This window comes from Aeromonas sp. PS2Canimalfood6, assembly GCF_048276795.1.
GTDB classification, from domain to species: Bacteria; Pseudomonadota; Gammaproteobacteria; order Enterobacterales; family Aeromonadaceae; genus Aeromonas; species Aeromonas caviae.
In genome coordinates this window covers 1-44044 of sequence record NZ_JBLUXC010000037.1, presented here as the reverse complement: position 1 = coordinate 44044, position 44044 = coordinate 1, and the positions used below count along the sequence as shown (strand labels likewise).

Annotated in this window: 32 protein-coding genes, 14 tRNA genes, 2 pseudogenes and 1 riboswitch; of the genes and pseudogenes, 29 read left to right on the top strand and 19 right to left on the bottom strand. The window is 63.1% G+C overall.

Annotated elements, in window-relative coordinates:
* Positions 1–216 precede the first annotated feature (216 nt).
* The gene (locus tag ACNPAA_RS14720; RefSeq protein WP_039040188.1) at positions 217–1317 is read left to right on the top strand and encodes a porin; all 1101 of its coding nucleotides are present in this window, start codon (positions 217–219) and stop codon (positions 1315–1317) included.
* A gap of 335 nt (positions 1318–1652) precedes the next feature.
* A complete protein-coding gene (locus tag ACNPAA_RS14715) occupies positions 1653–2597 on the top strand; it encodes a chemotaxis protein CheV (RefSeq protein WP_041212426.1) in 945 nt (314 codons plus the stop codon).
* Positions 2598–2684: 87 nt separating this feature from the next.
* Here the strand turns inward: ACNPAA_RS14715 and ACNPAA_RS14710 are convergent, their stop codons facing one another.
* Positions 2685–3293, bottom strand: coding sequence for an arylesterase (locus tag ACNPAA_RS14710; protein WP_039040186.1), 609 nt, complete (start codon positions 3291–3293; stop codon positions 2685–2687).
* Positions 3294–3350: 57 nt separating this feature from the next.
* Between ACNPAA_RS14710 and ACNPAA_RS14705 the strand changes: the two genes are divergently transcribed.
* Together ACNPAA_RS14705 and ACNPAA_RS14700 are read left to right on the top strand one after the other, a co-directional pair.
* On the top strand, positions 3351–4061 hold the full coding sequence (locus ACNPAA_RS14705; RefSeq protein WP_042016058.1) for an ABC transporter ATP-binding protein: 711 nt from the start codon (positions 3351–3353) through the stop codon (positions 4059–4061).
* A gap of 64 nt (positions 4062–4125) precedes the next feature.
* Positions 4126–6567 (top strand): ABC transporter permease, encoded by a 2442-nt coding sequence (locus ACNPAA_RS14700; protein ID WP_417891842.1) that lies wholly within the window; start codon positions 4126–4128, stop codon positions 6565–6567.
* Between the two features lie 42 nt (positions 6568–6609).
* On the opposite strand, the gene ACNPAA_RS14695 is transcribed toward ACNPAA_RS14700, so the two are convergent.
* Positions 6610–7515 (bottom strand): TIGR01777 family oxidoreductase, encoded by a 906-nt coding sequence (locus ACNPAA_RS14695; RefSeq protein ID WP_417891841.1) that lies wholly within the window; start codon positions 7513–7515, stop codon positions 6610–6612.
* A gap of 245 nt (positions 7516–7760) precedes the next feature.
* Between ACNPAA_RS14695 and ACNPAA_RS14690 the strand changes: the two genes are divergently transcribed.
* Entirely contained in the window at positions 7761–9302 is a 1542-nt protein-coding gene (locus ACNPAA_RS14690) for a cyclic diguanylate phosphodiesterase (RefSeq protein WP_039040184.1), read from the top strand.
* A 64-nt stretch (positions 9303–9366) separates the two neighbouring features.
* On the opposite strand, the gene ACNPAA_RS14685 is transcribed toward ACNPAA_RS14690, so the two are convergent.
* Both ACNPAA_RS14685 and ACNPAA_RS14680 read right to left on the bottom strand, forming a co-directional pair.
* The gene (locus ACNPAA_RS14685) at positions 9367–10548 is read right to left on the bottom strand and encodes a PLP-dependent aminotransferase family protein (protein ID WP_103243655.1); all 1182 of its coding nucleotides are present in this window, start codon (positions 10546–10548) and stop codon (positions 9367–9369) included.
* A gap of 199 nt (positions 10549–10747) precedes the next feature.
* Positions 10748–11815 carry a M28 family metallopeptidase gene (locus ACNPAA_RS14680; protein ID WP_408809214.1) on the bottom strand — a complete coding sequence of 356 codons (1068 nt, stop codon included), beginning with the start codon at positions 11813–11815 and terminating at the stop codon, positions 10748–10750.
* A gap of 260 nt (positions 11816–12075) precedes the next feature.
* Between ACNPAA_RS14680 and trmB the strand changes: the two genes are divergently transcribed.
* From trmB to ACNPAA_RS14655, 5 genes are all read left to right on the top strand, one after another.
* Positions 12076–12789 carry a tRNA (guanosine(46)-N7)-methyltransferase TrmB gene (gene trmB, locus ACNPAA_RS14675; RefSeq protein WP_010675501.1) on the top strand — a complete coding sequence of 238 codons (714 nt, stop codon included), beginning with the start codon at positions 12076–12078 and terminating at the stop codon, positions 12787–12789.
* A gap of 26 nt (positions 12790–12815) precedes the next feature.
* The gene (locus ACNPAA_RS14670) at positions 12816–13148 is read left to right on the top strand and encodes a YggL family protein (protein WP_039040181.1); all 333 of its coding nucleotides are present in this window, start codon (positions 12816–12818) and stop codon (positions 13146–13148) included.
* Positions 13149–13244: 96 nt separating this feature from the next.
* Positions 13245–14165, top strand: a complete 921-nt coding sequence (gene glsB, locus ACNPAA_RS14665; RefSeq protein WP_010675499.1) for a glutaminase B — start codon at positions 13245–13247, stop codon at positions 14163–14165.
* A gap of 38 nt (positions 14166–14203) precedes the next feature.
* Positions 14204–15487 carry a rhodanese-like domain-containing protein gene (locus tag ACNPAA_RS14660; RefSeq protein WP_408795032.1) on the top strand — a complete coding sequence of 428 codons (1284 nt, stop codon included), beginning with the start codon at positions 14204–14206 and terminating at the stop codon, positions 15485–15487.
* A 183-nt stretch (positions 15488–15670) separates the two neighbouring features.
* Positions 15671–15877: a YgdI/YgdR family lipoprotein gene (locus tag ACNPAA_RS14655; RefSeq protein ID WP_041215736.1), complete on the top strand. Its 207-nt coding sequence runs from the start codon at positions 15671–15673 to the stop codon at positions 15875–15877.
* A 55-nt stretch (positions 15878–15932) separates the two neighbouring features.
* Here ACNPAA_RS14655 and ACNPAA_RS14650 read toward each other — a convergent pair whose 3' ends face one another.
* Together ACNPAA_RS14650 and ACNPAA_RS14645 are read right to left on the bottom strand one after the other, a co-directional pair.
* Positions 15933–19493 carry an ATP-binding cassette domain-containing protein gene (locus ACNPAA_RS14650; RefSeq protein ID WP_323938469.1) on the bottom strand — a complete coding sequence of 1187 codons (3561 nt, stop codon included), beginning with the start codon at positions 19491–19493 and terminating at the stop codon, positions 15933–15935.
* A gap of 97 nt (positions 19494–19590) precedes the next feature.
* Positions 19591–20868, bottom strand: a complete 1278-nt coding sequence (locus tag ACNPAA_RS14645; RefSeq protein WP_417891840.1) for an alpha/beta hydrolase — start codon at positions 20866–20868, stop codon at positions 19591–19593.
* A 225-nt stretch (positions 20869–21093) separates the two neighbouring features.
* Between ACNPAA_RS14645 and ACNPAA_RS14640 the strand changes: the two genes are divergently transcribed.
* Entirely contained in the window at positions 21094–21228 is a 135-nt protein-coding gene (locus ACNPAA_RS14640) for a hypothetical protein (RefSeq protein ID WP_417891839.1), read from the top strand.
* A 43-nt stretch (positions 21229–21271) separates the two neighbouring features.
* On the opposite strand, the gene ACNPAA_RS14635 is transcribed toward ACNPAA_RS14640, so the two are convergent.
* The 3 genes from ACNPAA_RS14635 to ACNPAA_RS14625 form a co-directional block, all read right to left on the bottom strand.
* Positions 21272–21347, bottom strand: a tRNA-Asn gene (locus ACNPAA_RS14635).
* Positions 21348–21351: 4 nt separating this feature from the next.
* Positions 21352–21427 (bottom strand) — tRNA-Phe (locus ACNPAA_RS14630).
* Between the two features lie 183 nt (positions 21428–21610).
* Entirely contained in the window at positions 21611–23824 is a 2214-nt protein-coding gene (locus tag ACNPAA_RS14625) for an immune inhibitor A domain-containing protein (protein WP_270835675.1), read from the bottom strand.
* A 482-nt stretch (positions 23825–24306) separates the two neighbouring features.
* Between ACNPAA_RS14625 and rraB the strand changes: the two genes are divergently transcribed.
* Positions 24307–24654: a ribonuclease E inhibitor RraB gene (rraB, locus tag ACNPAA_RS14620; RefSeq protein ID WP_080628938.1), complete on the top strand. Its 348-nt coding sequence runs from the start codon at positions 24307–24309 to the stop codon at positions 24652–24654.
* A gap of 78 nt (positions 24655–24732) precedes the next feature.
* Here rraB and ACNPAA_RS14615 read toward each other — a convergent pair whose 3' ends face one another.
* Positions 24733–26706: a putative bifunctional diguanylate cyclase/phosphodiesterase gene (locus ACNPAA_RS14615; RefSeq protein ID WP_417891838.1), complete on the bottom strand. Its 1974-nt coding sequence runs from the start codon at positions 26704–26706 to the stop codon at positions 24733–24735.
* A gap of 171 nt (positions 26707–26877) precedes the next feature.
* Here ACNPAA_RS14615 and ACNPAA_RS14610 point away from each other — a divergent pair, with 171 nt between their 5' ends.
* Positions 26878–27372, top strand: coding sequence for a hypothetical protein (locus ACNPAA_RS14610; RefSeq protein ID WP_171865612.1), 495 nt, complete (start codon positions 26878–26880; stop codon positions 27370–27372).
* Positions 27373–27471: 99 nt separating this feature from the next.
* On the opposite strand, the gene ACNPAA_RS14605 is transcribed toward ACNPAA_RS14610, so the two are convergent.
* From ACNPAA_RS14605 to rsgA, 5 genes are read right to left on the bottom strand one after another with little or no spacing between them, the layout of a single operon-like run.
* Positions 27472–27873, bottom strand: a complete 402-nt coding sequence (locus ACNPAA_RS14605; RefSeq protein ID WP_045525703.1) for a hypothetical protein — start codon at positions 27871–27873, stop codon at positions 27472–27474.
* 2 nt (positions 27874–27875) lie between these two features.
* Complete coding sequence (locus tag ACNPAA_RS14600) at positions 27876–28127, bottom strand: DUF2960 domain-containing protein (RefSeq protein ID WP_010675489.1); 252 nt, start codon at positions 28125–28127, stop codon at positions 27876–27878.
* A 4-nt stretch (positions 28128–28131) separates the two neighbouring features.
* Positions 28132–28380: a VF530 family DNA-binding protein gene (locus ACNPAA_RS14595; protein ID WP_041212447.1), complete on the bottom strand. Its 249-nt coding sequence runs from the start codon at positions 28378–28380 to the stop codon at positions 28132–28134.
* A complete protein-coding gene (asd, locus tag ACNPAA_RS14590; RefSeq protein WP_042014303.1) occupies positions 28377–29249 on the bottom strand; it encodes an archaetidylserine decarboxylase in 873 nt (290 codons plus the stop codon). The genes ACNPAA_RS14595 and asd overlap by 4 nt, the downstream gene beginning before the upstream one ends.
* A 29-nt stretch (positions 29250–29278) precedes the next feature.
* Entirely contained in the window at positions 29279–30313 is a 1035-nt protein-coding gene (gene rsgA, locus ACNPAA_RS14585; protein WP_039040203.1) for a small ribosomal subunit biogenesis GTPase RsgA, read from the bottom strand.
* A 91-nt stretch (positions 30314–30404) separates the two neighbouring features.
* Between rsgA and orn the strand changes: the two genes are divergently transcribed.
* The 8 genes from orn (at position 30405) to ACNPAA_RS14545 (ending at position 31916) form a co-directional block, all read left to right on the top strand.
* The gene (orn, locus tag ACNPAA_RS14580; RefSeq protein ID WP_042014296.1) at positions 30405–30950 is read left to right on the top strand and encodes an oligoribonuclease; all 546 of its coding nucleotides are present in this window, start codon (positions 30405–30407) and stop codon (positions 30948–30950) included.
* A gap of 177 nt (positions 30951–31127) precedes the next feature.
* Positions 31128–31203, top strand: a tRNA-Gly gene (locus tag ACNPAA_RS14575).
* 25 nt (positions 31204–31228) lie between these two features.
* A tRNA-Gly gene (locus ACNPAA_RS14570) sits at positions 31229–31304 on the top strand.
* Between the two features lie 32 nt (positions 31305–31336).
* Positions 31337–31412 (top strand) — tRNA-Gly (locus ACNPAA_RS14565).
* Positions 31413–31526: 114 nt separating this feature from the next.
* Positions 31527–31602 (top strand) — tRNA-Gly (locus ACNPAA_RS14560).
* 24 nt (positions 31603–31626) lie between these two features.
* Positions 31627–31702, top strand: a tRNA-Gly gene (locus ACNPAA_RS14555).
* Between the two features lie 38 nt (positions 31703–31740).
* Positions 31741–31816, top strand: a tRNA-Gly gene (locus tag ACNPAA_RS14550).
* Positions 31817–31840: 24 nt separating this feature from the next.
* Positions 31841–31916 (top strand) — tRNA-Gly (locus ACNPAA_RS14545).
* Between the two features lie 568 nt (positions 31917–32484).
* Here the strand turns inward: ACNPAA_RS14545 and ACNPAA_RS14540 are convergent.
* From ACNPAA_RS14540 to ACNPAA_RS14530, 3 genes are all read right to left on the bottom strand, one after another.
* Positions 32485–32694 (bottom strand): cold-shock protein, encoded by a 210-nt coding sequence (locus tag ACNPAA_RS14540; RefSeq protein ID WP_005297820.1) that lies wholly within the window; start codon positions 32692–32694, stop codon positions 32485–32487.
* Between the two features lie 294 nt (positions 32695–32988).
* Positions 32989–33648, bottom strand: coding sequence for a LysM-like peptidoglycan-binding domain-containing protein (locus ACNPAA_RS14535; RefSeq protein ID WP_010675484.1), 660 nt, complete (start codon positions 33646–33648; stop codon positions 32989–32991).
* Positions 33649–33747: 99 nt separating this feature from the next.
* Positions 33748–35850, bottom strand: coding sequence for a methyl-accepting chemotaxis protein (locus tag ACNPAA_RS14530; protein WP_346198950.1), 2103 nt, complete (start codon positions 35848–35850; stop codon positions 33748–33750).
* Positions 35851–36113: 263 nt separating this feature from the next.
* Here ACNPAA_RS14530 and gltX point away from each other — a divergent pair, with 263 nt between their 5' ends.
* From gltX to ACNPAA_RS14495, 7 genes and pseudogenes are all read left to right on the top strand, one after another.
* The gene (gene gltX / locus ACNPAA_RS14525) at positions 36114–37529 is read left to right on the top strand and encodes a glutamate--tRNA ligase (protein WP_043154316.1); all 1416 of its coding nucleotides are present in this window, start codon (positions 36114–36116) and stop codon (positions 37527–37529) included.
* A gap of 42 nt (positions 37530–37571) precedes the next feature.
* A pseudogene (locus ACNPAA_RS14520) lies at positions 37572–37676 on the top strand (glutamyl-tRNA synthetase); the annotation flags it as partial.
* A 366-nt stretch (positions 37677–38042) separates the two neighbouring features.
* Positions 38043–38118 (top strand) — tRNA-Ala (locus ACNPAA_RS14515).
* A 28-nt stretch (positions 38119–38146) separates the two neighbouring features.
* A tRNA-Ala gene (locus ACNPAA_RS14510) sits at positions 38147–38222 on the top strand.
* A gap of 63 nt (positions 38223–38285) precedes the next feature.
* Positions 38286–38361, top strand: a tRNA-Ala gene (locus tag ACNPAA_RS14505).
* 48 nt (positions 38362–38409) lie between these two features.
* Positions 38410–38485 (top strand) — tRNA-Ala (locus ACNPAA_RS14500).
* Positions 38486–38519: 34 nt separating this feature from the next.
* Positions 38520–38595 (top strand) — tRNA-Ala (locus ACNPAA_RS14495).
* A 448-nt stretch (positions 38596–39043) separates the two neighbouring features.
* On the opposite strand, the gene ACNPAA_RS14490 is transcribed toward ACNPAA_RS14495, so the two are convergent.
* On the bottom strand, positions 39044–41185 hold the full coding sequence (locus tag ACNPAA_RS14490; RefSeq protein WP_161470355.1) for an ExeM/NucH family extracellular endonuclease: 2142 nt from the start codon (positions 41183–41185) through the stop codon (positions 39044–39046).
* 293 nt (positions 41186–41478) lie between these two features.
* A riboswitch (cyclic di-GMP riboswitch) is annotated at positions 41479–41562 on the top strand.
* Between the two features lie 145 nt (positions 41563–41707).
* Between ACNPAA_RS14490 and ACNPAA_RS14485 the strand changes: the two are divergent.
* Positions 41708–43879: pseudogene (locus ACNPAA_RS14485) on the top strand (glycosyl hydrolase family 18 protein); the annotation flags it as partial.
* Positions 43880–44044: the final 165 nt, after the last annotated feature.

Genomic DNA, 44044 nt, shown 5'->3' with positions numbered 1-44044 from the left:
CGTGGTGCAATCAGGCCGCCCGATGAAGCAGGAACCCGGTACTGCGCGAGCAGCTATCACCCAGTAATGGGAATCCCCCTCCTGTGACGCGAAGCGCTAAGGTGGGGGAGGATGTCAACAAGGTTTCCGGATCTACCTTAGGCCATCGGCACATCAACCGATCATCACGACCGAACTCTGGTCTGACAGAGAGTGCTTACACCTGAGGAAAGAACAATGAAAAAGACAGCATTGACGATGGCCATCTCCAGCCTGCTGCTGGCCGGTGGTGCACAGGCCGCCAACGTTTACGATCAGAATGGTACCAAACTGGACATCGGCGGCCGCGTCAACGGCATGTACTACGGCACCGATGACAATGCCACCGAAGGCGATGCCAGCTACCTGCGTCTGCACATCGCAGGTGAAACCAAGGTTGACGAGGATCTGACCGCGTTCGGCTTCGCCGAGTACAACCTGCCGGTCTCCGGTTCTGACAACGACGAGCTGCGTTACGCCTATGCGGGCATCAAGCACGATCGCTTCGGTGCCTTCAGTTACGGTCGCCAGGACGGTCTGTTCACCAAGGCGGTGAACAACTACACCGACGTGCTGCCGGAGTGGGGTGGTGATGGTCTGGGCAAGGACACCGAGGTGTTCGGCACCGGCCGTACCAACGGCCTGGCACAGTACATGTACAACTGGCAGGGGCTGACCCTGGGTGCCCAGTTCACCGGCAACAACGACCCGCAGAACGCGAGCCGCAGCGAGCGCGTCGGTCCGAACAGCACCTGGAGCCCGAAAGGTTCTTCCGAGGGGTATGCCCTCTCTGCCAACTATGACTTCAACATGGGCCTGAGCCTGGGTGCCGCCTACAACCAGGCTGGCAAGACCGACGAGCAGGCCGAGAACGTGAGCTTCGGCGGCGACAACGACGCCAAGCTGTTCGGGGTGGGCGCCAAGTATGCCGTCGGCAACCTCTACATGGCCGCCACCTACTCCCACGGTGAAGATCACCTCTTCGTGGACACCGGCTCCATGCGCGGTTACGCCGAGAAGATGGATGGCTACGAAGCGGTCGTGCAGTACAACATCACGCCGAAGTTCAAGCCCTCTCTGGCCTACCTGCGTACCGACGTGAAGGACAGCGCTCACGGCATCGATGACACCGCGACCGAATACGTCTCCGTGGGTGCCTGGTACAACTTCACCGACAACTTCAATGCCTACGTGGACTACAAGATCAACCTGCTGGACGAAGTGGGTTCCACCGGCAAGAACAGCCTGAACAAGTCCACCGACGACATCGTCGCCGTGGCCCTGCAGTACAACTTCTAAGTCGTCCCGGACGCACTGCACATCCCAGGACCGGCCCATGTGGCCGGTCTTTTTGTTGCTGGCGGACCGCGCTGGATGACAAGAGCGGCACGCCGGGGTTCAGCAATGCCCCTGTGTGGTCGATACCCTTGTTGTCGGGGCCGGTGCGTGGCTGTGCTTGCCATGAGGCAGTGATGGGGCGATGATCACGCCCCGTGGTCAAGATCCTATCTTTCCTCGACGCTTTTCATTATTTCTATATAGGCTTGCGTTGTCCCGACAGGGAAAGCGGGGCTGGTTGGCATGTCGCAGCTCCGGTGCGGGGCAATTTCGGGAAATGGACGTAAGGGCGTTATATGGCGAGCATATTGGATTCAGTGGATCAACGTACCCAGCTTGTAGGGGAGAATCGCCTGGAACTGCTGATGTTCCGTTTGGGTGCCCAGCAACTGTTTGCGATCAACGTCTTCAAGGTGCGGGAAGTGGTCAAGCTGCCCCATCTGAACAAGATGCCGGGGTCCCACCACAACATCAGCGGTGTCGCCAACATTCGCGGCGTCTCCATCCCCGTCATCAACCTGCGCGGTGCCATCGGGATGCGTCCCATGGCCATCGATCAGGAGTCCAACCTCATCATCACCGAGTACAACCGCACCATTCAGGGGTTCCTGGTGGGGCAGGTGGCCCACATCGTCAACATGACCTGGAAGGACATACTGCCGCCGCCCCGTTCGGCGGGTCGTGCCAACTACCTCACCGCCATCACCCGCATCCCGGAAGGGGGTGTCGACCAGATCGTCGAGATCATCGACGTGGAGAAGGTGCTGGCGGAGATCATCACCTATGACGTGCGCATCTCGTCCGAGGTGCTGGACGAGGAGATCCTGCCCCAGATGCAGGGACGCCGGGTGCTCATCGTCGATGACTCCAGCACGGCCCGCAACCAGGTGCGCGAGACCCTCGCCCAGCTCGGGCTCGAGGTCATCGAGTGCCAGGACGGCTTGCAGGCCCTCAAGTTGCTCAAGGGGTGGTGCGATGCGGGCAAGAAGGTGACCGACGAGATCATGCTGATGATCACGGACGCCGAGATGCCGGAGATGGATGGTTATCGCCTGACTCACGAGGTGCGCAGCGATCCGCGCATGTCCGATCTCTTCATCACCCTTAATACCTCCCTGAGCGGCAACTTCAACGAGGCCATGGTCAAGAAGGTGGGGTGTGATCGCTTCATCTCCAAATTCCAGCCCGACTTGCTGGTGGACGTGGCCCAGCAGCGGATGCGGCAGATCCTGGGCCGTTGAACCCGGCACGCCGAACCATGAAAAAGCCCCCGCCATGCGGGGGCTTTTTGCTGGGCAAGGGGAAGGGCCAGGGGCCCGGCCACCGGGCTATTGTGTCAGCAGAGGCTCGACAAAGCGGGCGACCTTGTCGCGGATCCGGGGCTGGGCGGCGGCCGTCGGGTGCAGTCCATCGTTCATCATGAGTTCAGGGCGCAGCACAATATCATCCAGAAAGAAGGGCATCAGCGGCAGGTCGTTGGCCTTCGCAAGATCCGGGAAGATCTGCTCGAACTGTTGCAGATAGCGCGCCCCATAGTTGCGGGGCAGCAGGATCTGGGTCAGCACCGTCTTCGCCTGGTGCGCCCGGGTGAGCTCGATCATCTTGGTCAGGTTGGCCCGGGTGATGGCGGGAGCAAAGCCCCGCAGCCCGTCGTTGGCGCCGAGTTCGATCAACACCCAGTCCGGTTTGTGGGTTTCGAGCAGGGCGGGCAGGCGGGCCAGGCCGCCCTGGGTCGTTTCACCGCTGATGCTGGCATTGATGAGGGTGTGTTCTCCCCCCTGCTGTTGCCACTTTTCATTGAGCAGGGCAGGCCAGCTCTGTTCGGCCTGCATCTGGTAGCCGGCGCTCAGGCTGTCGCCCAGTACCAGCAGGGTCTGGGCCTGGACGGACGCTGCCCAGCAGCACAGGCAACTCACGGCAAACAAGAGACGCATCATGCAGTCAACTCCCACGTTCTATTGTCATTACAGGTTCAGGCAAACAGGATACCCAAGATGAGTTCAACGCCCATTATCGCCGTCAGGGGGCTCGGTAAAACCGTTCGCCTCGGTCAGGAAAGCCTCACCATCCTTGAAGGGATCGATCTGCAAGTCAATACCGGCGAGACGCTGGCGCTGGTCGGTGCGTCCGGTTCCGGCAAGTCCACTCTGCTCGGTTTGCTGGCCGGTCTCGATCTGCCGAGCAGCGGCGAGATAGAGATCCTCGGCCACTCCCTCACCCGGCTGGACGAGGAGGGACGCGCCAGGCTGCGGGCCGAGCAGGTGGGGTTCGTGTTCCAGTCGTTCCTGCTGCTGCCCACCCTGAGCGCCCTGGAGAACGTCATGTTGCCGGCCGAGCTGCGGGGGGAGACCGACAGCGAGCCCCGTGCCCGGGAGCTGCTGGCCCAGGTCGGTCTGGGAGAGCGGTTGCACCACCTGCCGCCGCGCCTCTCCGGCGGCGAGCAGCAGCGGGTCGCCATTGCCCGTGCCTTCATGACCCGCCCCAGCCTGCTGCTGGCGGACGAGCCCACCGGCAACCTCGACAGCAAGACCGGGGAGACGGTGATCGAACTGCTGTTTCGTCTCAACCGCGAGCACAACACCACCCTGGTGGTGGTGACCCATGACCATGAGCTGGCCCAGCGCTGCCAGCGGCAGCTGGTGATGTCAGCCGGGCGGCTGGAGGCACAGGCTGTCATGGCGGCCAGGGTGGGAGAGCTGTCATGAGTCAGTGGAGACAGAGCTGCACCAGGGGATCGCTGGCAGCAGCATGGACGGTGAGGGAGGCGTCATGAGTCAGTGGCGACTGGGATTGAAGCTGCTGCGCCGGGAAGGGTTCAGTGGCGAGCTGCGCTGGTTTGTGCTGGCGCTGGCGCTGAGCGTCGCCTGCGTGCTCAGCGTGGCTCTGGTGGCGGATCGGCTGGATGCGGGGCTCAAGGCCTCCGGGCGGGATTTCATCGGAGGGGACAGGGTGCTGCGCTCCGCGACGCCGGCACCGGCAGAGTGGCTGGCGCAGGCGCATCAGGAGGGGCTTGCCGTGCAGACCACGGTCAGCTTCAACAGCATGCTGTTTCACGGCGATACCCTGCAACTGGCCTCCATCCGCGCCGTGCCCGGGGATTTTCCCTTCTACGGCAAGCTGGAGCTCACTCCCCAGCGCGCCCCGGCGCCCGGCGAGATCTGGCTCTCCGCCAGGGTGATGCAGCTGCTCGGCGCCAAGGTGGGGGAGGTACTCGAGGTCGGCAACACTCGGCTGACGGTGGCTGGGGAGTTGGGCCAGGAGCCGGATCAGGGGTTCAGTCCCTTCCAGATGGCGCCAAGGGCCTTGATCCACAGCGCCGATATCGAGGCGACCGGGGCCCTGCTGCCGGGCAGTCGCCAGCAGTGGCGCTATCTCGTCAAGGGGCCCCGCGACGCCATCGCCCGCTATGAGGCCTGGCTCAACCCCAGGCTGAGCGCCGGGCAGAAGCTCGTCAAACCCGACGATCAGGGTACCCAGGTGGGGAAATCCCTGGGCAATGCCGAGCGCTTCTTCCGTCTGGCATCCCTTGCCGGCGTGCTGCTCGGCGCCCTGGCCATGGGGATAGCGGTGCGCCATTTCGCCGAGCGCCAGACCAACATGGTGGCCCTGCTCAAGACCCTGGGGGCCTCACGGCGCACCCTGTGGCAACTGATGGGCACCCTGCTGTTCTCCCTGACCCTGGTGGGGGCCCTGATGGGGCTGGTGGCGGGCAGCGCCATGCAGTGGCTGACCCTGAACCTGCTGGGGGAGCTGCTGCCTGCGGATCTGCCGCCCCCCTCCTGGCGACCCTTCGCCCTGGGCCTCGCGGTCGCCTTCTTCATCACCCTGATGCTGGCGTTCGTTCCCTTCCTGAGGCTGCTCAAGGTACCGCCGCTGCGGGTGCTGCGCCGGGAACTGGAGGCGGGGATCCCCCCCTGGCTGACGGTGCCCGTGGGGCTCATCGGGCTGTTTGCCCTGGTGTGGGGCTTTACCGCCGACATCAGGCTGGCCTGCGGGCTCATCGGTGGCATGGGGGTGTTGATGGCGCTGCTGGCCCTGCTCGCCTCCGTGCTGCTGCGTCTTGGCAGTCGGCTCAAGGGGCCCCATGCCCTGCGCCTGGCCATCAATCACCTCTCCCGTGAGCGGGGCAGTGGTCTGTTCCAGCTGGCGGGTTTCGCCCTGGCCCTGATGCTGTTCGGGCTGCTGTGGGCAGCGCGGGTCGATCTGCTGGAGGATTTTTCCACCCGGTTGCCTGCCGATGCCCCGAACCGCTTCCTGGTCAATGTGGCGGACAGCGAGCGGGAAGGGATCCTGGCCGATCTGCACCAGGCCGGGGCCATGACCTCGGACTTCTACCCCATGGTGCGCGGGCGCCTGACCCGTATCGCCGGTGAGGCGGTGGGGGAGGATGCGGCGCGGGAGGGGGTGGACAGAGAGCTCAACTTCACCACCACATCGGCCCTGCCCGCCGACAACAAGGTCACTGCCGGTCAATGGCTGGCCGGCAAGGGGGAGGTCTCCGTCGACGAGGCGCTGGCGGGACGGCTCGGCATCGCGCTCGGAGACGTGCTCGGCTTCACCATAGAGGGGCGGGCGTTCGAGGCCAGGGTGACCAGCCTGAGGTCCATCAAGTGGGACAACATGAGGCCGAACTTCTACATGATCTTCTCGCCGGACGTGTTGGCCCCCTTCTCCCAGACCTGGCTCGGCAGCTATCGTCTGCCGCCTGAGGGGCGAGGGGCAGAGGTGGAACTCATCCGCCGCCACCCCACGGTGAGCCTCATCGATGTGGAGGATCTGATAGGCCGCCTCACCCTGGTCTCCGATCAGGTGAGCCGCGCCCTGGGGTTGATGCTCGGGCTGGTGACGGTGGCCGCCCTGCTGGTGCTGCTGACCCAGACCCAGGCCGGCATGGCCCATCGGCGCCGGGAGCTGCTGCTGATGCGCACCTTGGGGGCGGGCAGCGCCCTGCTCGAGAAGATGCTGCGCTGGGAGCTGGTGGCGAGCGGTGCCCTGGCAGGGCTCTGCGCCGCCATGGTGGTGGAGCTCTGCTCCTTCGGTCTGCAGTGGTGGTGGGAGGGGGCGCAGTGGCAGTTCCACTGGGCCATCTGGGTTGCACTCCCCCTGCTTGGGGCCGTGCTGGTGACCCTGGCCGGACAGGGCATGCGCCGCCAACTGCTGGCGGGTACCCTGAGCGACCGGCTCAGGGGGTTGGGGCAGGGGCTGCTCTGATGGCTCGACACATCCCGACCTAGGTCGGGATGCGTCACTGGGTCAACGGGGTGAGTGCAGCAGATTGTCCAGAGCGCCGGGCAGGGCCGGGAAGCTGAAGTGAAAACCGGCCTGCTGCAAGCGGGCGGGCAGCGCGTGCTGTCCGGTGAGCAGCAGATCCGCCGCCTCTCCCATCAGGAGTCGCAGGAGGGGGGCCGGTACGAAGAAGAGGTGCGGGCGATGGAGCGTGGCGGCCAGGGTCTCGCTGAATCGGCGATTGCTGACCGGTTGCGGGGCCGTGCCGTTGAAGATGCCGTCACACTCGCCGTGCTCGATGAGAAACAGCATGGCCCGCACCAGATCCTGCACGTGGATCCAGCTCATCATCTGGGTGCCGCTGCCCATGGGGCCGCCGAGGCCGAGGCGGTAAGGGGGCAGCATCCTGGGCAAGGCGCCCCCCTCCATGCCGAGTACCAGGCCGATGCGCAGGATGCAGACCCGGGTCCGGGGCCCGCGGGCCTGCAGGGCCAGTTGCTCCCAGCGCTGGCAGAGCCGGTGGGTGAACTCGTCGTGGGGCTGGTCGAACCCTTCATCCAGCGGCTCGTCCCCCTGACGGCCATACCAGCCGATGGCGGAGGCGTTGAGCAGCAGCCTGGGGGGGCGGTTGGAGAGCTTGACGAGATCCACCAGCTGTTCGGTCAGCAGCCAGCGGCTGTTGCAGAGCAACTGCTTGCGGGACTCGCTCCAGCGTCCGGCGGCGATGGGTTCGCCGGCCAGGTTGATGACGATGTCCACGTCATTGAGGTGATCCAGCCTGTCCAGACTGTCCAGCAGGGTGACATCGTGGCCGAGCAGCTCGTAGGCCCGGCTGCCCTGGCGGGTCAGCACGACGACTTCGTGCGCCACCTTGAGGTGTGCCACCAGACGGCGGCCGATAAACCCCGTGCCCCCCGTGATCAGTATCTTCATGTCCTGCCTCCCTGACGCTCTAGGGTCTACTCTAGAGCCTGGGTGCCCGATGGACAAGCTCCTGTTTTTATGAGCATTATGATTTTTGTCTCCCAAGACGCCGCCCCCTTTGTCCACGGGGTTGCCGGGCTTTGCGACCACGGGGGGCGCCGTGGCGCGGCGGTATCAGGGGCTCATTCCGGCTTGCCAAACGGGCGCCAGCGGGTAAACTCGAGCGCTTTTTCGCCATGTTCATGAGGGCCGTTATGCCATTTCGACGTTTGAAGGTGCGTCAATTCTATGTCCGGCTGCTCTGTGCCTTGCTGGCCGGTCTGTTGCCCATGCTCCTTGGGCTCGTCATCGTCATCTGGCAGACCGCCACCGGCGTGAAACAGGATGCGGTGGCGCGCCTGGAACATGCCAGGGTCATGTTCGACCGCACTCTGGACAATGCCCAGTTGGCGGCGTCGGCCCTCACCGGCAGCCTGGGCAGGCCCTGTCTCGAGGTGGTGCAGGGGCTCAGGGATCAGGTGGCCACGGTGCCGGATGTGCGCAGCGTCAACCTGGCCAGGGGGGATCGGATCTACTGCTCTTCTCTCTATGGCCCGGTCGATGGCGGCATCAAACTGGATGACTATGTCGGGGGCAGGCTCGACCTGATGAAGGGCAACCCGGTCACCCCGAATCGCCCCCTCATCGCCTACCGGGAAGAGGTGGGCGAGTTCAGCGTGCTGGTGGGGGTCGACGGCTACTACCTGCTCAACATCCTGGACATGCTGAGCCGCAACTCCCCACTGGGGCTGGTGGTCGGCAACGAGATGCTGCTGCGAAACAGCGAACTCACCGACAAGCTGATCCCCAAGGATCGCAATGGCTATCTCGAACAGGTCTCGACCAGGTACCCGTTCAAGGTAGTGACCACGGTGTCGGTGGATGAGTACCGTGCCCACATCTGGGACTACTCCAAGGTGGGCGTCATTATTTATCCTTTGCTGAGCCTGCTGCTCGGGGTGGCGGTCTTCTGGCTGATGGGCCGTTCGACGTCGCCGGCCCAGGAGCTGAAACGGGCACTCTCCCAGCAGGAGTTCATCCCCTATCTGCAACCCGTGGTGAACGGGGAGGACGGCCAATGGAGCGGTTGTGAGGTGCTGATGCGCTGGCAACACCCCCGTCAGGGGATGATCTCGCCGGATCGCTTCATTCCCCTGGCAGAGGACAGTGGTCTCATCGTGCCCATGACCCGGCTGCTGATGGCGCAGGTGCGCGAACAGTTTGCGGGCAAGGCGCACCATCTGCCGCGAGGGTTCCACTTCGGCTTCAACATCAGCGCCAGCCACTGCAAGGATCTGAGCCTGGTGGAAGATTGCCGGGATTTCATCAACGCCTTCAAGGGAAATCCCATCAAGCTGGTGCTGGAGCTGACCGAGCGCGAGCTCATCGTGGCGGACGAGACGACGGACCGGCTCTTTGCCGAGCTCCATGCCCTCGGGGTCTTCATCGCCATCGACGATTTCGGCACCGGCCACTCCAGCCTGACCTACCTGCAGACCTTCCAGGTCGACTTCCTCAAGATCGATCAGAGCTTCGTCGGCATGATTGGGTCGGACGCGCTCTCCAGCCACATCGTGGAGAACGTCATCGATCTGGCGACCCGGCTCGGTCTGCAACTGGTGGCGGAAGGGGTGGAGAATCAGGTGCAGGCCGACTATCTGAAGGCCCGCGAGGTGACCTTCCTGCAAGGCTATCTGTTTGGCAGGCCCATGCCCATGAAGGAGTTTGTCAGCCAGCTGGCCGGGCAGGGGCGCTGAGAGGAAAGCGCGAGGCAAAAAAAAACCAGCGACCGGGTCGCTGGTTTTTTTATGGCCGGATGGCTCAGAGCATGCGGGCCAGGGCGCGGCACAGACGCTGAACACCCTCTTCCGTGGTCGCCTCATCCACACAGGAGAAGCTCAGGCGCAGGGTGTTCTGGATCTCGGGGCGCACATAGAAGGGGGCGCCGGGCACGAAGGCAACCTTCTCCTTGATGGCCTCGTCGAACAGGGCCATGGCACTGACGCTGGGCGGCAGGGTCAGCCAGAGGAACATGCCCCCCTCGGGCCGGGTGTAGCTGACGCCGGGCGGGCAGTGGCGCGTCAGGGCGGCTTCCATGGCGGCACGCTGGCGACCATAGACCTCCTTGATCTTCTCCAGGTGAGCGTCGAGGGAGTTGTCGGTCAGGAAGCGGTGCAGCACCTGCTGGCTGAAGGCGTTGCTGTGCAGGTCGGTGGCCTGCTTGGCGATGGTGACCTTCTTGCGCAGCCAGTCCGGCACCACCATCCAGCCCAGGCGGAAGGCGGGCACCACCGTCTTGGAGAAGGACCCGAGCAGCACGGTGTTGTGGGGGGCCAGCTTGGCGATGGGAGGGAGGTGTTCCCCCTCGAAGCGCAGCTCGCCATAGGGGTCGTCTTCCACCATCAGCAGATCGTGGCGCACCAGGCGCTCCGCCAGGGCTTCCCGGTTGGCGCGGCTGTAGGAAACACCGCTCGGATTCTGGAAGTTGGGCACGCCGTAGAGCAGCCTGGCGCTGGAGCCCTGCTCCAGCAGCGCATCCAGCGCGGCCAGATCCAGCCCCTCTTCCGCCAGGGTAATGGGCTTGAAATTCGGTTGATAGACGGAGAACGCCTGGATGGCGCCAAGGTAGCCCGGCTCTTCGATGATGAGATCCTGCCCCTCGTTCACCAGCACCTTGCCCAGCAGATCCAGCGCCTGCTGGGAGCCGCTGGTGATGAGGATGTTGTCAGGATTGACGGCCATGCCGTGGCGGCTCAGGTAGCGATCGGCGATGAACTGGCGCAGCGGGGCAAAGCCCTCGGTGGTGGCGTATTGCAGCGCGGCGGCTCCCTGCTCGCGCAGCACGTCCTGGCACGCTTGCTCGATGGCCTTGACCGGGAACAGATGGGGGTTGGGCAGGCCGCCGGCGAAGGAGATGATCTCCGGATTGGCGGCAACTTTGAGGATTTCGCGGATAAAGGAAGGCTCGACCTTCTCGAAGCGCTGGGCAAAAAACGGCTGCATAGGGTTCTCTCTGACTAGGTGGCGGTCGCTCCATTCAACCGCCAGGTTATCCGTTTGTATCAGATTTCAGAAATGAGGCAATGGCTGTCACAAAAATCCATAAAAAAGGGCAGGTTTGGCACCTGCCCGAATTTTATCGTCCCGACCCCGGTCAGGGGCGCAAAAACCCCTGTCAGGGGGGCATCGGGCGGGATGGGGGTCAGAGCCCCGGCGTCTTGAGGAAGCGGATCATCAGGTCGGTATTGGCCCCGAGCTGCTGCTCAATCCGGCCCGGGAAGAGCTCGGCCATCTTGTCGAGGCGATCATGCTCCGTGTGCCAGATCTTGCCCCACTGGGTCTCGCTGTCCCGGTCGCAGGCGCTCTTGGTGGCGTCGTCGTAGCAGTCCCACAGCGCCGGATTGGTGCTTTGGGAGTAGCCGTCATAGCCATCTTCCCCGTTGATGGTGAAGTTGGTGGCCTCCACGTAGGCGATGGGCACCCCCAGGCAGGCAAAGGGGGCATGATCGGACCAGCTGCCGGTCTCCCCTTCCGGGTAGCCGGGGTAGCTCGGGTGGATGGCGAACGGGGTGGCGGTCTGCTGGGAGATGGCCAGCAGGCGATCGCGCACCTTGGGATCGAAGCTGTAGCGGCTCGGGTCGGTGCAGTTGTACTCGGCCACGTCGGAGTGGGCCGAGTGGACATAGACGATGTCACCCCCGGCGATGGTGTCGTAGTTCACCATGGCCAGCAGCTTGGCGACGGCATCGGTGTCGAGACTGGCGGCATAGGCTTTGGATCCGTTGAGGCCGTTCTCCTCGGCGCCGAAGAAGGCGAAACGCACCGTGTAGGGCAGGGTCTCTCCCTTGAGTGCCTCGGCAACCGCCAGCAGGGCGGCGACGCCAGCCCCGTTGTCGGTGGCGCCTTCGGATCCTTTCTTCTCGCCGGTGCTGTCATAGTGGGCACCGATGAGGATCACCCTGTCGCTCTGACCCTTGAGCTCGGCGACGATGTTCTGGGAGGTGCGTTCGGTGCCGCCCCGGGTGTAGGTGAACGGCTGGTTCTGCACCTCGTAGCCCCAACCGGCCAGGTGATCCTGGATCCAGGCGGCGGCGCGGGTTTCGGCCTCGGTGCCTGTGGGACGAGCGCCTATCCCTTCTGCGCCAGAGCTCAGTTGCACCAGAAATTCATGGGCCTGAGCTGCGGGGGCAGGGGGTTGGGAGTCGTTGTCAGAGGGGTTGCAACCGGCCAGCAGGGCAGGCAGGACGAGGGCCAAGAGGGTTTTCTTCATACTGCAATCCTTTGTTGTATATGGTTTTATTTTTCCGCGTCAGGATGAACCTGACGTCCGGCAGATTCTGTGAAGGGGGTGGCATTTGTCAACCTTGTCGGTGGATGTGGGCAGTCCCGGGGGATTTGTTGTGGGAAACACTTGCGCCTTGTGCCTATCTTGGGATAATTCGCTCCCCTGTTTTTGCGAACTGATGCAATAACGAGCGATCCATTTATGTCGGCTCTGTTCCAGAGCGATGCAATAACGAGCAATTTACTATGTCTGTGACCCAAGATGTGTTTAACGAAGACGGCAAGTTCATGCGCAAGATCCGCAGCTTCGTCCGTCGCGAAGGCCGCCTGACCAAAGGGCAGGAGAAGGCCCTGGAAGAGCTCTGGCCGGTCATGGGCATCGATTTCGCACCAGAGCCGCTCGACATGGTGGCCCTGTTTGGCCGCGAGGCACCCGTGGTGCTGGAGATCGGGTTCGGCATGGGCGCCTCCCTGGTGGAGATGGCCAAGAACGCCCCCGAGAAGAACTTCATCGGCATCGAGGTGCACTCTCCGGGTGTAGGCGCCTGCCTTGGCACCGCCCAGGAGGCGGGCGTCACCAACCTGCGCGTCATCTGCCACGATGCGGTGGAAGTGCTGGAGCACATGATCCCGAACGGTTCTCTCTCCTGCCTGCAGCTCTTCTTCCCAGACCCCTGGCACAAGAGCCGCCACCACAAGCGTCGCATCGTGCAGCCTGCCTTTGCCCAGGATATCCGCCAGAAGCTTGCCATCGGTGGCGTCTTCCACATGGCCACCGACTGGGAGAACTACGCCGAGCACATGCTGGAGGTGATGAGCGCCGCCGAGGGGTACGAGAACACCTCCGCCACCGGCAACTGGGTGCCCCGTCCCGACTGGCGCCCCCTGACCAAATTCGAGCAGCGTGGCCATCGTCTGGGCCACGGTGTCTGGGATCTGATTTTCAAACGAGTCAACTGAGTCAACGTATCAACTAAGGAGCTATCATGGCCAACCGTAGCCGCCGTCTGCGTAAGAAACTGCGCGTCGATGAATTCCAGGAAATGGGGTTCGACATCAGTTTCAACTTCCCGGTCGGCACCGCCGAAGAGACCATTGATGCCGTGGTCGATGCGCTGATCGACGAGGTGATTGAGCCTCGCAAGCTGGCCTTCGCCGGCTCGGGTCACCTGGCCTGGGAAGGGATGATCTGCACCCAGCAGCTCGGCAAGTGCACCGACGAAGACCGTTCCGCCGTTCAGACCTGGCTGCAAGGCAAAGGGCTGGAGGCCGTGGTGGTCACCGAGCTGTTCGATCTCTGGTACGGCGAGCCGGCCTGATATCTGACTGCCTCCCGGGCAGATAGAAAATCCCGCCGCCGGCGGGATTTTTGTCGGTGGGCTGGCCCCGCCTCGTTTCACGTCATGGAATAGCCAATGGTGTTGTCATCCGAATTACTGGCCGGCATCCTGGAAGAGGTGCGTCCGCTGCTCGGGCAGGGGAAGGTGGCCGATTACATTCCCGCCCTGGCCCAGGTGCCTGCCGACCGGCTGGGGATCGCGGTCTGTACCGTTGAAGGGGAATTGTTCACCGCAGGTGACGCTTTCGAGCCCTTCTCCATCCAGAGTATCTCCAAGGCCCTGAGCCTCACGCTGGCCTTGACCCTCTATCAGGAGGAGGAGATCTGGGCTCGGGTGGGCAAGGAGCCCTCCGGTCAGCCGTTCAACTCCCTCGTCCAGCTGGAGTTCGAGCAGGGCATTCCCCGCAACCCCTTTATCAACGCCGGTGCCCTGGTGGTGAGCGATCTGCTGGAAACCCGGCTCACCGCTCCTCGCCAACGCACTCTGGAGCTGGTACGCCGCCTGTGCGGCAACCCGGCCATCATGGCGGATCAGGTGGTGGCGCGCTCCGAGTACCAGCACTCCGCCCGCAATGCCGCCATCGCTTATCTGATGAAGGCCTATGGCAACTTCGAGAACGAGGTGGACAAAGTATTGCAGAGCTACTTCAATGCCTGCGCCATCCGCATGAGCTGCGTCGATCTGGCACGAGCCTTCGTCTATCTGGCCAACCGGGGCGTCCCTCTTGGCGAGAGCACGCCCCTGCTGCCAGCCCGGACCACCAAGCAGGTCAATGCCCTGCTCGCCACCTGCGGCCTCTATGACGAGGCGGGCGACTTCGCCTACCGGGTCGGCATGCCGGGGAAATCCGGGGTGGGAGGCGGCATCATGGCGCTGATCCCGGGAGAGCTTTCCATCTGCGTCTGGTCACCCGAGCTCAACAAGGCGGGCAACTCCCTGGCCGGGACGGCGGCGCTGGAGCTGCTGGCCGAGCGCCTGGGCCGCTCCATTTTTTAACTCTCTTCACTATGCATCGAGACGACATCATGAAACGAATGACTGGACTGTGGCGAAGCTGCCTGACCGCCTTGCTGCTCTGGTGTGCCTGGCCCGCGCTGGCCGCCGAGCTGCCCCCGATCTCCCTGGCGGATGCCAAGGGGAAGGAGGCGGTGATCCTGGATACCCGCCCGAGCTATTTCTATCAGGGCTGGCCCATGGACGGGGAGAGGCAGGGGGGCCATGTGGCCGGTGCCGAGCTGCTCTCCGCAGAGTGGAAATACAGTGACGAGGAGTGGCCTGCGGCACTCGCGAGCAAGGGGTTGAAGGCCGACAAACCCGTCGCCCTCTATGGCACCCCTCGCGAGGTGGCCGAGGTGGCCCGTCTGCTGCGCCAGCAGGGCATCAAGCAGCTGTTCGAGCTGCAGGGATGGAAAGAGGCGCCCCGGGAGCACCTGGCACGCTGGCAGCAGCTGGTCCATCCGCTCTGGCTGGCAGACTTGCAGGCAGGCAAGCCGGTCATCGCCGCCCCCAAGGGGGAGTGGAAGGTGTTCGAGGTGGACTGGGGATCCCCCAAGGCCTATCTGCTGAGCCACATTCCGGGAGCCGGCTACATCGATACCAACCGGCTGGAAGGGGAGCCGCTGTGGAACAAGGTCTCTGACGAGGCGCTCAAGGCGCTGCTGCTGGAGAACGGCATCCGTCATGACACCACCGTCATCCTCTATGGCCGCAACACCATGGCGGCGGCCCGTGCGGCCCATCTGATGATGTATGCGGGGGTCGAGGATGTGCGGCTGCTGGATGGCGGGCTGGAGGCCTGGTTCGTGCAGCATCTGCGCACCGAGACCGGGCTGGCCAACAAGTTCACCCCGGCCAAGGAGTTTGGTGTGGCCATCCCGGCCCATCCCGAGTACTACACCACCCTTGACCAGGCCAAGGCCCTGCTCAAGCAGCCGGACGGCGCCCTGGTCAGCGTGCGCACCTGGGACGAGTTCGTGGGCAATACCTCGGGCTACAGCTACATCAAGCCCAAGGGGGACATTCCCGGGGCCAGATGGGGTCATGGCGGGGTGGATGCCAACAGCATGAGCGACTTCCACAACCCGGACGGCACCATGAAGCCCGCCCGCGAGATCCTCGCCATGTGGGACGAGTGGAATATCGAGCCGACCCAGCAGGCCGCTTTCTACTGCGGCACCGGCTGGCGCGCCTCCGAGGCGTTCTTCTACGCCTGGTTGATGGACTGGAAGCGGATCAGCGTCTACGACGGCGGCTGGTACGAGTGGAGCATGGATCCGGCCAACCCCACCGTCACCGGCGAGCGCAAGCCGGGCAAGTAACTAATAATCCAGAGCAGGCCGGACAGATGTCCGGTCTTTCTTTTCTTGATAGATCATTTTCAATGGCTATAGCAGGTGGATTCTTTCTGTGAATCCTGTTGCTGCAATCAAGGTAAACGGGCCATCCGGTTGAGCTAGGCTTCATCTATCACCGCCAGGGTGAGCGTGAAGAAGGGGAGAGTGATGAAAGCTGTGATGATGCTGGTTTGTCTGTTGGGATTGGCGGGGTGCAGCTCCCAATACATCATGAGCACCAAGGATGGCAAGATGATTGCCACCGACAGCAAACCCAGGTTGGACGAGACCACAGGCATGTATCGCTATTACGATGAAGAGGGGAGGGAAGTGCACATCAACAAGGACGACATCACCCAGATCATGGAGCGTTGAGGCTCTTTGCAAGCAACAAGGGCTGCCGGCGGGCAGCCCTTGTTATTCTTGGCGCTCATGCCGTCTGGGGCACCTGACGGTTGACCTGGCCAGCAAACAGCTGGTGGAAGCGGGAGTGGGAGTTGGCCAGCAGGCTCACCGGCGAACCCTGCTCCACCACGGTGCCGGCCTCCATCACCACCACCTTGTCCACCGACAAGAGCGGCTCCAGATGGTGGGCGATCACCAGATAGCTTGCCTCCGGCCGGTAGCGGTAGAGCAGCTCCGCCATCTTGCGCATGCCGCCGTGATCGAGGTCCGAGGTGGCCTCGTCCAGCACGATGAGCGGGCGGCGCGACAGCAGGATGCGGGCGATCACCAGCAACTGGGTCTCGCCGGCGGAGAGTTGCAGCCTGTCGAGATCCTCGTCCAGCCGCCCGGCGCAGCGCTCGGCGAGGCCCACCCGGGCCAGCGCCTGTTCAAGCATGGCGTCCTCATGCTCGGTCAGGGGCGCCAGATTGGCCCGTAAGGAGCCAAAGAAGGTGAGCGGGATCTGGGAGACGGTGTCGTAGAGATCGCGCACCGCCTCCGGTGCAAGTCGTGACAGTGGCTGATTGCCGTAGAAGATCTCCCCCTGGGAGGCGGGATACATGGCCTGCAATACCCCCAGCAGGGAGCTTTTGCCTGCCCCGGTACGCCCGCACACACCCACCTTTTCACCTGGGGCCAGCTCGAAGTTCACCTTGTGCAGTGCCCACTGGCTGGTCTGGGGGTAGCGCAGCCCCAGGTTGTCGAAGCGCACTGCGGGGTGAGGGGTGGCGAGGGCCTCTCCCTCCTGACGTTCGCTCTCTATTTCGCTGTATTCGCGCACCCGCTCTACCGCGTTCATCACCTGTTCCACTTCGGCAAAGGTGCGGATGAGGGAGTTGAGCATGGCGGAAGCGGTAAAGGCATAGGTGATGGCAACCGCCCCCAGCAGCGGGCTGTTGCCAAAGGCCACCATGAGTGCCACGGCCCCCACCAGGGCGGCGGAGAGCAGGGTCTGGTGCATGCCGAGCCAGCGGTTGATGGAGGTGGTGGTGTACCAGCTGCGCAGGTTGTTGTCATAGTGGTGCAGCACCTGGTCCAGCGCGAAACGCTCGGCCCCGGCCAGGCGCAGGGCGGGGGCGCCGCGGATGGTCTCGCTGATGCTGATGTAGAGCGGGGAGCGCAGCACCGAGGACTGGCGCCGCAGCTTGAGTTGCACCGCCCGGTAGCGGCGCTGCAACACATAGAGCGCCCATCCCACCAGGGGGGCGATGAGCAGCAGCAGGGGAATATTGATGCCGATCACCACCACCTGCAAGGCCACGGACACCAGCATGCCGAACAGTCCCACCAGCATGGAGAGCAGCATCTCCTGCGCCTCCCCCAGATCCCGGTCGAAGCGGTTGAGGATGCGCCCCTGGGGGACCTTGTCGAAGAAGGCCATGGGGGCGCGGCTGATGCGTCCCAGCATGCCGTCAAACAGGGTCCAGGCCAGCTTGAGGCCAAGGGTGTAGTTGATGACCCGTACCGCCATGATGCAGGCGAGGGAGCCCGCCCCCAGCAGCACATAGATGCCGAGCAGGGTCGTGACGTCGCTCACTTCGGCCTTGCCGCCGAGCCAGAGATCCGAGGCGATGCGCAGCCCCTCCTGGCCCAGGGAGAGCAGCAGGACGAGCAGGATGGCTCCGGGGGCGGCGAGGCGCTGCCACATGAAGCCAAACAGCCCCCAGTCCACCTTGCCCTCCACCATTTTCTCCTCGCTGAACTGCTCCGCCTCCTGAGGGGGCACCGGCGGGGCGGGCTGAGGATGCTGGACAAGATCCGCCAACTGGTGGGCATCGAGCTCCACCAGGCGCCCCTGCTCGATGCGGATCACCCGATCACACCTGGCCAGCACATCCGGGTCGTGGCTTACCAGGAGCCGGGTCGGCCCCGGCTTGAAGGCGATCCCCTGCTCCAGTACCTGGGCCGCGACCATGGGGTCGAGCGCAGACAAGGGGTTGTCCAGCAGCAGGATATCGGCCCGGGCGTAGAGGGCGCGAGCCAGGGCGACCCGCTGCTGCTGGCCGCCGGAGAGGCGGGTGCCGAGCTCCCCCACCAGGGTTTGATCCCCGTGGCTGAGCAGCGCGAGATCGGCCGTGAGGGCGCAGGCGCCGAGCACCCAACGATAGCGCTCGGCGTGCCAGGACTGGCCGAACAGGATGTTGTTGCGGATGGTGTCGTTCATCAGCCAGGGTTTATGGCCCAGATGGGCAACCCGGCCGTGGCGACGGATGCTGCCGGCAAACTCGCTGTCAAAGCCGGCAACCAGATGCAGCAGGCAGCTCTTGCCCGCCCCGGTGGCCCCGGTGATCCCCACGAGCTCCCCCGGTGCGATGGCGAGGTTGGCTCCCTCGAGCACCGGTTTTTGCTGGTGCAGGGCACTGACGCCTTCCAGGTGGAGGGCCCCCGCCGGCAGGGCGGGATCATCGAGTTCCCGGTGCTGCTCCGGGCTGTTCAGGAACTCGCACAGCCGGTTGAAGCCGGTGTTGAAGTTGATCAGGGTGCGGATGAGGTAGGGCAGTCGCATCATGGGGATGCGCAGCACGGTAAACAGGGCGATGGTGGTGAACACCTGGGGCAGGGTGAGGGTGTTGCCCGACGCCAGGTAGGTGGTGAAGGTGGCCAGGGTCACCAGCAGGGGAGTGCTCAGCATCAGCCCTTCGTTGATGGCATCGAGCCTGAGCACCCGGCCCAGCACCCCCAACTCCTGCTGGCGCTTGGTGTTGGCCGCCCGGGTGAAGAAGGGGCCAAGCCCGTTCTGGCGCACCAGCCGCAGCTTCTTGATGTATTCCGCCAGGATGCCGTTGCGCTCGTCCTGTTGACGCTTGAGCTGCTGCTCCTGCTGGTTCATGCGCCGTACCACCCGGGTGGAAATGAGCAGCAGCAGGGCCAGTACCGCGAAGCCCACCAGACCGGCACTGCCCACCTGCCACACCAGCAGGGCGATGGTGCCGATGAGTTGCAGCGCCATGGTGACCGGCATGGCGGGGTCAGCCAGGATCCAAGTAATGTCCCACACGTCCCGGTTGATGAGGTTCTGAACCCGGCCGCCGGCCCTGTCGTCGAAGCTCTTGCCACCCTGCTTCATTACCTTGGCGAGCAGGGATTCGGCCAGCAGACGGCGGATGGGCACGTGCATCTTGAGGGCCAGTTGCAGGGAGTGCTCCGCCAGCATGCCGGCGGCGAGCACGGAGGCGAACAGGGCCAGGGCCAGCAGCAGCTTGTGGCCGGTGGTGGCATCGGTGCCGAGCTGGGTCATGCTGTGGTTGAGCAGCCAGGGGCTGGTCAGGGTGGCCAGCATGCCGAGCAGTTGCAGCAGGGTGAGCAGGCCAATCCGTCCCTTGTAATGGCGCCAGATAAAGGCGGTCAGGGGCCAGGGGCGCACCGGCTGGCGGGCGGTGAGCGCGAGGAAGGCGTCGGCGCGGCCGTCGCGCCTGTCTTCCGGCAGCAGGGGATAGAGATCGTCGAGACTGACCTGGGGCTGGGTGAGCCCCTTGCGCAGCAGCGGGCCGGTCCAGCGATAGAAGAGGCGACTCAGCCAGCCGGCCGAGATTTCCGGATGATCCAATGGGTGTCCTTGTTGTTTTGTGTTGCTTCCATGGGCGGGGCGGCTCATGGGCCGCCCTCGAACTTGTTGTCTAGCTGCGGGCGTGCGCCCGGCGGGATCAGCGATCCCGGTTCATGCGGATGAGCCGGTCCAGGATCCGCTCGCCATCGACCCGCAGGCCGTTGTGTTCGTACTCGTTGGTGATCCAGGCGCGGCTGTTGCCAAGCCCCTTCAGGGTGTCGCGGCTGTAGTCAAACTCCACGTACATGTCCTCGGCATAGACGGCGCAGGCCACCGGCACAGTGTTGCGGGCCAGCTGCGCCGGGTCGTAGAGGGGACCCCAGTCCGCTTTCTGGGCAAGCAGGTGGGCGGCCTCCTTCAGGGGAATGAGCTCGCGGAACTGCTCGAACATCCAGGGGAAGATCATCTCGCCGGTAAAGGCGAAATCTTTGCCGGGCGCCCAGGCCAGGGCAGGGAACTCCCTTCTCACCCGCTCGGCCGCCCAGTTGCTGGCACTCCCTTCGCAATAGATGAGCTCGTGCAGGATGGCGAACACCGGGTTGGTGTTGAACGGCTGCATGGCCTGCACCTGATAGAGGAAGGCGGGGTTGAGGCGTTCGCCGATGAAGGCGTCTTCCAGCAGGTAGTAAAGTGCCTCGAAGGCGCCGCTGGCCCCCAGATCCAGCCCCTGCTGCTGCAACTGCTCCACCGTCAGGCGCTGGCCGTTGGGTAGGCGCACATCGTAGTGGTGCAGGTGGTTGGCCAGCCGGTTGGCCAGGGCCTGGGCATGGGGGAAGCGGGTGAAGAAGGCGCGGTTCTTGTCCGCTACCCGCTGGTAGGTGGCGCGGTAGACCTCGTCTGCGCTGCGACCGATGGGGGCCACCCCGCCGGTGAGGTAGACCTCGTGCAGGCTGCCTGGGAACAGGGAGAGGTAGGTGAGGCTGCAAAAGCCGCCGAAGCTCTGGCCGAGCAGGCTCCAGGGGCGACCCGGGCTCAGCACTTCGCGAACGTACTCGGCGTCGCGCACTATGCTGTCGGCGCGAAAATGGCCGAGGTACTCCGCCTGCTGACGGCCAGTGAGCTGGGCCAGCGCCTCGGCGCTGATGGGGCTGGAGTGACCGGTGCCACGCTGATCGAGCAGCAGCACCCGAAACTCCTGCAGAGCCCGCTTGATCCAGCCGCTGGCGGCGGTCGGGCGCGGGGCGCCAAAGCCGGGCCCGCCCTGCAGGAACAGCAGCCAGGGCAGATCGTCATGCAGCTTGTCTTTGCGGCAGAGGGTGCGGCCGAACAGGGTGAGGGTCTCCTCCTCATCCGGTCGCTGGTGGTCGAGGGGCACGGTGAAGAAGCGGGGCTCGCAATGGATGCCGTCCAGTACGTAACGCAACGGGCTGCTCATCTGGGGTCTCCCTGAGGGTAGGAAAATCGTCGGCCTCATCATAGCCCTGGCGCAGGAGCGGGTCACGCCGGTTTTCCAAATTGTTAACATTGTTGCCAAGTGAAAACGGGGGGCCGCAGGGTGATGAATTTATTGTCGGCAAGAGAGTTGACGGTGGCGGGCCGGCTGCACAAAGATGGCTCGCCTGCCGACGGGGCAGGGGTTGTAACCGGACGAGGTGGCTTGATGAAGCCTGGGTGGAGACGATTGCGCAAAAAAGAGAAACGGGTGAACCCGGAGGGGATGCTGCAGACCGGCTTGTTGCTGTTCAGTGCCACCTGCGGCGCGACTCTGCTGCTGGCAGCTTGCAACGGCAGTTGACCGGAATGAAAAAAGCCCGCTCGATGAGCGGGCTTTTCAAATTTGGCTCCTCCTACTGGACTTGAACCAGTGACATACGGATTAACAGTCCGCCGTTCTACCGACTGAACTAAGGAGGAATTGTGGTGCCCAGAGACGGAATCGAACCGCCGACACGGGGATTTTCAATCCCCTGCTCTACCGACTGAGCTATCTGGGCAACGGCGCGCATTAAACCCTTTCTGAACGGATGTGTCAACCGCATGGCGCAGATAGTCGGACTGTTCGCTCAACAAGCGAGCAATCAGGGTGTTTGTTGGGCGGTTTGGCCTGTTTTCATCCTAGATTGCGGGTCGGCAGATGAAAAAAGGGGCCCTGGGGCCCCTTGTCATGGCTGTCGTGCTCAGTGGCGGCTGACGATGATCCGCCCGGTACTCATGTCACGGGCCTGACCGGTGACGCTGATCTTGAGCCCGTATTCGGGCAGCAGGCGACCGGCATCCGGGATCTCCTTGCTCTGGTAGCTGCGGGAATCCTTGAACACCCGGTTCGGGGTGATCCAGAAGTCGCGCAGCAGGGAGCCGCTCGGGTGCTTGAGGTTGAGCGGCTGCTGGAAGCCCAGGCTGAAGGTGGCGTCGTGGATCTGGTAGCGGGTGCCAGCCACGGCGCCGTCGCTCCACTTGAGGGTGTGCTGATCCGCATCCACCACCCCGAGGAAGCCCTCACCCGGGTGGACACCCACCCAGTTGTTGACCTGGCTGTTGTCCACGTACCAGAGCAGCATGCCCGGCTCGTAGCGCATCAACTGGTCGGCCACGTTGATGTGGGCCAGCCCCTTGTCCACTCCTGCATGGTTGCGCCACTCGGCCAGGTAGTAGTGATCCTTGGCCTCGTTGCCGTCGCTCTTCACGAAGCCGGCGAGGGTGAAGGGGGAGTTGCCCTCGGCACCGTCGCTCAGCAGGGTGTCGCCATCGGCGAGGATCTGCAGCTCGTCCACGAACAGCCCGTTCTCGGCCACGCCGCCGTCGCTCAGGTATTGCAGGGTCAGAGTGACCTGCTGACCGGCCCAGGGGGTGAGGTCGAACTCGGCATCGGTCCAGCCGTTGGAGTTGCCGGTGATGCCGACCCCGAAGCCGACTCCGTTGGGATCGTCACTGGTGGTCAGGTTGCCCGCGATGGGCTGGCCGTTGACCAGCACCCTGGCGTAGTCGTACCCCTCTTCAATCTGATACCAGGCCTTGAAGTTGAGGCTGGCGCTCTGTTTGCCGCTCAGATCCAGCTTGAGGCTCATGCGGTTGTCGAGGTTGTTGCCCTTGCCGCCGTGATACTCGTACTGGCCGGCGTAGGGCGGGTTGAGCGGGATCTGCTTGGCCGGCAGGTTGATGCGCACCACGTCGTCGTTGCGTCCCTTGTCGTTGGCCTGATCCAGCATGTAGACGTTGCCGCGCGGGCTGAGATCGGCGAGCTGCACATTGCTGCCGTGCAGCCAGTTGCCGCCGAGGGAGGCCTGCAGGAACTCCTTGGCCCAGGCGGAGAACCCGGTCGGCTCGGTGCCGCCGATGACCCCGGCCCAGGAGCCTGAGGACATGATGGACCATGTCGCCACCGGTTCGCCCTTGCCGGTGTACTTGGTGTCGTACTCGTCCGGCAGCCCCAGATCGTGGCCATATTCGTGGGCACAGACCCCGGCCGCCGCATCGATGGGCTGGATGGTGTAGTCGTAGGCGGCAAACTTGCCACCGAAGTTCTGGCTCGGGCTGCTGGTGCCCGGGATGGGGTAGGGGGCACCCAGGTTCCAGCGGTGCGCCCAGATGGCGTCTTCGCCGAGATCGCCGCCACCGGCCTCCTCGCCGACGCTGGAGTGGAAGATCATCAGGTGGTCGATGAGGCCGTCCGGCTCGTCCCGGTTGCCGTTGCCGTTGAGATCGTAGCGATCCTCCTGGTCAAACTCGGACAGATCGATGGAGGGGTCGCCCGCCACCTGGATCAGCGCCTCCTTCACCAGCTCCCGGATGGTGTTCGGAGTGGCATTGGCGCCGTAGTAGGCGGCGTTCTTGCTGGCGGTATACCAGCCCGCCACCTGGCCGCGCACGCTGTAGCTCTTGCCGGACTGCTGCTCGTAGAACTGGCGCATGGAGATGAACTGCTCGCCGTTCGGGCCGGCATAGCCCTTGGACGAGAACAGCAGGTCGTTGTAGTGCTCCGGGGTGTAATCCGGGTAGTACATCTTGGTGAGCTCGGGGCGGATGCTGTTCTTCGGGTAGTCGGGGAAGTCCACCAGGATGGCGAGGATCTTGTCCTTGCGCATCTTGCCCTGGTAGTGCTCCCGCTCGATGGACTTGAGCAGCAGGGTAGGCACCCGATCGCCGGGACGGGCGGTGCCGTTGAGGCGGATCTTCTTGAGGATGGTCTCCCGCACCTTGCCCTCTTTCACCGCCAGGGTACCGCTGTTGCCCTGATAGGTCCGCGACTTCTCGCGATAGTAGCTGGCGAGGGCCGCCTGCTCCTGCTCGGGGGAGGCCAGGGTCGGGATGCGGCCGCTCTTCTTGAGCATCTCCAGCACCTTCACCTCATCGGCCAGGGGGGGATCGAACGGACCGTGGACCGGGGCGGCCATGGCGTGGTTTCCAATCATAAGGGTTGAGCCGACAAGCAGGCTCATTATTGTTTTTTTAGGCATTATCTATGTGCTCCTTCACATGATAAAAAGGGAGCCTCACTGGCTCCTCTTTCCGTACGGGCGATGGATTGCCCGCGTTCCTTGATACACTCCGTGGATGGCCTTGTCACCGTCGCGCTGCTGGTGGATCCTGCTGATTTCAAACGGCTTGCTGGCGCTGTCGCGTGGTTTTGACACATCCGTGCAAAGCTCCATATGGAGCAATCCTGTTTTGGCGGCAGATTACCCTTTATTAACCTTTTGTGATGGCACCCCATTTGGGGTGGCTGCCGACGACGGCTTATCTTGGTCTGCCGCATTGAGCCGGATGGGCTGTGCGAGTATGCTTTGCCGCAACCGGGCCTGCGGGGCGGCAGATGGCCGAGATGGCACCGTCCGCGCTGGCATTTGATCACAACACAGTCGCATCTGGGGTTAATATGAGTCTTGATATGCAAGAGTGGCGCGAAGAGACCACCGCCATCGTCAACGAGTTGCTGGCCGATGGCAGCAACCCGGATCTGGAGTACGAGATTGAGCACCACTTTGCCTGCCAGGATTTCGATCTGCTGGAGAAGGCGGCGGTCGACCTGTTCAAGGCCGGTTTCGAAGTGACCGATGCCGAAGAGATGGAGCTGGATGACGGCGCCACCATCTTCTGCTTCGACGCCACCGTCGAGTGCAAGCTGGACATCGAGACCATAGTGGCGGACATCGCCACCATGCTGCCCATCCTCGAGAAATACGGCGTGGACTACGACGGCTGGGGTACCTACTTCCAGGAGTAAGCTGCCTGATGTGTGCCAGCCACTACTGCGCGCCAGAAACAACAAGGCCACCCTCGGGTGGCCTTGTTGTTGTGAGCATCACGCCTGTGGCAGCTGGTAGCTGCGGGCAAACTCGGCGGGGGGCAGCGGGCGGCTGAACAGGTAGCCCTGCAACCGGTCGCAGCCGGCCTGCACCAGCCACGCCTGCTGCTCTTGCGTCTCCACCCCTTCGGCGGTGATCTTGATGCCTAGCTCGTGGCCCAGCCCGATGACGGAGCGCACGATGGCGGTGGTGGCCTGGTTGGTGACCAGCTCCTGCGTGAAGCTTTTGTCGAGCTTGAGGGTCGCCACCTGCAGCCGTGGCAGGTAGGCCAGGCTGCAGTAGCCGGTGCCGAAGTCGTCGATGGCGAGCTGAAAGCCCGCCTCGATCAGGCAGGCCAGGTTGCTCTCTATCTCGTCGGCGTTCTCCATCAGCACCCCTTCGGTGATCTCCAGCTCCAGCTGCCAGGGGGCGAGGCCGTGACGCTCGATGCAGGCGAAGATCTGCGGGCAGAGCTCGGGATCGCGAAACTGCAGCGGCGACAGGTTGATGGAGAGCACCAGATCCGGCGCATCGGCCTGCCAGCGGGCCAGCTGGGCACAGCCCTGCTCCAGCATGTGGCAGCCGAGCAGACCGATGAGTCCCAGCTCTTCCGCCAGCGGGATGAACTCGTCAGGGGAGATCATGCCAAATTCGGGATGGGGCCAGCGGCAGAGCAGCTCGGCCCCGTGCAGCTGGCTGGTGCGGGTGCTGATAATGGGCTGGTAGACGGCGGTCAGCTGGCCGGACTTGATGGCGAGCGGCAACTGGGCCGCGATGAGCTGACGACGCTTGAGCGTGGCATCGAGTTCGGGATCGAACAGGGTGCAGTGCTGCTGCTGACGCTTGCCCTGGGCCAGGGCGGCCTCGGCGTGGCTCAGCAGCCGTTCGGCGTCGTTGGCCTTGCCGTGGGCGATGCCGAGGAACACCGGGATCTGGATCCTGTGCTCTTCCACCTGATAGGGGACCATCAACGCCCCCTGCAGACGGCTGCTCCAGTTGGCCAGCGGCTCGTTCAGTTCGGGCAGCAGCATGGCGAAATCGTCGGCGGCCACCCGGCACACCAGCGACTGGGGCGGGGCCAGCTGCTGCAGGCGACGGGCCACCTGGCTGAGCAGGCGGTCGGCGACCCGGATGCCGAAGCGATCGTTGATCTCGCGAAAGTGCTGCAGATCGACCAGCACTAGGCTCGCCTTGCGGGCGCCGAGGTGACGGCTGGTCTGCAGAAAGTGGGAGAGCTTGAGCAGGCCGGTCAGGCTGTCGTAGTGCTGCTCCTGCTGCAACTGGGCCTGGGTGGTGCGCAGGCCGGTGATGTCGCGGCTCAGGGTGAGGATGCCGAGGGAGTTGCCCTCGTCGTCCGGCACCTCGACCCGGGTCACCTCCAGATGGCGGCCCTGGCCGTTGGCATCCACCAGGCAGTATTCACCCCGTCCCATCGGCAGTTCGGTGGAGAGGCGGTGGGCCACCCGCTGGCCGAGGGCCTCGATGGCTGCCATCCCCATGAAGTCGAGAAAGGCCTGGTTGCAGTCGATCAGCAGCCCCTGGTGGTCTTCCAGCCGGATCGGATCCGGGATGGCGTCCAGCAGGCGGCGTTGCAGCAGCTGCTGCTGGCGAAAGGTCTGCTCCAGCTCCTTGCGCTGATCTATCTCGTTGACCATGCCAAACAGGGCCACCGGCTTGCCCTGCTCGTCGTAGAGCGGGATCTTGTGGATCTCCATCCAGCTGGTGGCGTCGCCGTTGTTGCAGTGCAACTGCTGATAGAGCAGGGGTTTACCCTCCGCCAGCAGGCGCAGATCCTCTTCCCGAAAGATGTCGCCCCAGGGCATGTCGGCATCCGTCTTGCCGACGAGATCCGCCGGCAGCGGCAGACCCGCCTGCTCCGTGAAGGCACGGTTGGCAAACAGGTAGCGCCCATCCGTATCCCGGCAGAAGATATTCATGGGTAGCTGGTCGATGATCTGCTGCAGCAGGGGCAGGGTGAGCAAGGAGTTCACACAGACACTCACGGGGGAAATTTCGAGCAAATCTATGATAGCAGGCTGGTTTTGTAAAGCTTGGGTTAAGGCTGACTCATTTCTGCCGATCCCTGCTGACAGTCTGTGTCGCTGCCGCCATAATAGCCGCCGGTCGGCCTAGGGCCGGATTATATGGATGAGAGAAGCAGCATGAAAAAGATAGTGGGAGTAGCACTGGCCCTGTTGATGGCCGGTTGTGCCAGCGACAACAATGGCGGCGAGCAGTACCGCTATACCCCGCCGGTAGCCAAGGCGACCAACAACACCCAGGAGATGCAGATCCCGGTGGATCTGGTGTGGGCCCGCGCCGAGAAGTGGTTTGGCGATCACGGCCTTAACATCGAAAACAGCCAGCGTGGCTCCGGCCTGATGACCGCCAACGTCGAGAATTCGGCCGACGGTCTGGAGTGGCTGGATTGCGGTACCATGGGCTCCAAGGTCGCACTGGGCAACCCCAACCTGCAGATCAACCTGATCATCACCCAGAGCGGCAACAACAGCGTGGCCACCGTCAACGTCAAGGGCAACACCCAGCTCTACTTCGTCGAGTCCTCCGGCGAGCGGGTACCGGCCCCCTCCATCACCCCGGTGTGCGTCTCTCGCGGCAGCCTGGAACAGAGCCTGTTCTCCACCCTCGGCAACTGATCCTGCCGGGTATCATAAAAAACCCCGTTGCGTGCAACGGGGTTTTTTATGCCTGCTCTGCGTCCATCAGGGCGTGAGGGGAGGGATGACGCCAGAGGATCAGGGGGTCAGATCACCGTGATAGAGCACATGGTCACCGGATTTGAGCACATAGCCCTTCCAGGGGAAGAGCTGATAGCCGCCGCCCTGCCAGGACCAGTTGCCCTCTTCGCCCTGGCGGACCAGCCGGATCGGCTCGCCCTCTGGCAGGGTCAGCTCGGCCTGACTCTGATCGGCATTGAACAGCACGAAAGCGCTGACGGTCTGACCGGCATCGGTCGGGTTGAGGCGAATGCCCTGCTCGAACAGCCGCACGCACTTGCCTGCCAGCGCCGACCATTGATAACCCGCGCTGCCGATGCAGCCATGTTCGTCGCGATCCGCGCCGACCAGGGGCTCCCTCGGTGTCGTGTTGCAGGCGGCCAGCAGCAGGGAGGCGGCCATCAGGGTCAGGGTGCGCATGCTTACTCCTTGGCGTCCCGTTCGATGACGATGTTGGAGAAGCCCAGCTCCTTGAAGTAGTTCTCCCGGTAATCCTTCACGCTCTTCTTGTCGCGGCGGCACACCTGGGCCAGCTGCTCTTCCATGGCGTGGAAGCGGGTCAGATCGATCCCCTCGGCGGCGGCAACGGCATCATAGATGCTGTTGAACTTGTCGTTGGCGTAGCCAATCTCCCTGGCCTGCTTCTTGTAGGTGTAGGTAATCTTGAACGCCATGGCGTCACTCCTTCTCTTTGGCCTGCTTGCGCTGGACGTACAGATAGAGGCTTTCGACCTTCTCTCTGGCCCAGGGGGTCTTGCGCAAGAACTTCAGGCTGGACTTGATGCTGGGATTATCGGTGAAGCAGCGGATATTGATCTGCTGCCCCAGCGCTTCCCAGCCATAGTGCGCGACCAGGGCGGTGACGATGGCCTCCAGGGTCAGCCCGTGCAGCGGGTTGTTCTTCTGGGAAGCGGGTTGATCGCTCATGCTTGCGCCGCCAGGGTGGCAAAGGGCTGACCCATGCGGGTGGTGACCCCGTTGGCCAGGTGCGGCTCGAAACCGGCCAGCATGCCCGGGCCAAACAGGCAGACGACTGTGCTGCCCAGCTTGAACAGGCCCATCTCGGCCCCCTTTTGCAGGGTGATGGCTTCATCGCCGGTGTAGTCCCAGCGCACCACCTTCTTCTCTTTGGTCGGCGCTATGTTGCCGGCCCAGATGGTTTCGATGCTCGCGACGATAGTGGCACCTACCAGCACCAGGGCCATGGGGCCGTGGGGGGTTCTGAAGGTGGCCACCACCCGCTCGTTGCGGGCAAACAGGTTGGGCACGTTCTCGGCGGTGAGGGGGTTGACGGAGAAGAGATCCCCAGGCACGAACACCATGCTCTCCAGCACGCCGTCCAGCGGCATGTGGATGCGGTGGTAATCCTTGGGTGCCAGATAGATGGTAGCGAAGTCGCCATCCTTGAACGGGGCTACCAGATCCTCATAGCCCCCCAGCAGCTCGCGGGCGCTGTAGTCGTGGCCCTTGGCCTGGATGATGCGACCTTGGCTGATGGGCCCGAGCTGGCTGACGGTGCCATCCACCGGCAGGGCCAGGGTCATGGCGTCTTCCACCACGGGGCGGATGCCGGGCTTGAGCTCGCGGGTGAAGAATTCGTTGAAGCTCTTGTAGTGGGCAGGGCTCTCGTGCAGCGCCTCGCTCATGTCGACCTGGTACTGCTTGATAAAGGCCTCGATCACCCTGGTGGTGAGGTTGCCCGCTTCGGCGGCGGCAAGTTTGCCCACCAGGCGGGAGAGGGCGTGTTTGGGCAGGCAGTATTGACCGGCAATTTTCAGGTTGTCAGTGATGCTCATGATCTTCATCTGGGAATGAGTTGAACGGGTCACAGCCGCGCCTGTTGGCGACCGTGGCGGGCTTCCTGCATGGTTTCCAGGATGCGGTGGTAGTTGTGGAAGCGATCGGCGCTGATGGCGCCCGCTTCAACCGCGGCGCGCAGGGCGCAGCCGGGATCATCCTTGTGGGTGCAGTCGCGGAACTTGCAGCCACCCAGGTAGTCGCGAAACTCGACGAAGCACCAGGTGATGCGGTCGGCTTCCAGGTGCCAGAGGGCGAACTCGCGGATCCCGGGGGAGTCGATGAGATCGCCGCCGCTCGGGAAGTGGTAGAGCCGCGCCGTGGTGGTGGTGTGCTGGCCGAGCCCCGAGTTCTCGGAGATCTCGCCGGTGAGCACGTCCAGCCCCGGCATCAGGGCGTTGGTGAGGGACGACTTGCCCACCCCGGACTGGCCCACGAAGATGCTGATCTTGTCGGTGAGCGCCGCCTTGAGGGCGTCGATGCCCTCACCGCTCTCGCAGCTCACCAGCAGCACCTCGTAACCGAGCTTGCGGTAGGTCTCGAGCTGGTGCTCGATACGGGCGCGGGCCGCGTCATCGAGCATGTCGACCTTGTTCAGCACGATGAGGGGCGCTATCTCCACATCTTCTGCCGCCACCAGGTAGCGGTCGACGATGTTGGTGGAGAACTCGGGCATCACCGCCGAGACGATGATGATCTGGTCGATGTTGGCGGCGATGGGTTTGACCCCGTCGTAGAAGTCCGGCCGGGTCAGCACCGAGTGGCGCGGATGCACCGCCTCGATGACGCCGGCAGTCGCGGCATTGAGGCCGGGGCGCCACACCACCTTGTCGCCGCACACCAGGCTGCTGATGCTGCTGCGCCGCAGGTTGCTGCGGTGGATGGCACCATCGCTCGCCTCGACATCCGCGTGCTGGCCGAAACGGCTGATCACCACCCCTTCGATGGCGGGGCCGAACAGGGTGTCATCTACCACTGTGGTGTGCTCTTTTTGCAGCCGCCGCTCGCGGTTGGCCTGGACGCGCCTTTGTTGACCCAGATTGAGTTTTGCTTTCTTTGCCACGGGGTTTGCCAGTTTATGAACAGATTCAAAGCCAGTATGATACATGCAAATTGGCAAAATTCCGCCATTCCTCCCAATAGAGAGAGCAATCATGACAGTCAGCGCGCAGAACCTGGTATGGATCGACATGGAGATGACGGGTCTGGACCCCGAAGAGAACGTGGTACTGGAGATCGCCACCATCGTCACCGACAAGGACCTGAACGTGCTGGCCGAAGGGCCGGTCATCGCCATCCACCAGAGCGAGGAAGAGCTGGGCAAGATGGATGACTGGAACGTCAACACCCACACCAAGAGCGGGCTGGTGGCCCGGGTCAAGGCGAGTGAATACGACGAGGCCAAGGCCGTTGCCGAGACCCTCGCCTTCATTCGCCAGTGGGTGCCGGAGCGCACCAGCCCCCTGTGCGGCAACAGCATCGGCCAGGATCGCCGCTTCATGGTCAAGCACATGAGCGATCTGGAAGCCTTCTTCCATTACCGCAACGTGGACGTCAGCACCATCAAGGAGCTGGTCCGTCGCTGGCAGCCTGAACTGCTGGATCAGTTCAAGAAGAGCGGCTCCCACCAGGCGCTGGATGACATCCGCGAATCCATCGCCGAACTGCAGTTCTACCGCGCCCACGTCTTCAAAATCTGAGTGGCTGGCAAGGGTTTGCCGTCGTTCGGTTGCTAAAATCAGCAGTTCGGCCAGCTTTTGAGCGAACGGCTGCAACCAGACAAAAAAGCCCTTGCAATTGGAATGTCTGCTCTTATAATTCGGCTCCCGTACAGTAGCGCAAGCAACCAAATGCTGTACGGTCTGTTTTCAGGTTTTGCGGGAATAGCTCAGTTGGTAGAGCACGACCTTGCCAAGGTCGGGGTCGCGAGTTCGAGTCTCGTTTCCCGCTCCAAAATGTTTGCTGATGACGTTCCGATGCGGGAATAGCTCAGTTGGTAGAGCACGACCTTGCCAAGGTCGGGGTCGCGAGTTCGAGTCTCGTTTCCCGCTCCAATCATCAGCACAGCCTCAAGACAATCCATGTTGCGGGAATAGCTCAGTTGGTAGAGCACGACCTTGCCAAGGTCGGGGTCGCGAGTTCGAGTCTCGTTTCCCGCTCCAATATGCAGTGCCGGAGTCACCGCGTTGGTAGAGCATGTTGAGTGCTTGCCAAGGCTGGGGTAGCGAGCGCGATTCTCGTTGCTGGCTCCAAAAATATGTAAGTGATATTCCGATGCGGGAATAGCTCAGTTGGTAGAGCACGACCTTGCCAAGGTCGGGGTCGCGAGTTCGAGTCTCGTTTCCCGCTCCAATCACTTGCAGATGACATTCTGTTGCGGGAATAGCTCAGTTGGTAGAGCACGACCTTGCCAAGGTCGGGGTCGCGAGTTCGAGTCTCGTTTCCCGCTCCAAACAGTGTCCGGTAGATATGTGTAAGTGACATTCCGTTGCGGGAATAGCTCAGTTGGTAGAGCACGACCTTGCCAAGGTCGGGGTCGCGAGTTCGAGTCTCGTTTCCCGCTCCAATCACTTGCAGATGACATCCTGTTGCGGGAATAGCTCAGTTGGTAGAGCACGACCTTGCCAAGGTCGGGGTCGCGAGTTCGAGTCTCGTTTCCCGCTCCAATCTCTCTTCGAACCCTTCGAACCCTTCGAACTCAATCTCTCCCCCAAGTACACGAATCCAGTTTCTCAGTACCATCACTGCCGCGTCCTGTTGGTAGAGCATGATCCGCGCTTGCCAAGGTCGGGGTCGCGAGTTCGAGTCTCGTTTCCCGCTCCAATCTCTCTTCGACGTCCTCATAATCCCTTTGAATTGAATTGCCCATCACATCGCGCCGCGATGACTTGTCGTATCCGGCGTTTGCCTGTTTTCTCTCTTCCCCGCACATCCCAAGTCATAAGACCAAGATGTATTGCTTGCTAATAGCCTCCCGGAGATCGGGCACAACCCTTTGCGGTCGGCTAACAGGCTTGGCAGGGCCTGAATGACAGACAGTGGCTCGCTATAAGTTAAAACCGGGGCATTTAACCAAAACTCATCATTTTGATTTATAGCGGCTGGTGGCGGCCATAAGCGGCTTGCAGGTGGGGATGGCAAGCCCGACAAGAGCTCTGCCGGTCGGGAAGGAAAGATCGCGGGCAAAAAAATAGGAGGGGCGATGGCTCCTCCTACGGGTTCACTGGCGCTGGCTCAGATAACGGTGACGTTCTCGGCCTGAGGGCCTTTTTTGCCCTGGGTCACAGTGAACTGGACTTTTTGACCTTCAGCCAGGGTCTTGAAACCTGCGCTCTGGATGGAGGAGAAGTGAACGAAAACGTCCGGTCCCTGGGATTGCTCGATGAAGCCAAAACCCTTGGTTTCGTTGAACCATTTTACTTGGCCGGTGCGAATGTCAGACATGTGGTAAGTCCTATCTATAACAAAATGAAACTAAGCCTGGTTGGGCAGCATTTGCCTGGAAGTCAGGGGTTGAAGCATGACTGACCACGTCTCTTTGTCCCAGTAGCATGTAGCACAATCCCTGTCTAAAGCCTGACCGATTGTACTGGAGCCCGATCCCTTGTCAATTTGGCACTTTTCATTTTTTGAGCGAGCTAAAAGTATTGTGAAGTCAGCAGCTTGTTTCATGCTTCACATCAAAAAAAACGGGAAGCCATGGCCTCCCGTCTGCATAAGAGGGGGTGGTCGAGCCCCTTATTCCTTGAGGGCGAACCCTTCCCCCTGGCGGTCGTAGCGGTAGCTGACCTGACCGAGAGAGCGGACCTCGACCCGCTGGATGCGGCGGCTGGTGTCCACCAGGATGAACACCGACTTGCCCGACTGCAGCCGGGTCAGCGGCCTGTCCGGCCCTTCGATGGCGATGAGCCGGCTGAGCTCGGCCCCCGGCAACTCGAACTTGCGGAAGATGGAGTAGAGGGTTTCACCGGCCTGTACGTCGTGCTGCAACCAGGTGCCATCCACTTTTTCCTCGACGGGCTTGGCGGCCTGGGGCTCACCGGCGTTGCCGACGGTCAGGGCCTGGGCCGGCACGGCCAGGGGGACCGCCAGAGAGCCTGACGGCGCCGTGGTGGGGGCGGCGGGGGCGGGCTCCCAGGCCAGCACCAGCAGCCAGAGCGGGATCAGCACCAGCAACCCTATGGTGTGTTTGCGGGGCAGGGGGCTTGCCAGCTTGAACGAGGCCGCCTTCGGCTCCTTGTTGCGCTGACCCAGGCCACTCATGCCCTGGCCGAGACGCTGACGCAGGGGCAGGGTAGCCGCGTTGATACGTTGGAGCAGGGTTCCTTGTGATTCGTCTTGGCGACGCTGCTGGGCTCGTCTGTTATGGCCACGTGGGCGACGGTCCGGGGTGGGCACGGCATTTACCTCTCACTACATTGCCTGCCATCAGGCAAATATGCCGCCTATGGTAAACGGACTCGCCCCCGAGGGGGAGAGTCCGGAGCATGAAAATTATCAGCTGAGACGAAACTGACCCAACAATTGCTGCAAACGTTCCGCCGCCTGACGCAAGGCCTGACTGGCGTTGGCCGTGCTGGTGGCGTCCCTGGCGATGTCGTTGGCCAGTGCGCTGGTTTTTGACAGATTGCCGGAGACAGTCTCGGAAACCGAGCTCTGCTCCTCGGCGGCGGAGGCGATTTGGTAGGTCATGTCGTTGATGGTGGCGATGGCCTGGAAGATGCTGCCGAGGGCCGCCTCCGCCTGATCCGCTTCCCCCACCGCCTGATGGGTCAGCTGCTGGCTCTGCTGGATGGCGTTGACCGCGTTGGTGGAGCTGTGGCGGATCTTGTCGATCAGCTCCTGGGTATTCTGCACCGCCTGCTGGGTGTTGCCCGCCAGCTTGCGCACCTCGTCGGCCACCACCGCAAAACCGCGCCCCTGCTCGCCGGCCCGGGCCGCCTCGATGGCGGCGTTGAGTGCCAGCAGGTTGGTCTGATCGGCGATCCCCTGGATGACGGTGAGGATGCTGGTGATCTGCTCGCTGTCGTGAGCCAGCCCTTCCACCACTTCGGCTCCCTTGCCTGCCTCGGCGGCCACCTTGTGCATGGAGTGGATCACCCGCTGGAAGCGTACCTTGCCCTCGTCCGCCGCGCTCTGGGCCTGCTTGGCGGAGTCGGCGGTGTTGTTGGCGTGGGTGGCCACCTCCTGGCTGACGTAGGACATCTCCTGTACCGCGGTCAGCATCTGCTCCATTTCCGCCTGGTGATGCTGCAGGTTGCTGTCGGTCTGTCCGGCGATGCGATCGGTATCCCCGGCGTGGCGATGGACCTCGCTCGCGGTCTTCTGCACATCCCCGAGCAAGGCCTGCAGCTTGTCGATGAAGCGATTGATGCCCCGGGCCAGGGCCCCCAGCTCGTCCCGGGAGCGGCTCTCCAGGCGCTTGGTGAGATCCCCCTCGCCGTCGGCGATGTCATCCACCAGGCTCACCATCTGGCGGATGGGGCCCGTGATGCTGCGGGCAATGACCAGCATGGTGCCAAGGGCCAGCGCCAGTACGATGAGGGCACCGATGAGCTGCTGGGTCATGGCGGCGCGGTTCATGTCGGTGAGCTGGCGTGCCAGCTCGTCCGCTCCCGCCAGCACCACCTTGTAGGGCAGGGTGACGATGATGGCCCAGTTGCGGGCCATGCCGGGCACCGCAATGGGCACCGAGATGCGAAACGCGTCGGTGAGCTCCTGGCGCTGCACGTCCGGTTTGAGGTACTGCTGCCAGCCGTTGCCGAGCACCTTGTCGGCGCGGCTGCCGAGCAGGCTGGCGTCGCCGCTGGTGCCGGTGATGACGCCGGCGGCGCTGACGATCAGGGTCTCCCCCTTGCCGTCATAGATGTTGCTGTTGAGGGACTGGGCCTGGCGGCTGATGGAGTCCACCGCCAGATCCAGCGCGGCGATGCCCTTGAACCGGCCATCCACCAGGATGGGGGTGGTGATGGTGCTCACCAGCACCTGCTGGCCGTTGATGTCCACCTTGAAGGGATCGATGAGGCAGGGGCGCCCCTCCCGTTTCGGGCAGGCGTAGTAGTCGTTGGCCGGGTTGCCGAACTCGTCCGGATCGCTCTTCTCGATGGAGAGCAGCAGATCGCTGCCGATCTGCTCCTTGTCGCGATAGAAATAGGGAACGAAGCGCCCCTTGTCGTCACTGCCGAGCGCGCTCTGGCCGGCGAAGCTTTCGTCCTGGCCGTCGAAGCCGTTGGGCTCGAAGCCCGCGAAGGCGCCATAGAGCTGGGGCTCCAGGGCAAGCTGGGCCTTGAGCAGATCGGTGGCTTGCTGGCGATCCAGCGGCAGCTTGCCCTCCTGCTGGCGGGCGAAGACGCTGGCCATCTGCTGGGTGTAGGAGAGCCCCTTTTGCAGCAGCTGGGTGATGGTGGCGGCCTCGGCGCGGGCGTTGGCGCTCACCTTCTGCCACGCCTCCTGTTGCAGGGCGGCGCGGCTGGAGTCGATGGTGAGCTGCTGGGTCTGCCGGCCTGAATACTGGTTGAGCAGGATCAGGATGACCAGGGCCGTGGTCATGGCGACACCGGCCAGTACCAGGATACGATTCTGGATAGAACGAAACTGCATCGCGCGTTCCTTGTATCGTTGAGGGTTCGTTGACGGGGTGACTGAAGTATCGGCTGTGCGGGAGATCTCTCCAGCAACCTCGCCTAGCTAAGCGGGAAAAAAGGGAAAATTCTGAGACATCACTCTAAAACAGCGGTTTTTGCGGGAATAGACCCTATTTTCCCCTCTGCCTCGCCATGGTTTTCCCATCCGTCATTGTCGGTGCTAAAATGCGACGGTTTTTTTAACGAATTGGCCCAAGGCCCTCTACACAAGGCTTAAAGATGAAAGTCAAAACCCGTTTTGCTCCCAGCCCGACCGGCTTTTTGCATGTCGGCGGTGCCCGTACCGCACTCTATTCCTGGTTGTTTGCAAAGAACCAGGGCGGTGAGTTTGTGCTGCGTATCGAGGATACCGATCTGGAACGTTCCACTCAGGAGGCCATCGACGCCATCATTGAGGGCATGGAATGGCTGGAGCTGAACTGGGATGAGGGCCCCTACTACCAGACCAAGCGCTTCGATCGCTACAACGGCCTCATCGACGAGATGCTGGCCGACGGCCGTGCCTACAAGTGCTACTGCTCCAAGGAGCGGCTGGAAGCGCTGCGTGAAGGCCAGATGGCCAACGGCGAGAAGCCCCGCTATGACGGCAAGTGCCGGGATGGCGCCCACGATCACCCTGCCGATGCGCCCCACGTGATTCGCTTCCGCAACCCGACCGAAGGCTCCGTGGTGTTCGATGACCACGTCCGTGGCCGCATCGAGTTCGCCAACACCGAGCTGGACGATCTCATCATCCGCCGTACCGACGGCGCGCCGACCTACAACTTCTGCGTGGTGGTCGATGACTGGGACATGGAGATCACCCACGTGGTGCGTGGGGAAGACCACATCAACAACACCCCGCGCCAGATCAACATCTACAAGGCGCTGAACGCGCCGGTACCGGAGTTTGCCCACGTCTCCATGATCCTGGGTGACGACGGCGCCAAACTCTCCAAGCGCCACGGCGCCGTCTCCGTCATGCAGTACCGTGACGACGGCTACCTGCCGGAAGCGCTACTGAACTATCTGGTACGTCTGGGCTGGTCCCATGGGGATCAGGAGATCTTCACCCTCGACGAGATGATCAAGCTGTTCAGCCTGGATGCCATCTCCAAGTCCGCCTCCGCCTTCAACACCGACAAGCTCTTGTGGCTGAACAATCACTACATGCGCAGCCTGGATCCGGCCTATGTGGCCAAGCACCTGGCCTGGCACATGGAACACCAGCAGATCGACACCAGCAATGGTCCGGCGCTGGCCGACGTGGTCACCCTGCTGGCCGAGCGCTGCAACACCCTGGTGGAGGTGGCTGCCCAGAGCCGCTACCTGTTCGAAGAGTACGAGGCCATCGACGAAGCCGCTGCCAAGAAGCACCTGCGCGGTGTGGCTGCCGAGCCGCTGGCTCTGGCCAAGGCCAAGCTGGCGGCCCTGGAGACCTGGACCACCGAGGCGCTGCACGAGCTGATTGAAGCGACCGCCGCCGAGCTGGGTCAGGGCATGGGCAAGGTCGGCATGCCGCTGCGTGTGGCCGTCACCGGTCTGGGCCAGTCTCCTGCCATCGATGCCGTGATGGCGCTGGTGGGCAAGGAGCGGGTCCTCGCCCGCATCGACCGCGCCCTAGCGTATATCGAAGCGCGCATGGCCGCCGAGTAAGCTTGCCGTCGCACATTGCCGTCACCGGTCTGGGGTAATCTCTCCCCCGCCATCGACGCAGTGATGGCGCTGGTGGGCAAGGAGCGGGTCCTCGCTCGTATCGACCGCGCTTTGGCGTATATCGAAGCGCGCATGGCCGCCGAGTAATTCAGAGCGCCGATACGGGTCAGTCCCCTGGCATCGCCGACGCCGTGATGGCGCTGGTGGGCAAGGAGCGGGCCTCGCTCGTATCGACCGCGCCCTGGCGTCTATCGAAGCGCGCATGGCCGCAGAATAAACATCGGCCATGGCATGAAAAGGGCCCCCTGACGGGGGCCCTTTGTATTTTGGCCTCAAGCGGATTTGCGACGTAAAACAGCGACATAGCGACGAGGTTGGCGGTAAAAACAGCTAACTGCCTGAATTTTGACTAAACGCTCCAGCGGGTGAGAATTTTGGGTTGACAGCAAAGCGGGTGATGCCTATCATGCGCCTCCGTTGCCAGAGATAACTTTGGTAGCGCCGAGGTGAGTTGGGGTTATAGCTCAGCTGGGAGAGCGCTTGCATGGCATGCAAGAGGTCCGCGGTTCGATCCCGCGTAGCTCCACCAAATTCTCCTCGAACAATCTGGAGTCCAAGGGGTTATAGCTCAGCTGGGAGAGCGCTTGCATGGCATGCAAGAGGTCCGCGGTTCGATCCCGCGTAGCTCCACCAGGTTCCCGATTGACATGAAGTACCCAGGGCAGTGCGGTGTGTATCACCCAGGCCGACCTTTGTGGGGTTATAGCTCAGCTGGGAGAGCGCTTGCATGGCATGCAAGAGGTCCGCGGTTCGATCCCGCGTAGCTCCACCATTATTGAGGATGAATGGCCGCCAGAACCATTCATTCAGTACCGAATTTGGGGTTATAGCTCAGCTGGGAGAGCGCTTGCATGGCATGCAAGAGGTCCGCGGTTCGATCCCGCGTAGCTCCACCAAATTCAGAGTGATTCAGTGTCACTCACACACATCGGGGTTATAGCTCAGCTGGGAGAGCGCTTGCATGGCATGCAAGAGGTCCGCGGTTCGATCCCGCGTAGCTCCACCATATTTCGCAAGAAAGCACCAAGGCCACCGCATCGCGGTGGCCTTTTTGTTTGCCTGTCATTTGGATTTCCCATGATCTCGCCCTTTGCATTTGTCTGGCAAATGGCGCTTCACCCTGTCCGCGAGGGCATCAGCGGCCCTGGCCGCTGCTGACGGGGATTGGCGCCGATGCCGCCATGGCCATGGCGCGGGCTGCGCGACGCCATCCTCTGCCGTGTGGTGGTTGGTTCGTTCGGCAGCCTGCGGGATACGCCATCCGGCCCCTGGTGTCAGTACCGGGTTTCCCCGTCGACAGGGTACCAGCCCCTGGGAAAGGGGCGAGGCGGGGGCAACAGGGTATTTATTAATCCCATGATGTGGCCCTTTGCATTTGTTTTTCAAATGGCCCTGGCACAAAAAAAGCCCGCGATCATCGCGGGCTTTGCACCTGGCATCGAGGATGCCGCGTCTTAGCGACGGCGCCGCCAGGCGAGCGGCAACAGGGCCAGCAGCAGGGCGCCCATGGCGCCGCCACCCCCCTTGCTCGCTTCCTTGAGCTTGAGGTCAACGATGACGGGGTCGTGGTCCGAGGCGCTGAAGGGGTTGTCCGACTTGATGAGATCGCCGGTGTAGGCGCTGCCATATTCGAACAGGTTGCTCTCGAAGGAGTTGATGTGCCAGTCGGCCACCGCCACCACCTTGTCAGCCAGCGCCGGGTTGGCGAGGGCGTAGTCCAGGGTGCCGAGCTCGGCCTCGTAGCTGTAGGAGATGGCCTTCTCCTGGTTGAACTTGACGTTCAGATCCACCAGGCCGTAACCCTTGGCCACCGTCTGGCCCATCTGCTCATAGGGCTTGTCGCCGATGTAGGTGTGGGAAGCGGAGCGGATCTGGCGCTCCCCCGCGACCGGCGCATAGTCGGTCAGCACCCGGATGGGATCCTCCTTGGCGTAGGAGTTGAAGTCCCCCACCAGCAGCACCTGGCCCGGCATCTTGCTCACCGCCTCCCCCAGCACCTTGGCGGCGCTCACCCGAAACTCGGTGCACTTGCCCTGCAGATCCGCAGGCTCCGTCTTGCCATCCCCGTTCTCATAGCAGCCCGACCCCTTGGACTTGAGGTGGTTGACCACCAGGGTCAGGGGGGCGTCGCTGCCCGCCACGGTGAAGCGCTGGACCAGGGAGTCCCGCTGACCGGCGCTCTTGGTGACGCCGCCCGTGGTGTAGCGCTGCTGGGGCAGGGGGATGACGTCGGCATCCCCGCTCGGGGTGAGCAGGGCGGGGCGGTAGATCATGGCCACCATGATGGCGTCGCCGCCAAAGAAGCGATCCTCCGTGAGCAGGGCCTTGGGCAGGGTGACGAAGGCGTAGTGCTTGCTCGCCTCCTTCTGCCTGGCGTTGAGGCTCTCCACCAGATCGTGGAGGGCGGCGTGCTCGTCAAAGCCGTTGTTCTCCATCTCCATCAGGCCGAGCAGGTCGGCGTCCATCTCGGTGATGGCGTTGACGATCTTGGCGCGCTGCAACTGGAACTCCTCCAGGCTCTTGGCGCCGCGGTTGCAGCCCTTGGCGCTGTCCGCATCCGCCTGATCCGCGCAGAGCACGTTGAGGGCGCCCCCCACGCTGGAGTGGCTGGTGAAGTAGTTGAGCACGTTGAAGCTGCCGATGCGAAGGTCAGAGCCATCCAGCCGGGCCGGGGCGCTCTGGCGGTCGTTGTCGCCGGTGCGCAGCAGATCCCCCGCGGTGATGGTCTGATCCCGGGGCACGATCAGGCGGTACTCGTTGTAGCTGTAGCCGACCATGGCCTCCAGATTGACCGGGGCATCGCCGATGCGCAGGTAACCCTGCTCCGGCTCCCAGGCGGGCAGCCAGGGGAGCTTGCCGTCCCCCGCCTTGAAGTCCGACTCGAGGAAGACCCGGTTGCTGGCGTTGGCCTCGGCCAGCGCCACGGCCTCGGGGCTGCTCGCCACATGGAGCTGGGTCGGCTTCATCAGCGGGGCGCCGTGAGCGAGCACCAGGTTGTTGCGCCGGGCGGCATAGTCGTAGCTGAAGTTGCGGCTGATCTTGAGGGCGCTGTCGGCGTCAAGGCGCACCCGCATCCCTTCGTGACGCTCAAGGGCCCGGGCCAGGGTTTCCCCCTCCAGTACCCGCAGCGCCGTGGCGGCCGGGGCGGCGCCCTGGGCCAGGGTCGTCAGGCGCGGCGTGCTGCCGTCAAACAGGGGCTTGAGCTGGGTGTGGCCGTAATACTCCTCGACCTTGGCCTCCAGACAGACCAGGGCACCCGGCTGGATATCCGGGTACTTGCTGGCGAAGTTCTTGTCGTTGAGGTAGACGAAAATGCCGTCCGACGTCTCGGGGTTGCCGTCCCCCTGCACATCCAGCAGGTAGAAGCCCTTGTTGAGGCTTTCCCCCAGACCCGAGACCACCGCCTTGACCGAGACGCTCTGGGCGCTTTCGAACTGATCGTCCGGGACGAGGGGGCTCTTGTCGCCACTGCCCTGGATGGCGGGGATGGGGGTGAGGGCACTGTCGGCCGGGCAACTGAAGCCGGCGGCGTAGAGAGACGGGGACGCGAGCGCGAGCCCCACGGCCAGCGACAGCAGGGTAGGTGTTCCTTTCATGGGTATTCCTTTTTTTATTTTTGCCAGTGTTTCCATAGCCTTGGCATCGTGGCCAAGGGCGCGCATTGTCACATTTCTGGCAGCTCTGACCAGTGAACCAACGCACATTATGAGGAGACAAAGGAGCCCATCTGCCATTTTTTGACGTGGCTAACAGTTTGATATTGATGATCTATTTGTCATCAGGTGGGAGCGAAAAGTGTGAGGCGGCCAGCATTCACATATTTTCCTTCGAGAATAAAGATTGAGCAGTGGTCACTTGCTTCCTATACTCGAGCCGTTCCTCACGGAACCCAGGCAAAGGGCAAACCGGCAGTGATGCCGGGACGCAAAGCCTCCGATCTGTCCCATCCGGGCCAGACAGCGGGGTTACCCAGGGTGACTTGAGGGTTTGTGGCCCGTCCATGGCCTGTTGTCGCTCCCTTGTTCCCTGTTGCGATTGCGCTTTTCCCGGTATTGAAGCCAAGACAAAACAAGGAAGATAACAATATGCAACAGATCTTGAGGCCCAGCAGGCTTGCCATGCTGGTCGCCCTTGCGGCCGTCCCTGCCTGGGCGCAGGCTGCTTACCCCGCCTATCAGGCCGGCACCGCCTACAAGGCTGGCGACATCGTCAGCAACGCAGGCGCCCTCTATGAATGCAAGGAATTCCCTTACTCCGGCTGGTGCGGCGCGTCCCCCTATCACTACGCCCCCGGGGTGGGGGTGGTCTGGGCCGATGCCTGGAAGCTGTATGGTGGCGAGGTGCCGCCGCCGGCCCTGGTCGTCGCCATCGGCTCCCCCGCCGTGGGTGCCAGCGTCAGCGAGGGGGCCAGTGTGGCCCTGGCGGTGACGCTGAGCGGCCCGGTCACGGCGCTCGCCCGGGTGGAATACCTCATCGACGGCGCTCTGGTCGCCACCGCCACGGCTTCTCCCTGGAGTGCCAGCTGGTCTGCCGCCGGTGCGGGCAATCACGCCCTCAAGGCCCGGGCGCTGGATAAAGACGGCAAGGTGCTGAGCGAGGCGGATTCGAGCTTCAAGGTCGCCGCCGTGGTGGCGCCAGAGGCGCCCAGGGTGAGCATCGCAAGCCCCGCCGCCGGTGCCAGGGTGACCCTGGGCCGCGCCCTCACCGTGAGCGGCAATGTCACCGATGCCAATGACGACGTCGCCAAGGTCGAGCTCTTCGTGAATGGCCAGAAGGTGGGCGAGGACACCAGCGCCCCCTGGCAGCTGAGCTGGACGCCCCAGAACAAGGGGCTGACCGGCCTCAAGCTGGTGGCGACCGACAAGAGCAACCTCTCTGGCGAGTCGGCCCAGGTGGACGTGCAGGTGGAAGAAGCGGCCCTGCCCCCTACCGGCGGCAACCTCTCCTGCGACGTGCGCCAGATCTACCGCGCCGACGGCAGCGAGTGCATGGGGGATGACCACGGCCGCCGCGTCATCGGGTATTTCACCTCCTGGCGCACCGGCAAGAACGGCCTGCCCGCCTACCTGGTGAGCGACATTCCCTGGGACAAGATCACCCACATCAACTACGCCTTCGCGGCGGTGGACGAGCAGAGTCACACCATCAAGGTGGATGACGCCGCTACCAAGCTGACCTGGAACGGGGTGCCGGGCGCCGAGATGGATCCGGAGTTCGCCTATCAGGGTCACTTCAACCTGCTGTCCAAGTACAAGAAGCAGTACCCGGACGTGAAGACCCTCATCTCCGTCGGGGGCTGGGCCGATACCCGCGGCTTCTACGCCGCCACCACCAAGGGCGACTGCTCGGTCAACACCGCCAGCATCAACGCCTTTGCCGACTCGGCCGTGGGCTTCATCCGCCAGTACGGCTTCGATGGGGTGGATATCGACTACGAGTACCCCACCTCCATGAAGGATGCGGGCAACCCCAACGATTTCCCGCTCTCCAACCAGTGTCGCGGCAAGCTCTTTGCGAACTATGAAGTGCTGATGAAGACCCTGCGCAACAAGCTCGACAGCGCCGGCACCGAGGACGGTCGCAAGTACATGCTGACCATCGCCTCGCCGGCCTCGGCCTACCTGCTGCGCGGCATGGAAAACTTCCAGGTCACCCAGTACCTCGACTACGTCAACCTGATGACCTATGACTTCCACGGTGCCTGGAACCACTTCGTCGGTCACAACGCCGCCCTGTTCGACAACAAGGCGGATCCCGAGTTGTCCCAGTGGGGTGTCTACACCCAGGCCCAGTTTGGCGGCATCGGCTATCTCAACTCCGCCTGGGCGGCCCACTACTTCCGTGGTGCCCTGGCGGCGGGCAAGATCAACATAGGGGTGCCCTATTACACCCGTGGCTGGCAGGGGGTCACCGGTGGCACCCACGGTCTGGGTGGCAAGGCGGCGCTGCCGAGCCAGAGCGATTGCCAGCCGGGCACCGGTGGCAGCACCATTCCGTGCGGCAACGGGGCGGTAGGCATCGACAACATCTGGCATGACCTTGACAAGAACGGCAAGGAGATTGGCGGTGGCGCCGTGCCCATGTGGCATGCCAAGAACCTGGAGCACGCGGCCAGCCTCGGCATCACCACCCTGCCGAGCTACGGCCAGGCCTGGGGTCTGGATCCCAACAACCCGGCCCACGTGATGCAAGGCCAGTATGTGCGTTACTACGACGACAAGGCCCATGCGCCCTGGCTCTGGAACGAGCAGAAGAAGGTGTTCCTCTCCACCGAAGATGAAGAGTCCTTGACATCCTCCCCCACCTTAGCGCTTCGCGTCACAGGAGGGGGATCCCCATTACTGGGTGATAGCTGCTCGCGCAGTACCGGGTTCCTGCTTCATCGGGCGGCCTGATTGCACCGCGCCTCCACAGGCTAAAACGGCGTGTCCCGCCGCTAAAATATTGCGAGCGCC

What these genes read in the sequence shown, in the direction of transcription:
- ACNPAA_RS14700 (WP_417891842.1), top strand. Translation starts at nt 4,126, where the DNA reads ATGAGTCAGTGGCGACTGGGATTGAAGCTGCTGCGCCGGGAAGGGTTC.
- ACNPAA_RS14530 (WP_346198950.1), bottom strand. Translation starts at nt 35,850, where the DNA reads ATGCAGTTTCGTTCTATCCAGAATCGTATCCTGGTACTGGCCGGTGTC.
- trmB (WP_010675501.1), top strand. Translation starts at nt 12,076, where the DNA reads ATGTCTGTGACCCAAGATGTGTTTAACGAAGACGGCAAGTTCATGCGC.
- ACNPAA_RS14640 (WP_417891839.1), top strand. Translation starts at nt 21,094, where the DNA reads ATGAAGCCTGGGTGGAGACGATTGCGCAAAAAAGAGAAACGGGTGAAC.
- ACNPAA_RS14605 (WP_045525703.1), bottom strand. Translation starts at nt 27,873, where the DNA reads ATGCGCACCCTGACCCTGATGGCCGCCTCCCTGCTGCTGGCCGCCTGC.
- ACNPAA_RS14540 (WP_005297820.1), bottom strand. Translation starts at nt 32,694, where the DNA reads ATGTCTGACATTCGCACCGGCCAAGTAAAATGGTTCAACGAAACCAAG.
- ACNPAA_RS14695 (WP_417891841.1), bottom strand. Translation starts at nt 7,515, where the DNA reads ATGAAGATACTGATCACGGGGGGCACGGGGTTTATCGGCCGCCGTCTG.
- ACNPAA_RS14680 (WP_408809214.1), bottom strand. Translation starts at nt 11,815, where the DNA reads ATGAAGAAAACCCTCTTGGCCCTCGTCCTGCCTGCCCTGCTGGCCGGT.
- gltX (WP_043154316.1), top strand. Translation starts at nt 36,114, where the DNA reads ATGAAAGTCAAAACCCGTTTTGCTCCCAGCCCGACCGGCTTTTTGCAT.
- orn (WP_042014296.1), top strand. Translation starts at nt 30,405, where the DNA reads ATGACAGTCAGCGCGCAGAACCTGGTATGGATCGACATGGAGATGACG.
- ACNPAA_RS14645 (WP_417891840.1), bottom strand. Translation starts at nt 20,868, where the DNA reads ATGAGCAGCCCGTTGCGTTACGTACTGGACGGCATCCATTGCGAGCCC.
- ACNPAA_RS14720 (WP_039040188.1), top strand. Translation starts at nt 217, where the DNA reads ATGAAAAAGACAGCATTGACGATGGCCATCTCCAGCCTGCTGCTGGCC.
- glsB (WP_010675499.1), top strand. Translation starts at nt 13,245, where the DNA reads ATGGTGTTGTCATCCGAATTACTGGCCGGCATCCTGGAAGAGGTGCGT.
- ACNPAA_RS14685 (WP_103243655.1), bottom strand. Translation starts at nt 10,548, where the DNA reads ATGCAGCCGTTTTTTGCCCAGCGCTTCGAGAAGGTCGAGCCTTCCTTT.
- ACNPAA_RS14715 (WP_041212426.1), top strand. Translation starts at nt 1,653, where the DNA reads ATGGCGAGCATATTGGATTCAGTGGATCAACGTACCCAGCTTGTAGGG.
- ACNPAA_RS14610 (WP_171865612.1), top strand. Translation starts at nt 26,878, where the DNA reads ATGAAAAAGATAGTGGGAGTAGCACTGGCCCTGTTGATGGCCGGTTGT.
- ACNPAA_RS14625 (WP_270835675.1), bottom strand. Translation starts at nt 23,824, where the DNA reads ATGGCCGCCCCGGTCCACGGTCCGTTCGATCCCCCCCTGGCCGATGAG.
- ACNPAA_RS14705 (WP_042016058.1), top strand. Translation starts at nt 3,351, where the DNA reads ATGAGTTCAACGCCCATTATCGCCGTCAGGGGGCTCGGTAAAACCGTT.
- ACNPAA_RS14655 (WP_041215736.1), top strand. Translation starts at nt 15,671, where the DNA reads ATGAAAGCTGTGATGATGCTGGTTTGTCTGTTGGGATTGGCGGGGTGC.
- ACNPAA_RS14670 (WP_039040181.1), top strand. Translation starts at nt 12,816, where the DNA reads ATGGCCAACCGTAGCCGCCGTCTGCGTAAGAAACTGCGCGTCGATGAA.
- ACNPAA_RS14710 (WP_039040186.1), bottom strand. Translation starts at nt 3,293, where the DNA reads ATGATGCGTCTCTTGTTTGCCGTGAGTTGCCTGTGCTGCTGGGCAGCG.
- ACNPAA_RS14600 (WP_010675489.1), bottom strand. Translation starts at nt 28,127, where the DNA reads ATGGCGTTCAAGATTACCTACACCTACAAGAAGCAGGCCAGGGAGATT.
- ACNPAA_RS14690 (WP_039040184.1), top strand. Translation starts at nt 7,761, where the DNA reads ATGCCATTTCGACGTTTGAAGGTGCGTCAATTCTATGTCCGGCTGCTC.
- ACNPAA_RS14595 (WP_041212447.1), bottom strand. Translation starts at nt 28,380, where the DNA reads ATGAGCGATCAACCCGCTTCCCAGAAGAACAACCCGCTGCACGGGCTG.
- asd (WP_042014303.1), bottom strand. Translation starts at nt 29,249, where the DNA reads ATGAGCATCACTGACAACCTGAAAATTGCCGGTCAATACTGCCTGCCC.
- rraB (WP_080628938.1), top strand. Translation starts at nt 24,307, where the DNA reads ATGAGTCTTGATATGCAAGAGTGGCGCGAAGAGACCACCGCCATCGTC.
- ACNPAA_RS14660 (WP_408795032.1), top strand. Translation starts at nt 14,204, where the DNA reads ATGACTGGACTGTGGCGAAGCTGCCTGACCGCCTTGCTGCTCTGGTGT.
- ACNPAA_RS14490 (WP_161470355.1), bottom strand. Translation starts at nt 41,185, where the DNA reads ATGAAAGGAACACCTACCCTGCTGTCGCTGGCCGTGGGGCTCGCGCTC.